The 55,583-nt window shown below is 71.0% G+C and carries 52 protein-coding genes and 3 tRNA genes (1 of these 55 cut by a window edge); 34 read left to right on the forward strand and 21 right to left on the reverse strand.

Going from position 1 to position 55,583, the window contains the following annotated elements:
• Positions 1-303: 303 nt before the first annotated feature.
• From ACFVFQ_RS15965 to ACFVFQ_RS15985, 5 genes are all read left to right on the forward strand, one after another.
• Positions 304-534: a DUF3311 domain-containing protein gene (locus tag ACFVFQ_RS15965; protein ID WP_383415262.1), complete on the forward strand. Its 231-nt coding sequence runs from the start codon at positions 304-306 to the stop codon at positions 532-534.
• Complete coding sequence (locus ACFVFQ_RS15970; protein ID WP_383415265.1) at positions 531-2,054, forward strand: sodium:solute symporter; 1,524 nt, start codon at positions 531-533, stop codon at positions 2,052-2,054. The genes ACFVFQ_RS15965 and ACFVFQ_RS15970 overlap by 4 nt, the downstream gene beginning before the upstream one ends.
• A 208-nt stretch (positions 2,055-2,262) precedes the next feature.
• Positions 2,263-2,568, forward strand: coding sequence for a DUF6412 domain-containing protein (locus ACFVFQ_RS15975; RefSeq protein ID WP_383415268.1), 306 nt, complete (start codon positions 2,263-2,265; stop codon positions 2,566-2,568).
• 269 nt (positions 2,569-2,837) lie between these two features.
• Positions 2,838-3,833: a YidC/Oxa1 family membrane protein insertase gene (locus ACFVFQ_RS15980; RefSeq protein WP_383415271.1), complete on the forward strand. Its 996-nt coding sequence runs from the start codon at positions 2,838-2,840 to the stop codon at positions 3,831-3,833.
• A 138-nt stretch (positions 3,834-3,971) separates the two neighbouring features.
• Entirely contained in the window at positions 3,972-4,829 is an 858-nt protein-coding gene (locus ACFVFQ_RS15985) for a fumarylacetoacetate hydrolase family protein (protein ID WP_383415273.1), read from the forward strand.
• A gap of 753 nt (positions 4,830-5,582) precedes the next feature.
• Here the strand turns inward: ACFVFQ_RS15985 and ACFVFQ_RS15990 are convergent.
• Positions 5,583-6,707: a Gfo/Idh/MocA family oxidoreductase gene (locus tag ACFVFQ_RS15990; protein WP_383415276.1), complete on the reverse strand. Its 1,125-nt coding sequence runs from the start codon at positions 6,705-6,707 to the stop codon at positions 5,583-5,585.
• 48 nt (positions 6,708-6,755) lie between these two features.
• Between ACFVFQ_RS15990 and ACFVFQ_RS15995 the strand changes: the two genes are divergently transcribed.
• The 8 genes from ACFVFQ_RS15995 to ACFVFQ_RS16030 all read left to right on the forward strand — a co-directional run bounded on the left by ACFVFQ_RS15995 (position 6,756) and on the right by ACFVFQ_RS16030 (position 15,100).
• Positions 6,756-7,970: an ROK family protein gene (locus ACFVFQ_RS15995; RefSeq protein ID WP_383415642.1), complete on the forward strand. Its 1,215-nt coding sequence runs from the start codon at positions 6,756-6,758 to the stop codon at positions 7,968-7,970.
• A gap of 112 nt (positions 7,971-8,082) precedes the next feature.
• A complete protein-coding gene (locus ACFVFQ_RS16000; protein WP_383415279.1) occupies positions 8,083-8,868 on the forward strand; it encodes a GntR family transcriptional regulator in 786 nt (261 codons plus the stop codon).
• A gap of 318 nt (positions 8,869-9,186) precedes the next feature.
• A complete protein-coding gene (locus ACFVFQ_RS16005) occupies positions 9,187-10,308 on the forward strand; it encodes a TIGR03364 family FAD-dependent oxidoreductase (RefSeq protein ID WP_383415282.1) in 1,122 nt (373 codons plus the stop codon).
• On the forward strand, positions 10,302-11,048 hold the full coding sequence (locus ACFVFQ_RS16010) for a phosphonatase-like hydrolase (protein WP_383415287.1): 747 nt from the start codon (positions 10,302-10,304) through the stop codon (positions 11,046-11,048). Before ACFVFQ_RS16005 ends, ACFVFQ_RS16010 begins: the two co-directional genes overlap by 7 nt.
• 1 nt (position 11,049) lies before the next feature.
• Positions 11,050-12,216 carry an ABC transporter ATP-binding protein gene (locus ACFVFQ_RS16015; RefSeq protein WP_383415290.1) on the forward strand — a complete coding sequence of 389 codons (1,167 nt, stop codon included), beginning with the start codon at positions 11,050-11,052 and terminating at the stop codon, positions 12,214-12,216.
• Positions 12,209-13,177, forward strand: coding sequence for a 2-aminoethylphosphonate ABC transporter permease subunit (locus ACFVFQ_RS16020; RefSeq protein WP_383415293.1), 969 nt, complete (start codon positions 12,209-12,211; stop codon positions 13,175-13,177). The genes ACFVFQ_RS16015 and ACFVFQ_RS16020 overlap by 8 nt, the downstream gene beginning before the upstream one ends.
• Entirely contained in the window at positions 13,164-13,961 is a 798-nt protein-coding gene (locus ACFVFQ_RS16025; RefSeq protein ID WP_383415295.1) for an ABC transporter permease, read from the forward strand. The genes ACFVFQ_RS16020 and ACFVFQ_RS16025 overlap by 14 nt, the downstream gene beginning before the upstream one ends.
• 62 nt (positions 13,962-14,023) lie before the next feature.
• A complete protein-coding gene (locus ACFVFQ_RS16030; RefSeq protein ID WP_383415298.1) occupies positions 14,024-15,100 on the forward strand; it encodes a 2-aminoethylphosphonate ABC transporter substrate-binding protein in 1,077 nt (358 codons plus the stop codon).
• Between the two features lie 95 nt (positions 15,101-15,195).
• On the opposite strand, the gene ACFVFQ_RS16035 is transcribed toward ACFVFQ_RS16030, so the two are convergent.
• Positions 15,196-15,975, reverse strand: a complete 780-nt coding sequence (locus ACFVFQ_RS16035) for an HAD-IIA family hydrolase (RefSeq protein WP_383415301.1) — start codon at positions 15,973-15,975, stop codon at positions 15,196-15,198.
• Positions 15,976-16,284: 309 nt separating this feature from the next.
• Here ACFVFQ_RS16035 and ACFVFQ_RS16040 point away from each other — a divergent pair, with 309 nt between their 5' ends.
• The gene (locus ACFVFQ_RS16040) at positions 16,285-16,650 is read left to right on the forward strand and encodes a hypothetical protein (RefSeq protein WP_383415303.1); all 366 of its coding nucleotides are present in this window, start codon (positions 16,285-16,287) and stop codon (positions 16,648-16,650) included.
• Positions 16,634-16,918 carry a hypothetical protein gene (locus tag ACFVFQ_RS16045; protein WP_383415306.1) on the forward strand — a complete coding sequence of 95 codons (285 nt, stop codon included), beginning with the start codon at positions 16,634-16,636 and terminating at the stop codon, positions 16,916-16,918. The genes ACFVFQ_RS16040 and ACFVFQ_RS16045 overlap by 17 nt, the downstream gene beginning before the upstream one ends.
• Positions 16,919-16,952: 34 nt before the next feature.
• Here ACFVFQ_RS16045 and ACFVFQ_RS16050 read toward each other — a convergent pair.
• Positions 16,953-17,026, reverse strand: a tRNA-Lys gene (locus tag ACFVFQ_RS16050).
• A 614-nt stretch (positions 17,027-17,640) separates the two neighbouring features.
• Here ACFVFQ_RS16050 and ACFVFQ_RS16055 point away from each other — a divergent pair.
• Positions 17,641-18,060 carry an SsgA family sporulation/cell division regulator gene (locus ACFVFQ_RS16055; protein WP_383415309.1) on the forward strand — a complete coding sequence of 140 codons (420 nt, stop codon included), beginning with the start codon at positions 17,641-17,643 and terminating at the stop codon, positions 18,058-18,060.
• Positions 18,060-19,337 carry a hypothetical protein gene (locus ACFVFQ_RS16060; RefSeq protein ID WP_383415312.1) on the forward strand — a complete coding sequence of 426 codons (1,278 nt, stop codon included), beginning with the start codon at positions 18,060-18,062 and terminating at the stop codon, positions 19,335-19,337. The genes ACFVFQ_RS16055 and ACFVFQ_RS16060 overlap by 1 nt, the downstream gene beginning before the upstream one ends.
• Before the next feature lie 282 nt (positions 19,338-19,619).
• On the opposite strand, the gene ACFVFQ_RS16065 is transcribed toward ACFVFQ_RS16060, so the two are convergent.
• Entirely contained in the window at positions 19,620-20,147 is a 528-nt protein-coding gene (locus tag ACFVFQ_RS16065) for a DinB family protein (RefSeq protein ID WP_383415315.1), read from the reverse strand.
• A 377-nt stretch (positions 20,148-20,524) separates the two neighbouring features.
• Here ACFVFQ_RS16065 and ACFVFQ_RS16070 point away from each other — a divergent pair, with 377 nt between their 5' ends.
• Both ACFVFQ_RS16070 and ACFVFQ_RS16075 read left to right on the forward strand, forming a co-directional pair.
• Positions 20,525-21,118 carry a lytic polysaccharide monooxygenase gene (locus ACFVFQ_RS16070; RefSeq protein ID WP_383415318.1) on the forward strand — a complete coding sequence of 198 codons (594 nt, stop codon included), beginning with the start codon at positions 20,525-20,527 and terminating at the stop codon, positions 21,116-21,118.
• Between the two features lie 473 nt (positions 21,119-21,591).
• Positions 21,592-23,484, forward strand: coding sequence for an AMP-binding protein (locus ACFVFQ_RS16075; RefSeq protein ID WP_383415321.1), 1,893 nt, complete (start codon positions 21,592-21,594; stop codon positions 23,482-23,484).
• 207 nt (positions 23,485-23,691) lie between these two features.
• On the opposite strand, the gene ACFVFQ_RS16080 is transcribed toward ACFVFQ_RS16075, so the two are convergent.
• The 6 genes from ACFVFQ_RS16080 to ehuB all read right to left on the reverse strand — a co-directional run bounded on the left by ACFVFQ_RS16080 (position 23,692) and on the right by ehuB (position 28,317).
• A tRNA-Lys gene (locus tag ACFVFQ_RS16080) sits at positions 23,692-23,765 on the reverse strand.
• Between the two features lie 189 nt (positions 23,766-23,954).
• Positions 23,955-24,713: an IclR family transcriptional regulator gene (locus tag ACFVFQ_RS16085; protein WP_383415324.1), complete on the reverse strand. Its 759-nt coding sequence runs from the start codon at positions 24,711-24,713 to the stop codon at positions 23,955-23,957.
• A 578-nt stretch (positions 24,714-25,291) separates the two neighbouring features.
• A complete protein-coding gene (gene ehuA, locus ACFVFQ_RS16090; protein ID WP_383415326.1) occupies positions 25,292-26,107 on the reverse strand; it encodes an ectoine/hydroxyectoine ABC transporter ATP-binding protein EhuA in 816 nt (271 codons plus the stop codon).
• Entirely contained in the window at positions 26,097-26,747 is a 651-nt protein-coding gene (gene ehuD / locus ACFVFQ_RS16095; RefSeq protein ID WP_383415330.1) for an ectoine/hydroxyectoine ABC transporter permease subunit EhuD, read from the reverse strand. The genes ehuA and ehuD overlap by 11 nt, the downstream gene beginning before the upstream one ends.
• Positions 26,744-27,496 carry an ectoine/hydroxyectoine ABC transporter permease subunit EhuC gene (gene ehuC, locus ACFVFQ_RS16100; protein WP_383415333.1) on the reverse strand — a complete coding sequence of 251 codons (753 nt, stop codon included), beginning with the start codon at positions 27,494-27,496 and terminating at the stop codon, positions 26,744-26,746. The genes ehuD and ehuC overlap by 4 nt, the downstream gene beginning before the upstream one ends.
• On the reverse strand, positions 27,493-28,317 hold the full coding sequence (gene ehuB, locus ACFVFQ_RS16105; RefSeq protein WP_383415336.1) for an ectoine/hydroxyectoine ABC transporter substrate-binding protein EhuB: 825 nt from the start codon (positions 28,315-28,317) through the stop codon (positions 27,493-27,495). The genes ehuC and ehuB overlap by 4 nt, the downstream gene beginning before the upstream one ends.
• A 260-nt stretch (positions 28,318-28,577) precedes the next feature.
• On the opposite strand from ehuB, the gene ACFVFQ_RS16110 reads away from it, so the two are divergent.
• Positions 28,578-29,078 carry a DUF3830 family protein gene (locus tag ACFVFQ_RS16110; protein WP_383415339.1) on the forward strand — a complete coding sequence of 167 codons (501 nt, stop codon included), beginning with the start codon at positions 28,578-28,580 and terminating at the stop codon, positions 29,076-29,078.
• Between the two features lie 146 nt (positions 29,079-29,224).
• On the opposite strand, the gene ACFVFQ_RS16115 is transcribed toward ACFVFQ_RS16110, so the two are convergent.
• Positions 29,225-30,643: an amidase gene (locus ACFVFQ_RS16115; protein ID WP_383415342.1), complete on the reverse strand. Its 1,419-nt coding sequence runs from the start codon at positions 30,641-30,643 to the stop codon at positions 29,225-29,227.
• 85 nt (positions 30,644-30,728) lie between these two features.
• The gene (locus ACFVFQ_RS16120) at positions 30,729-31,712 is read right to left on the reverse strand and encodes a D-2-hydroxyacid dehydrogenase (protein WP_383415345.1); all 984 of its coding nucleotides are present in this window, start codon (positions 31,710-31,712) and stop codon (positions 30,729-30,731) included.
• Positions 31,713-31,923: 211 nt separating this feature from the next.
• Between ACFVFQ_RS16120 and ACFVFQ_RS16125 the strand changes: the two genes are divergently transcribed.
• From ACFVFQ_RS16125 to ACFVFQ_RS16135, 3 genes are all read left to right on the forward strand, one after another.
• Positions 31,924-32,832, forward strand: coding sequence for a decarboxylase (locus ACFVFQ_RS16125; protein WP_383415347.1), 909 nt, complete (start codon positions 31,924-31,926; stop codon positions 32,830-32,832).
• Between the two features lie 57 nt (positions 32,833-32,889).
• Positions 32,890-33,615, forward strand: coding sequence for a decarboxylase (locus ACFVFQ_RS16130; RefSeq protein WP_383415350.1), 726 nt, complete (start codon positions 32,890-32,892; stop codon positions 33,613-33,615).
• 166 nt (positions 33,616-33,781) lie between these two features.
• Entirely contained in the window at positions 33,782-34,912 is a 1,131-nt protein-coding gene (locus ACFVFQ_RS16135; RefSeq protein ID WP_383415352.1) for an LLM class flavin-dependent oxidoreductase, read from the forward strand.
• Between the two features lie 25 nt (positions 34,913-34,937).
• On the opposite strand, the gene ACFVFQ_RS16140 is transcribed toward ACFVFQ_RS16135, so the two are convergent.
• Complete coding sequence (locus tag ACFVFQ_RS16140) at positions 34,938-36,767, reverse strand: putative bifunctional diguanylate cyclase/phosphodiesterase (protein ID WP_383415355.1); 1,830 nt, start codon at positions 36,765-36,767, stop codon at positions 34,938-34,940.
• 403 nt (positions 36,768-37,170) lie between these two features.
• Between ACFVFQ_RS16140 and ACFVFQ_RS16145 the strand changes: the two genes are divergently transcribed.
• Positions 37,171-38,376, forward strand: a complete 1,206-nt coding sequence (locus ACFVFQ_RS16145; protein WP_383415358.1) for a M6 family metalloprotease domain-containing protein — start codon at positions 37,171-37,173, stop codon at positions 38,374-38,376.
• Positions 38,377-38,464: 88 nt separating this feature from the next.
• On the opposite strand, the gene ACFVFQ_RS16150 is transcribed toward ACFVFQ_RS16145, so the two are convergent.
• The 3 genes from ACFVFQ_RS16150 to ACFVFQ_RS16160 form a co-directional block, all read right to left on the reverse strand.
• Positions 38,465-38,538, reverse strand: a tRNA-Lys gene (locus ACFVFQ_RS16150).
• A 56-nt stretch (positions 38,539-38,594) separates the two neighbouring features.
• A complete protein-coding gene (locus ACFVFQ_RS16155) occupies positions 38,595-39,236 on the reverse strand; it encodes a bifunctional DNA primase/polymerase (RefSeq protein WP_383415361.1) in 642 nt (213 codons plus the stop codon).
• A gap of 160 nt (positions 39,237-39,396) precedes the next feature.
• Positions 39,397-39,723, reverse strand: a complete 327-nt coding sequence (locus ACFVFQ_RS16160; RefSeq protein ID WP_383415364.1) for a hypothetical protein — start codon at positions 39,721-39,723, stop codon at positions 39,397-39,399.
• Between the two features lie 639 nt (positions 39,724-40,362).
• Between ACFVFQ_RS16160 and ACFVFQ_RS16165 the strand changes: the two genes are divergently transcribed.
• The 7 genes from ACFVFQ_RS16165 (at position 40,363) to ACFVFQ_RS16195 (ending at position 47,896) form a co-directional block, all read left to right on the forward strand.
• On the forward strand, positions 40,363-42,117 hold the full coding sequence (locus tag ACFVFQ_RS16165) for a recombinase family protein (protein WP_383415367.1): 1,755 nt from the start codon (positions 40,363-40,365) through the stop codon (positions 42,115-42,117).
• A gap of 83 nt (positions 42,118-42,200) precedes the next feature.
• On the forward strand, positions 42,201-42,794 hold the full coding sequence (locus ACFVFQ_RS16170) for a hypothetical protein (RefSeq protein WP_383415370.1): 594 nt from the start codon (positions 42,201-42,203) through the stop codon (positions 42,792-42,794).
• 526 nt (positions 42,795-43,320) lie between these two features.
• On the forward strand, positions 43,321-43,584 hold the full coding sequence (locus ACFVFQ_RS16175) for a helix-turn-helix domain-containing protein (RefSeq protein WP_383415373.1): 264 nt from the start codon (positions 43,321-43,323) through the stop codon (positions 43,582-43,584).
• 28 nt (positions 43,585-43,612) lie between these two features.
• On the forward strand, positions 43,613-43,963 hold the full coding sequence (locus ACFVFQ_RS16180) for a hypothetical protein (RefSeq protein WP_383415376.1): 351 nt from the start codon (positions 43,613-43,615) through the stop codon (positions 43,961-43,963).
• 14 nt (positions 43,964-43,977) lie between these two features.
• Positions 43,978-44,889, forward strand: coding sequence for a hypothetical protein (locus tag ACFVFQ_RS16185; protein WP_383415379.1), 912 nt, complete (start codon positions 43,978-43,980; stop codon positions 44,887-44,889).
• A gap of 477 nt (positions 44,890-45,366) precedes the next feature.
• Positions 45,367-46,140: a histone-like nucleoid-structuring protein Lsr2 gene (locus tag ACFVFQ_RS16190; RefSeq protein WP_383415382.1), complete on the forward strand. Its 774-nt coding sequence runs from the start codon at positions 45,367-45,369 to the stop codon at positions 46,138-46,140.
• Between the two features lie 409 nt (positions 46,141-46,549).
• The gene (locus ACFVFQ_RS16195; protein ID WP_383415384.1) at positions 46,550-47,896 is read left to right on the forward strand and encodes a DUF3987 domain-containing protein; all 1,347 of its coding nucleotides are present in this window, start codon (positions 46,550-46,552) and stop codon (positions 47,894-47,896) included.
• A 65-nt stretch (positions 47,897-47,961) separates the two neighbouring features.
• Here the strand turns inward: ACFVFQ_RS16195 and ACFVFQ_RS16200 are convergent, their stop codons facing one another.
• The gene (locus ACFVFQ_RS16200) at positions 47,962-48,624 is read right to left on the reverse strand and encodes a class I SAM-dependent methyltransferase (protein ID WP_383415386.1); all 663 of its coding nucleotides are present in this window, start codon (positions 48,622-48,624) and stop codon (positions 47,962-47,964) included.
• A 75-nt stretch (positions 48,625-48,699) separates the two neighbouring features.
• Positions 48,700-49,182 carry a hypothetical protein gene (locus tag ACFVFQ_RS16205; protein WP_383415388.1) on the reverse strand — a complete coding sequence of 161 codons (483 nt, stop codon included), beginning with the start codon at positions 49,180-49,182 and terminating at the stop codon, positions 48,700-48,702.
• Between the two features lie 883 nt (positions 49,183-50,065).
• Between ACFVFQ_RS16205 and ACFVFQ_RS16210 the strand changes: the two genes are divergently transcribed.
• From ACFVFQ_RS16210 to ACFVFQ_RS16220, 3 genes are read left to right on the forward strand one after another with little or no spacing between them, the layout of a single operon-like run.
• The gene (locus ACFVFQ_RS16210; RefSeq protein WP_018541536.1) at positions 50,066-50,320 is read left to right on the forward strand and encodes a hypothetical protein; all 255 of its coding nucleotides are present in this window, start codon (positions 50,066-50,068) and stop codon (positions 50,318-50,320) included.
• Positions 50,292-50,807 carry a DUF6879 family protein gene (locus ACFVFQ_RS16215; protein WP_383415392.1) on the forward strand — a complete coding sequence of 172 codons (516 nt, stop codon included), beginning with the start codon at positions 50,292-50,294 and terminating at the stop codon, positions 50,805-50,807. Before ACFVFQ_RS16210 ends, ACFVFQ_RS16215 begins: the two co-directional genes overlap by 29 nt.
• A gap of 14 nt (positions 50,808-50,821) precedes the next feature.
• Entirely contained in the window at positions 50,822-51,670 is an 849-nt protein-coding gene (locus ACFVFQ_RS16220; protein ID WP_383415394.1) for a helix-turn-helix domain-containing protein, read from the forward strand.
• Between the two features lie 53 nt (positions 51,671-51,723).
• Here the strand turns inward: ACFVFQ_RS16220 and ACFVFQ_RS16225 are convergent, their stop codons facing one another.
• The 3 genes in view from ACFVFQ_RS16225 to ACFVFQ_RS16235 are tightly spaced (at most 49 nt apart) and all read right to left on the reverse strand, a layout consistent with a single transcriptional unit that may run on beyond the window.
• A complete protein-coding gene (locus ACFVFQ_RS16225) occupies positions 51,724-53,082 on the reverse strand; it encodes an AAA domain-containing protein (protein WP_383415396.1) in 1,359 nt (452 codons plus the stop codon).
• A 49-nt stretch (positions 53,083-53,131) separates the two neighbouring features.
• A complete protein-coding gene (locus ACFVFQ_RS16230; protein WP_383415399.1) occupies positions 53,132-54,679 on the reverse strand; it encodes a hypothetical protein in 1,548 nt (515 codons plus the stop codon).
• Positions 54,670-55,583, reverse strand: the 3' portion of a protein-coding gene (locus ACFVFQ_RS16235) for a hypothetical protein (RefSeq protein WP_383415402.1). It continues 271 nt past the right edge of the window; only the last 914 of its 1,185 coding nucleotides appear in the window; its start codon lies off the right edge, out of view — the gene reads right to left on this strand; its stop codon occupies positions 54,670-54,672. Before ACFVFQ_RS16235 ends, ACFVFQ_RS16230 begins: the two co-directional genes overlap by 10 nt.

Genomic DNA, 55,583 nt, shown 5'->3' on the forward strand with positions numbered 1-55,583 from the left:
GTGGGGTGGGGGTGCCAGACGTAAAGCGAAGCAGTCTGGCACCCCCACCCCGCAGGACCGTCACCGCACCCCAAAAGCCCCGCGCAGCGGACAAGACAAGTCGGCCTGGCCCCCGCGCAGCGGAAAGGCAGCGGAAGGGCAGCGGAAAGGCAGCGGAAACGCCGACGACACCACCCGCGCCGCAAGGCGCAAACAACAGCCACCCGCGCGGCGGGACAGCCAAGTACGTGGGAAGCAGCCCAAGCGCAGCGACTATCGTGGGCCGACGTGCAAAATTCGACCCACGGCGGGAAAGCCGAAAACGTGGGGCGCCGGCGAAGCGCAGCGCTGTGGCTGCTGTTGCCCTATGTGCTGTTCCTGGTGGTGCTGCCGCTCGTCAACCGGGTCACCCCGACCGTCCTCGGCCTGCCGTTCCTGTTCTTCTGGATGCTGCTCGCCACCCTGCTGACGCCGCTTGCGGTCTGGTTGGCGCGCCGCGGTGACCTGCGGCGCGGCCACGGCCGGGGCGAGGCGTCGAGCGGGGGCCGCGGGTGAACGCCACCGTCGCCACCGCGATCTTCGCCGGGTTCATGGTGCTGACCGTCGCCCTCGGGCTGCTCGCGGTCCGCGGCCGGGGTGCCGGCGGCGGGCTCACCGAGTGGTCGGTGGGCGGCCGGAGCCTGGGCACCGTCTTCATCTGGGTGCTGATGGCCGGCGAGAGCTACACGAGCTTCAGCTACCTCGGCGCCGCCGGCTGGGGCTACAACTTCGGTGCCCCCGTCCTCTACGTCCTGGCCTACATGTCCTGCGGCTACGCGATCGGCTATGTCGTCGGCCCGATGCTGTGGGCCTACGCCCGCCGCCACGGCCTGGTCGGCATCACCGACATCGTCGCCCACCGCTACCGCCGGCCCTGGCTCGGCGCCGCCGTCGCCGTCCTCGCCACCGTCTGCCTGCTGCCCTACATCCAGCTCCAGATCACCGGCATGGGCGTGGTCGTCTCGACCATCTCCTACGGCGCGATCAGCCTCAACTGGGCCTATTTCATCGGCTTCGCGGTCACCACCGCGTTCGTCGTCGTCAGCGGGCTGCGCGGCAGCGCCTGGGTGTCGGTCCTCAAGGACATTCTGGTCATCGTCACCCTCGGCTTCCTCGCGGTCTACGTCCCGCTGCACTACTTCGGCGGCTACGGCCCCTTCCTGGACCGGATCGTGGCCGAGAAGCCGCAGTGGCTGACCTTCCCCGGCCACGCCTCCGGCGGCCTGGGCCAGTCCTGGTTCATCACCACCACCGTGATCAACTCCCTTACGGTGGTGATCTTCCCGACCACCGTGGCCGGCTACCTGGGCGCCCGGAACGCCGACGCGCTCCGCCGCAACGCCATGTATCTGCCCTTCTACAACGTCCTGTTGTTCGTGCCGATGCTGCTGGGGCTGGCGGCGCTGTTCGTCGTCCCCGGCCTGAGCGGCGCCGGCTCCAACCTGGCGCTGTTCAAACTGGTCGTGGACTCCCTGCCGGCCTGGGCGGTCGGCGTGATCGGGGTCGCCGCCGCACTCTCCTCGATCGTGCCGATGGCGGTCTTCATGCTGGTCATCGGCACCATGTGGGGGCGCAGCGTGCTGGGCGCGGTACCGAAACTGGCGTCCCGTCAGAAACTCTGGTCGCAGATCGTCGTGGTCGCCGCCGGCGGCCTGGCGCTGCTCCTCACCTACACCGCCCCCAACACCCTGGTCCGCCTCTCCCTGATCTCGTACGAGGGCATGGCGCAACTGGTGCCGATGCTGCTGCTGGGACTGGTGTGGCGACGCCTGACGATGTACGCGGCGGTGAGCGGCCTGGCGGCCGGCTTCGCCCTGGTCTGCGTCCTGGTCTTCGGCGGCCACGACCCGATCTGGGGCATGAACGCCGGCATCGTCGGCCTCGCGCTGAACGTGGCGGTCGCCCTCGCGGTGACCTGGCTCGGCCCCCGGGAGCGCGCCGACGACCGCCCGGACGCCGAAGTCCTGGCGCTGGACGACGAGTTCCCCAGGGTCGAGAACGAGGCCGGGGCCGGGGCCGGGGTGCCCTCGGGCTGACCGGCCCGCGCCCGCTCGTTCCTCGGCCGCCGTGGTGCCAGGCTCTCGCCCGGCGCCCCGGCGGCCGCCCCCTCACCGTCAAGAGTGAAATCCCGAACGGACGGTCGTGATCGCTCGTGCGTACGGTTACCCTGGAACGGACGGTCAGACCGACGACCGCTGAGGCGTCGGTCGCGAAGCGCGGGGGAGCGCGGAGGGGGGAAGCCGGATGTTCCGCATGGCCGATGCCTGGCGGCTCTACACCAGCGCGCTGTTCTTCCTGCTCGCCGGACTCCTGCTCGCGCAGACCGGATTGACCACCACGCTGGCCGTCGCCGCGACCACCGCCGCGGTGCTGCTGCTGTGCAGCGCCCTCGCCCTGGCCGCCACCGCCCGCCCCGTACCACCGGGCCGCATACGCACGGCCATCCGCGACCGAGAGCGCCGCACGGCCTTCCTGTCCCAACGCGACCCCGACGCCGCGGGTCGCCCGCGCCCCCGAGCTCCCGGCCGCGCCCTCCCGACGACCGCGTAGCGCCCCGACGCGTTTCCGTACGCCACCCACGCACCAGCACGCGTACGCGTGCAGGGAGCCGTAGGCGTACGGATGCGAAGTACCGGACTCCACCGGACACTTCAGGGATTGCTCGGACTCCTCAGGTTGCACGGATTACGCGGATCAGCCATCCGCCCATCCGCCCAACCGTCCGTCCCGTAATGCTCCTGCGTCGGCGCGGGTCTGCGCGGTTCGTCCTGCCGTCTTTCCTTCCCTTCGGCACGACGAGACCCGTGGAGGGCTCAGCCATGTCCGTTTTCACCATCCTCGGCGCGGTGTTGGAACGCGCCGCCGAGGTCATCGAACCGCTCTTCGGCGGTGCGGCCACCGCCGCCGCCATCGTCCTGTTCACCCTCGGCGTCCGCGCCGCCCTGCACCCGCTCGCCCGGGCGGCCGCCCGCGGCGAGAAGGCCCGCGCCGCCCTCGCCCCCCAAGTCGCCGCCCTCCAACGCAAGTACCGCGGCGACCGCGAACGGCTCCAGCAGGCGACGGCCGACCTGTACGCCAAGAACGGCTCCTCGCCGCTGGCCGGCTGCCTGCCGACGCTGCTCCAACTCCCGGTCTTCTTCGTGATGTACTACCTCTTCTCCACCGGGAACGGCACCCTGCTCAGCCATACGCTGCTGGGCGCCCCGCTCGGCGGCACCTGGCGCCAGGCGCTCGCCGACGGTGGGGTGGCCGGCCCCCAAGGGCTGGTCTACCTCGCGCTGTTCGCCGTGATCACGGCGGTGGCCACCTGGAACTACCGGCGCGCCAAGGCAGCGGCGGCCGCGGCCCCGACCACCGCGGCGAACACCGCGACCCCCGGTATGGGCACCCTGAACAAGCTGATGCCGCTGCTGTCGTTCGGCACCCTGATCACCCTCGCGGTGGTGCCGCTGGCCGCCGGGCTCTACGTGGTGACCACCACGACGTGGACGGCCTGCGAGCGGGCCCTGCTGCACCGGGACCGCACGCCGGCCACCCGGCGGAAGTCGGTGCGGGGCGCCGCCGTTGAGCCCGACCGCGGTGTCGCCCAGGACGCCCCCGGGACGCCGCAGGGGCCGCAGGCGACCGGCGACGCCCAGGGGAAGCCGGCGCGCCGTGCCTCGTCGCGGTCGGGCGGGCCGAAGAGCCGGGCCGCGCGACAGCGGGCGGCGCGGGCCCGGGCCAACACCGCGGCGCGGGAGTCCCGGTCGGCTAAGCCGGCCGACGCGGACCGGGGCGGAAAGGGCTCCGGGCCGATCGTTACTACCTCTCAGTAACGGTCCAGTCCGTGAACGGGGTCTTGCGGAGTGGACCCCGTTCTTGGACGATCGGCCGAATCGCTCGATGGCCGTCCCCCATCGGCCGGTCTGGGGGACCCTCCCCCGACCGACCCTTCGACCACGGGAGTTGTGACGATGAAGCTGCTGCGTGTCGGAACGGTGGGGGCGGAACGCCCGGCGCTGCTCGATGCGGACGGCGCGTTGCGGGACCTGTCGGACCTGGTCACGGACATCGACGGCGCACTGCTCGCGGACCATACCGCGCTGACCCGGATCCGGGCCGCCGCGGCCGCCGGCGACCTGCCCGCGCTCGACGCGGACGGGCTGCGGATCGGCCCGCCGGTCGCCGGGATCGGCAAGATCGTGTGCATCGGGCTGAACTACCACGATCACGCGCGGGAGACCGGGGCCGCCACCCCCGAGGAGCCGATCCTCTTCATGAAGGCCCCGGACACCGTCGTCGGCCCCAACGACCCGGTGTTGATCCCGCGCGGCAGCGTGAAGACCGACTGGGAGGTGGAGTTGGCGGTGGTCATCGGCCGCACCACCCGCTACCTGGACACCCACGAGCAGGCGCTGGCGGCGGTGGCCGGTTACGCGGTCGCACACGACGTCTCCGAGCGCGCCTTCCAGATCGAGCGTGGCGGCCAGTGGGACAAGGGCAAGAACTGCGAGACGTTCAACCCGCTGGGCCCCTGGCTGGTGACCGCCGACGAGGTCCCCGACCCGCAGGCGCTCGGCATCCGCCTCTGGGTCAACGGCGAACTGAAGCAGAACGGCACCACCGCCGAGCAGATCTTCCCGGTGGCCGAAGTGGTCCGCTACGTCAGCCAGTTCATGACCCTGTACCCGGGCGACGTAATCAACACCGGAACCCCGGCGGGCGTCGCCATGGGCCACCCCGAACCCAAGCCGTATCTGCGGGCGGGGGATGTGGTGGAACTGGAGGTTGATGGGCTGGGGCGCCAATGCCAGGCGCTGCGCTTGGCTTAGCTTCCCACGTTGTTGGCTTTCCCGCCGTGCGGGGTGCTGTTGTTTGCGCCTTGCGGCGCTGGCCGATCCGCTGCGCGGGGCGGGGCGACTTGTGTCCGCTGCGCGGGGCTGTTGGGTGCGGTGACGGGCCTCCGGGGGCGGTAGGCCAGACTGCTTCGCTTTACGTCTGGCCTACCGCCCCCTCCGACCCGTCCCCTCCCGTTGAGGGGTGGATTTCCCTGGGTGGGGGCTGGTCCTTGTGGTCCCCTGACGGTCGCCGCTCGGTGGCTGGGGGCGCCCGTCCTCTGACGGTCAACACGCAGGCTCACGCGTACTCGTCCGCTGACGGTCACCGTTCAACCCAGCGGCCCGAGTTAACCCAGCTGCCCAAGTTGACCCGCTGGTACCCGAGTTGATCCACCAGCCCGGATTGCCCCACCGGCCTGAGTGGGCCCACCGGCAGGACGTGGCACCCACCGTTTTTTCCCACCCGCCCACGGGAGGGGGCGGGCCGGAGGGGTGGGGGTGCCAGACGTAAAGCGAAGCAGTCTGGCACCCCCACCCCGGAGGACCGTCACCGCACCCCGACAGCCCCGCGCAGCGGACAACCAGCCAGCGCCGCAGGCGCCACGGCGGGGAAGCCGACGACGTGGGCTGAGGCCCGCCCCGCGGCACCGCCCCGCGCAGCGGACAACAAGTCGCCCCGCCCCGCGCAGCGGATCGGCCAGCGCCGCCAGGCGCAAACAACAGCAACCCGCACGGCGGGAAAGCCAACTACGTGGGCGTCACGCTAGCCCCCGTCTCCGCGGAGCGCCTCGCCGCCTCCAGGACGCGCAGCGACCGCGCCACCTCCCTCGCGGAAACCGGCGGTTCACCGCCGCTCCGCAACGCGTGCGCGACGCCGGCGTAGTACGCGGGATAGTCGCCCGGAAGCGTAGGCACGGGTGAGCCACCCCCCGTCAGGGGGGATTCGCCGGCGCCCAGGCGACCCCAGCAGGACTCCGGTTCGACGCCCCACGCGTCCGCCTCGCCCTCGGTGCCGGGGCGGAGGCCGGCGCGCAGGGCGGCCTCCTGGGGGTCCAGGCCGTACTTCACGTAGCCGGCCCGGCTGCCCAGGACCCGGAAGCGCGGGCCGAGTTGGGCGGCGGTGGCGCTCACCCACAGGTGGGAGCGGACGCCGCCGGCGTGGGTGAGCGCGAGGAAGGTGTCGTCGTCGGCCTCCGCGCCGGGGCGGCGGATGTCGGTCTCGGCGTAGACGGAGAGTGCCGGGCCGAAGAGGGCCAGGGCCTGGTCGACGAGGTGGCTGCCGAGGTCGTAGAGGAGGCCGCCGAGTTCCGTCGGGTCGCCGGACTCGCGCCAGCCGCCCTTGGGTTGGGGCCGCCAGCGTTCGAAGCGGGACTCGAAGCGCTGCACGTCGCCGAGTGCGCCGTCCGCGAGGAGTTGGCGCACGGTGCGGAAGTCGTTGTCCCAGCGGCGGTTCTGGAAGACCGAGAGCAGCAGTCCGCGGTGGTCGGCGAGCGCGGCGAGGCGTTCGGCCTCGGCGGCGGTGGCGGCCAGCGGCTTGTCGACGACGACCGCGGTGCCCGCCTCCAACGCGGCGGTGGCGAGCGGGACATGCGTCTTGTTCGGCGAGGCCAGCACGATCAGGTCGAGCGCGCCGTCGGCGGCCCGGGCCAGTACCTCCTCGGCGGTGGCGACGGTGCGGACCTGCGGGTGTTCGGCGCGGGCCTGCGCCTGCCGTTCGGGGCTGCGGGTCGAGACGGTGTCGAGCCGCAGGCCGTCGGTGGCGGCGATCAGCGGAGCGTGGAAGACGGAGCCGGCCAGGCCGTAGCCGATCAGGCCGACGCGGAGGGGGGCGGTGCGGGACGCGGTGGCGGTGCGGGCTTCGGGGGCGCTCATGCGCACCACTTTCGCAACGGCGTTGCGAAAGTGCAAGCAGTGCGGAGAATGGAGGGCGTGAGCAGCAGCAACGTTCCTGAGGGCGGGTCCGAGCGCCCGCAGACCGGTATCCGGCCGGCCGGCGTCGCGGCGCCCGAGGCCGCCCGGGCCTCGCCCGTGCCCGGCGCCAATCTCCTCGCCCTGCGCGGGCACAACGCCGCCCTGGTGCTGGGGCTGCTGCGGGCCGCGGGGGAGGAGGGGGTGAGCCGGCTGGAGCTGGCGGAGCGGACCGGGCTCACCCCGCAGGCGGTCAGCAAGATCACCGCGCGGCTGCGGGCCGACGGCCTGGTCGCCGAGGCGGGCCGCCGGGCCTCCACCGGCGGCAAGCCGCGTACCGTCCTGCGGCTGGTCCCCGGCGCCCGGCACGCCGTCGGCGTCCACCTGGACCGCGACGAGCTGACCTGCGTGCTGGCCGACCTCGCCGGCCGGCCGGTCGCCGTCCGCCGCGCGCCGCTGGATTTCGGCGCCGGCGCCGACGTGGTGCTGGACGCCGTCGCGCACGAGGTCGCGGCGCTGCGGGCGGCCGCCGACGGCCCGCCGGTGCTCGGCGCGGGGGTGGCCTGCCCGGGGCCGCTGGACCATGTGACCGGCGTGCTGCGGCAGGTCACCGGCGCCCCGCGGTGGGACGGCTTCCCGCTGCGGGACGCGCTGGCGCACCGCCTCGGCCTGCCGGTCGTCGTCGACAAGGACACCAACGCGGCGGCCCTCGGCCTCGGCCGCGCGCCGGGGCAGGGCGGCGCCTCGTTCGCCTACCTGCACCTGGGGACCGGGCTCGGCGCCGGACTGGTCCTGGGCGGCGGCCTCTACCGCGGGCCGCACACCGGCGCCGGCGAGTTCGGCCACCAGGTCGTGGAGCTGGACGGGCCGCCGTGCGGCTGCGGGCGGCGCGGTTGCGTCGAGGCGCTGTGCCTGGCGGCGGTGGACCGCGGTGAACTGGCGCGGGCGGCAAGGGTGTTGGGGGTGGCCGCGGCCAACCTCGTCGAGCTGCTGGACGTCGACCGGGTGCTGCTCGGCGGCCGCACCGTCCTCGCGCACCCGGAGTGCTTCCGGGACGGCGTGGCCGCGGTCCTCGCCGAGCACGCGGCGCTGCGTGGCCGGCCGGGGGCGGCGTCCGGCGACGGCCGCGGGGGCGCGCCCGCGGTGCCGGTGGCGCTGGCCCGGGGTGGGTCCCGGGTCGTCGCGGACGGCGCGGCGGAGCTGGTGTTGGGCGGACTGTTCCGTTAGCGGGTCCGTTGGCGGGCGGCCGCGCGCCCCGGGGCGCGTAGCGGGCGGTCGCACGCATCGGGGCGCGTCGGGGCGGCGCTCCCCGGGGCGCCGCTGGTGCGAAGATCGCCGGGTGGAGTTCCCGTACGGCCAGGATCCTGGCGCACCCATCCGGTCCGGCGTCCCCGAGCACGGACGCATCCCCAAGTACTACGCGGCAAAGGTCGAAATCGCCGCCTTGTTGGCCGAGTTGGGCGAGGGCGAACCGCTGCCCGCCGAGCGCGAGCTGGCGCTGCGGTTCGAGGTGTCCCGGGAGACGCTGCGCCAGGCGCTGCGGGAGTTGGTGCTGGAGGGGCGGTTGCGCCGGTTGGGGCGTGGCACGGTCGTCGCCGGGCCCAAGATGGAGCAGCCGCTCTCGCTCGCCAGCTACACCGAGGGCGTCCGCCGCCAGGGCCGCACGCCCGGCCGGCACCTGGTCTCGCTCGACCGCTTCCCCAGCCCGCCGGCGCTCGCCCGCGACCTCGGGCTCGCCGCCGGCGACGCGGTCTGGCACCTGGAGCGGGTGCTGCTCGCCGACGACGAACGGGTCGGCCTGGAGAGCACCTACGTCGCGGTCGACCGGGCCCCGGACCTGGCGGTCGACTTCGAGCCGGACTCGTCCTTCTACGCCTACCTCCACGAGCGGCTCGGCATCGGCTTCGGCGACGCGGACGAGCGCCTGGAGACCGTCCTGGCCACCCCGCGCGAGGCGCTGCTGATCGGCACGCCCGGTGCGCTGCCGATGCTGCTGATCCACCGCTGGTCCCGGGACACCCAGGGGCGCCCGCTGGAGCGGGTGCGCTCGCTCTACCGGGGCGACCGGTTCTCCTTCACCACCCACCTCGGGAACGGGGGCGGGGGGCGGGGCGAAGGCCCTTAGGGGAATGGGGGGTTGGGCCCGTAGGGGGCGGGTGGGCCCCTTGCAGACCACTACCCAGCAGCGCCGGCCGCTACCCGAACATGCCGGCCACCAACCGGACTTGCCGACCACCACCCGCAACCGGAGGTGCCGACCGCCATCCGCAAGCGGCCCCGACCACTCCCCGGAAGTGCCGACCGCCACCCACAAGCAGCCCCGGCCACCACCACCCACAGATCACAAAACAATAACGGGTCTAGGCCAACCTTGAAGGGCTGTTAACCGACGCGACGCCGAACCTTCCCCCGTGAGTCACCCGCCGCCGCGACCGTCTGGGGCATGCGAGTCATAGTCGTCGGAGCCGGCGTGCTGGGAACCATGCACGCCTGGCAGGCAGTCGAACGGGGCCACGAGGTCCTCCACATCGAGCGGGAGGCCGAGGCCCGCGGCGCCTCGGTCCGCAACTTCGGGCAGATCTGGGTCAGCGGCCGCGCCGGCGGCGAGGAGTTGGACACCGCGCTGCGCGCCCGCGCACTCTGGGAGGCCATCGGCGCCCGCGTCCCGGGCATCGGCTTCCGCGCCATCGGCTCGCTCACCGTCGTCCGCAACGACGCCGAACGGGCCGTCGCCGAGGCCGCCACCCGCCGCCCGGACGCCGCCGCCCGCGGCTACCGCTACCTCGACGCCGACCAGGCCCGCGCCCGCAACCCCGCGCTGCGCGGCGAGTTCACCGGCGCCCTGTGGTGCGAACGGGATGCCGCCGTCGAACCCCGGGTCGCCCAACGCGCCCTCAAAGAGGCCCTGTTGGCGTCCGGCCGGTACACCTACCTCGGCGGCCGCGAGGTCCGCGAGGTGGTCGGCGACCGCGCCGTCCGTGACGACCACGGCGTCACGCACCACGGCGACGCGGTGGTGCTGTGCACCGGCGCCTGGCTCGGCGGGCTGGTCCGCGAGCTCGCCCCCGACCTGCCGGTGCGCCGGGTGCGGCTGCAGATGATGCAGACCGACCCGCTCGGCGAGGCGCTGACCACCTCCCTCGCCGACGCCGACAGCTTCCGCTACTACCCGGCCTACCGCGGCGACGCCCTCGACGCCCTCAACGCCGGCCAGCCGCAGGCCCCCACCGCCGCCGCCCACAAGATGCAGCTGCTGATGGTCCAGCGCGCCGACGGCGGCCTGACCATCGGCGACACCCACGAGTACGAGACGCCGTTCGCCTTCGACACCGTCGAGGAGCCCTACGAACACCTCACCGGCGTCGTCGAGACGCTCCTGGGCCGCCCGCTGCCCCGCATCCGCCACCGCTGGGCCGGCGTCTACGCCCAGTGCACCGACACCGGCCGCGTCGTCCACCGCCAACAGGTCGCCGACGGCGCCTGGTTGGTCACCGGACCCGGCGGTCGCGGCATGACCTGTTCCCCGGCCATCGCCGAAACCACCGCCAACACCCTGGGATGGTGAGCCCGTTGACGCACCCCACGCGCCCCGCGCGCCCCGAAGACACCCGGCTGGTCGTCCTCGACATGGCCGGTACCACCGTCGCCGACGGCGGCCTGGTGGAGCGGGCCTTCGACGCCGCCGCCCGCCACATGGGCGTCGAGCCCGGCAGCCCCGCGCACGCCGCACACCTCGCCCACGTCCGCGCCACCATGGGCGAGTCCAAGATCTCCGTCTTCCGGCACCTGTTCGCCGACCCGGGCGGCGATCCGGCCGCCACCGAGAAGGCCGCCCAACGCGCCAACCGCGCCTTCGAGTCCGCCTACGGCGCCCTGATCGACGACGGACACGTCGCCCCCGTCCCCGGCGCCCGCGACGCCATCGAAGCCCTGCAGAAAGCCGGCCGCACCGTCGTCCTCACCACCGGCTTCGCCCGGGTCACCCAGGACGCCCTCCTCGACGCCCTCGGCTGGCGCGACCTGGTCGCCCTCACCCTCTGCCCGGCCGACGCCGGCGGCCGCGGCCGCCCCTACCCCGACATGGTGCTGGCCGCCCTGCTGCGCACCGGCGCCGCCGACGACGTCGCGCAGATCGCGGTGGCCGGCGACACCTCCCACGACATGATTTCCGGCCGCCGCAGCGGCGCCACCGTCGTCGCCGGGATGCTCACCGGGGCCCACGACGCCGACCGGCTCCGCACCGCCGGCGCCACCCACGTCCTGGACTCCCTCGCCGAACTACCCGCCCTGCTGGGGGTGGTGTGAGATGCCCGCACCTGCCATGGCCCCCGCCCCGCCCGCCCCACACGCACCAGCCGCGCCCCCGCCGGCCTCCGGCATCCGCTTCGACCACGTCACCGTCGCCTACGGCCGCCACCACGAACACACCGTCCTGGACTCCCTCGACCTCACCGTCGAACCAGGCGAGGTGATGGCCCTCCTCGGCCCGTCCGGCTCCGGCAAGACCACCGCCCTACGGGCCGTCGCCGGCTTCGTCCGCCCGGTCTCCGGTCGCGTCCTGATCGGTGGCCGGGACGTCACCGACCTGCCGCCCCACCGGCGCGGCATCGGCATGGTCGTCCAGCAGTACGCGCTCTTCCCGCACATGAAGGTCGCCGAGAACGTCGCCTTCGGCCTCAAGGCACAGAAGGCGCCGCGCGCCGAGATCCCCGGCCGGGTCGCCGAGGCCCTGGAGATGGTCGGCATGGCCGGCCACGCCGAGAGGCACCCCCGGGAACTCTCCGGCGGCCAGCAACAGCGCGTCGCCATCGCCCGCGCGCTGGCCATCCGCCCCGGCGTGCTGCTGCTCGACGAGCCGCTCTCCGCGCTCGACGCCCAGCTCCGCTCCGGCATGCTCGCCGAACTCGCCCGCCTGCACCGCGAGTTGCCCGACCTCTCGCTCCTCTACGTCACCCACGACCAGGTGGAGGCGCTCACCCTCGCCGACCGGATCGCCGTCCTGGAATCCGCCCGGCTGCGCGAGTGCGACACCCCGCAGGCCCTCTACCGCAGCCCCCGCACCACGTTCACCGCCTCCTTCGTCGGCACCGCCAACCTGCTGCCGGTGACCGTGCGCGCCGGCGGCGTGGAGTTCGCCGGCCGCCACCTGACCGTCCCCACCGGCGACGCGGCCCCAGGAGCCACCGCCACCCTCTGCGTCCGCCCGCACCTGCTCGGCCTCCGCGCCGCCCCCGACGGCCGCGGCAACACCCTGCGCGGCACCGTCACCGAGGTCCAGTGGCGCGGCGCCACCCACCGGCTGTACGTCGCGGTCGACGGCCACCGCGTCCTGGCCGACCTGCGAGAACTGCGCGACCCCCCGCCGCTGGGCACCGAACTCGCCCTGCACTTCGCCCCCGAGGACGCCGTCCTCCTCCCCGCCGACCTCCCCGCCCCGACCGGCCCCGCGGACGCCGGAGCCCCTGATGCCTGACCGCGCCACCCTCCAGGCCGGCCCCCGACCCGGCCGCACCGCCGCCCTCTGGGCCCTGCCGCCGATCGCCGCCCTGGCCGTGGTGTTCCTCTACCCGCTGGCCCTGGTGGTCCGCCAGTCCCTCACCCCCGAGGACGGCGGCGGCCCCTCCGCCGCCCCGTACACCACGGTGCTGACCGCCACCTCCTTCCAGGACGCGCTCACCACCACCGTGCTGATCGCCGTCGGCGCCACCCTCGGCGCGCTCCTCCTGGGCCTCGCGCTCTCCCTGGTCATCGCCTTCGTCCCGTTCCCCGGCGGCAAGGCACTGGCCCGCTTCATCGACATCTTCCTGGCCTTCCCCTCCTTCCTGATCACCCTCGCCCTGCTCTTCCTCTACGGCACCGTCGGCATCGCCAACGGCCTCTGGACCGACGTCACCGGCGCCGCCCACGGGCCACTGGACTTCCTGCACACCCCCTGGGGCGTGCTGCTCGCCGAGGTCACCTACTTCACACCGTTCGTGATGCGCCCCCTCCTGGCCGCGTTCTCCCAGGTGGAGACCGCCCAGGTGGAGGCCGCCGGCTCGCTGGGCGCCCGCCCCTGGCGGATCGTGCGGACGGTGATCCTGCCCGAGGCGCTGCCCTCGCTGGCCGCCGGCGGCGCCCTCGTCCTGGTGCTGTGCCTCAACGAGTTCGGCATCGTGCTGTTCACCGGCGCCAAGAACGTCGTCACCCTGCCGATGCTCGTCTACACCAAGGCGATCCTCGACGGCGACTACACCGGCGCCTGCGTCGTCGCGGTCCTCAACATCGCGCTCTCCGTGGCCCTTTACGCCCTCTACCGGACGGTGATGTCCCGCACCACCGGCACCACCCGTCGCACTTCCCCCCGGACCCCCGCCAAGAACACCCCCACCCCGGCCCGCACCGCCCCCGTCCCCGCCCTCGCCGCAGGAGGCGCCGACCGTGCTCGTGCATAGCGCAGCCGCCCGCCGGCTCATCTGGGCGGCGTTCGCCCTCCTCTTCGTCCCGGTCTTCGCCCTCCCCCTGCTGGTCCTCGCCACCGCCTCGGTCGCCGGCGGCTGGAGCGGCGCCCTCCCCTCCGGCCTGACCCTGACGCACTATCAGGACATCGCCCAGGGCGACGCCCTCACCGCCCTGCTGACCAGCGTGCTCACCGCCCTCGCCGCCAGCGCGCTGGCCCTGACCGTCGGCACCTGGGCCGCCCTCGCCGCCGAACGGCTCGGTCGCCGCGCCCGCCGGATCCTCGACGCCCTCTTCCTGCTCCCGGTCGCCGTCCCCTCCGTCGTCGTCGGCCTCGCCCTCCTCGTCGCCTTCTCCCGCCCCCCGTTCCTCCTCAACGGCACCCCACAGATCGTGGTCCTCGCCCACACCGTGCTGGTCACCGCGTTCGCCTACCAGTCCGTCACCGCCGCCCTGGCCCGCCTCGACCCGGCCTACGAGCAGAGCGCCGCCGGCCTCGGCGCCCGCCCCGCCTACGTCCTGTGGCGGGTGAAACTCCCCCTGCTGCTGCCGTCCCTGACCGCCGCCGCGGGCCTGTGCTTCGCCCTGTCCATGGGCGAGTTGAGCGCCACGATGATGCTCTACCCGCCGGACTGGATGCCGCTGCCCGTCCAGATCTTCGCCGCCACCGACCGCGGCGCCCTCTTCGCCGGCGCCGCCCTCGCCGTGGTCCTCATGGCCACCACCCTGCTCGTCCTCCTCGGCGTCTCCCGCCTCCGCACCAGGGCCACCTACCGCTAGCCGAGCACCACCCCCGCCCCCCAACTCCCCTCCTCCCGCGACCCGTTCCAGGAGCCCCCGCCATGCCCAGTCGCCCGCCCCGCCGCCTGTCCCGCCCGCTCCTCGCCGGCGCCGCCGCCCTCACCCTGGCCGGCCCCCTCACCGCCTGCGGCGCCTCCGCCGCCGACCCCAACGCCAAGGAGATCACCGTCTACAGCGCCGACGGCCTCAAGAGCGAGAAGGGCGACGGCTTCTACGACAAGGTCTTCAAGGACTTCGAGAAGCAGACCGGCATCAGGGTCAACTACGTCGAGTCCGGCTCCGGCGCCGCCGTCCAGCGCCTGGCCCGCGAACGCACCAACACCAAGGCCGACGTCCTGGTCACCCTGCCGCCCTTCGTCCAACAGGCCGACGGCAAGGGCCTGTTGGACACCTACCGCCCCCAGGGTTCCGACCAAGTCGCCGCCGCCGACAAGGACCCGGGCGGCAAGTGGGTCTCCGTCGTCAACAACTACTTCTGCTTCATCTACAACAAGAAGGAACTGGCCAAGCCCCCGGCCACCTGGCAGGACCTCACCGACCACCGCTTCGCCGGCAAGCTCCAGTACTCCACCCCCGGCGTCGCCGGCGACGGCACCGCCGTCCTCATCAAGGCCCTGCACGACTTCGGCGGCCAGGGCCCCGCGATGGACTTCCTCAAGAAGCTCCAGGCCAACAACGTCGGCCCGTCCTCCTCCACCGGCCAACTCGCCCCCAAGACCGACAAGGGCGAACTCCTCGTCGCCAACGGCGACGTCCAGATGAACTACGCCAACACCAAGACCATGCCCCACCAGGGCATCTTCTTCCCCGCCGGCAAGACCGGCGCCCGCCCCACCACCTTCGCCCTCCCCTACGCCGCCGGCCTGGTCAAGGGCGCCCCGCACGCCGCCAGCGCCCGCAAGTTCCTCGACTACCTGCTCAGCAAGCCCGTCCAGGAGGAGGTCTCCGCCGTCGGCGGCGGCTTCGCCGCCCGCAAGGACGTCCACCCCACCGACGCCAACGCCACCGCCCTCGCCAAGATCATGAACGGCGTCGACGTCTTCCAGCCCGACTGGAACGACATCAGCAAGAACCTCGACACCTACGTCAACGCCTGGCGGACGGCCACCGGAAGCTGACCCCAGCTGCCCTCTCCGGGGCCGGAGCTGAGCCCCCCGGCTCCGGCCCCGCCCCGACCCGACCGTCCCGCCCCGCCGGGCCGCCCGCTCTCGGCTCAGACCAGATCCACCAGATCGGCGATCGAGTCCACCACCTTCGTCGGCCGGAACGGATAGGTGTCGACCTCGTGAGCCGACGTCAGCCCCGTCAGCACCAGGAACGTCGCCATCCCGGCCTCCAACCCCGCCAACACATCGGTGTCCATCCGGTCACCGATCATCGCCGAGGTCTCCGAGTGCGCCCCGATGACATTGAGCGCATGGCGCATCATCAACGGATTCGGCTTCCCGACGAAGTACGGCTCCTTCCCCGTCGCCTTGGTGATCAACGCCGCCACCGAACCGGTCGCCGGCAACGCCCCCTCCGGCGACGGACCGGTGTTGTCCGGGTTCGTCGCGATGAACCGCGCACCCCCGTTGATGAGCCGGATCGCCTTCGTCAACGCCTCGAACGAGTACGTCCGCGTCTCACCCAGAACCACAAAATCCGGATCGACATCGGTCAGTACGTACCCCGCGTCGTGCAGGGCGGTCGTCAAGCCCGCTTCCCCGATCACATAGGCGGTACCGCCCGGCCGCTGGGTGTCCAGGAACGTCGCCGTGGCCATGGCCGACGTCCAGATGTTCGCCACCGGCACGTCCAGCCCGATCCGGTTGAGCCGGGCGTGCAGGTCCCGCGGCGTGTAGATCGAGTTGTTGGTGAGCACCAGAAAAGGACGGCCGGAATCCCGGAGCTTCTTGATGAAGGCATCCGCGCCCGGCACGGGAACGCCTTCGTGCATCAGCACACCGTCCATATCGGTGAGCCACGATTCGATGGGCTTGCGCTCAGTCATGGCCCTACCGTAAGAGGCGCCCCAGCTCACATGCCATGGGAGCGACGCCCCGAAGATCCGCCCGCACACCGTGCGATCCGCCCGCACACCGTGCGAAAACGCGGCCCCCGCCCGACCCGCCCGCGTTGGGGGAGAACCGACGGCGCACGAGCGGGCAAGCACGGAGTCCGACCGCCCCCTCCGCGCAAGCGGTCAGCGGCGAGACCTCCGCCGTCGGGGCCCCCGCCCACCCGATCGGCGCAGCCCCGCACCGCCCCGGATGCGCCCACCGGCGGACCGGCGGACCTTCGGAGTAACCGGAGGTACACCATGCGCTCACCGCAACTCGCACTCTGTGCCGCGGTCGCGGCGTGCGCGGTGACGACGGCTCCCGCGTACGCCGACGACGGACCCGGCACCCACACCACCCAGACCGCCGTCACCGCCACCCCGGCCGCCCCCGCCCACGGCACCCGGGCCACTTTCCCCACCGGGACACACCTGGCCCTCACCCCGCCCGCCCGGACCCACCTCGTACCGGATCGGGCCGTCGCCCGCCGCGAACTGAGCAGCACCTCCGCCGTCGCCCTCGTCCTGGCGGGCGGCGCCATCCTGGTCATCGCGGGCCAACTGCTCCGCCTCAGACTCCGCCTCCGCCGCGAACGCCACGGGAGCGACGGTGCCGACGAACACTGAACGACGGGCCACCCCCACGCCCACCGAGCAGGCGGGCACCTCGACGGACGCCGCGACACAACGCCAACGGAGACCCTCCCCCCGGCCCCTCTGGGGCGTCGCCTGGGCCGCCCTCCTGCTCGCGTGCTGGCTCTGCGGCGGCGCCCCCGCACCACTGACCAGCAGCCCCGCGCTCCTGCCCCCGACCGGCGACGCCACCGTGGACCACGCCCCGGCCACCGGACCCCCACCGCCCCGCGACACCGCACCGCAACCACAACACGACTGAGGCCCCCCGCGATGCGAGGGGCCTCAGTCCTACGTGCGCCGCCAGGGACTCGAACCCCGGACCCGCTGATTAAGAGTCAGCTGCTCTAACCAACTGAGCTAGCGGCGCGCGCTGACGAAGAAAACTCTACACGAACTCCGAGGGTGGTCCGTACCCAAGAACGCCCCACCCACGCCCCCACCTCATGTGATCCCCGCCACCTCGCACTCGCCCCTCCCGCCCCACCACTCGCCACCACCCCAACTGCACCCCGCCTTCCTCTCCCCGCCCCCTATCTCATCAACACCCCCTCCGGCCCGGGGCGAAGGTCCTGCCACCTCGGGACCTTTGCCTGCCGTCGCGCCCGAATTGGTCTGTGAAGATCGAGTTCGTAGCCGTAGCGCAACAGTTGCCCCGTCAACATGCGGTATCTCCTGCCAGTTGAGAGGCTGACGCCAGCGCCGGGGCGCGGCGGGCCGACGCCGGGGCGCACGGCCCCACGAGCAGTCGGCCCGGAGGAGATGTGGCATGACGGTCCCCGGACACCCCGCACCCGGCACCGCGCACGCCACCCCCCGCCCGACCGGGAGCCCGGACCCCCGCCCGCCCTTCCCCCGCGGATCATGGCGTCCATCACTACTCCGCCGTCACCTGCAACCCCATCCCGCAAGCCGACGTCTGCTAGGACGCGAGCCCCGACCCGGGGCCCCGGGACTCGCCCCTCTTCGGAAAGGTTGATCGTCGTGGTGTCGACAGCCAAGCGCACCCTTGAGATGCAGCTCCTCCTCGGGCCGGACGAAACGGTTCCGGTGGCCGGCCGGTTCGGCTACCGCAGCGATCGCCCCTACGAGGTCGAGGTCGCCTTCCTCAGTCGCGGCGAGGCGGTCGCCACCTGGCTGTTCGCCCGCGACCTGCTGCTCGGCGGGCTGTACGAAGAGGTCGGCGAGGGCGACGTACGGGTGTGGCCCGCCCGCCGCGCCGCGGCACCCCGCCGCGTACACATCGAGCTCGCCACCGACGACAGCGTCTGCGAGCTGACGGTGCGCGCGACGGAGCTCACCGCCTGGCTGGAGCAGACCGCGGCCATCGTCCCGCCCGGCCACGAAGACCGCTATCTCGATATGGACGCCCACCTGGCCCGCCTGCTTGCGGGGAAGTGCTGATGACTCCCACTCCCATGACGACGACGCCCGACGCCCGCCCCGCGATACGCGCGACGCCCACCACCGCAACGGGCACCCCAGGTGCCCCGACGGCCGCACGCGCCCTGGCCGCCCGGGCCGACGCCGACCCCGCCGTCCGCATCCCCGTCCAGGGCGGCCCGAACGGCACGAGCCCCGGCTCCACGGACGCGGCCGACACCGCGGCCGCCGACTGCGACGCGTCCGGCGCCCCGGCACCGCACGACCCGTGCGCCCACGGCTTCCTCCCCGAGCGGCCGCCCGTCCGCTCCATGATCGGCACCTGGACCCGGCTGGACGCGATGGCCCGCGCAGCGGCCGTCGCGCCCGACCGTGCCACCGCCGTCGCCGTCATCGAACGCGCCGACCGCGCCGATGAATTGGCCGCCCTGCGGCAGCGCGTCTCCCGCCTCTCGCCCCGCAACGCCGAGGCCGCCGCGATGCGCGTCGCGGTCATCGCGGTCTCCTGCGGCTGGGGCGCCCTCGACCCGCAGGCGCCGGCCGCCCGCGAGGTCGCCAACGACGCGTTCCTCGAACTCTGGTCCGCCATCGCGCACCGCATCGACCACGACCAGTTCGTCGCCCTGCCCACCCTCGCGCTCCACAACTGGGCCCCGGAACGCAAACCGCGCCGCCACATCCCCATCGACCAACTGGCCCGCACCGAACAGCTGGTGCCGATCGTCCGCTGGGCCCCGGAAGGCCAGCCGCTCAGCCGCCTGGACCGGCTGATGCTCGCCGCGACCCGCCTGGAGGCGCACGGCATCTGGCTCTTCCGCCTCGCCGACACCCTGGCCGGCCGCGCCCCCGACGACTCCTCGACCCCGACGGCGCTGCGCCGCCTGGTCCGCATCCAGCACGCCCTGCGCGCCCAACTCCACTCCGAGGCAACGGAACTGGCCGCCGCCCCGGCCACCGACCAGCAGCGCGCGGTCCTCGGCGCGCTGGCCGAACAGGGCGCCCTGGAACCGCCGGTACTCCAGGCCGCGGACGCCGTACTGGGCATCGGCGGCCGCCGCCTCGGCGAGGGCCGTCGCCAACACCTGCGCCGCCACCTCCCGGCCCAACACCGCGCCTGGCTCAGCGCCATGGACCGCCACTGCGCCCCCGTCCGCACCCTCGCCCACCGCGGCGGCCCCGACGCCGCCGTCTACCGCGAGGCCCAGGAATCCCTCATCGCCCTCCGCCGCACCTACACCGCCCTAGTCCAAACCGCCGCCGCCCCGTCCCCAGACCCCGTCAGGGAAGCAGCCGCCTGACTCTAGGGCCCGGGCATCCCCGGGGCCCGGGGGCGCCCGGGGGCGCCGAGCACCTCGGCGGCCTGGAGGCGACAGCTCGCGCCCGCGCACGGCCGCCGGACTGCACGCGTCGATCCCGTCGAGTGACGCCTCAGGCACCGACCTACGCCTCAGGCACCGGCCCGTGTCTTAGACATCGACCTGCGTCTTAGACATCGATCTGCGTATCGGACATTGACCTGCGTCTCAGGCGCCGGCCCGCGTCTGAGGCATCAGCCTGCGCCTCGGACATCGGCCTGTGTCTCAGGCGCCCGTGGTGCCGTCGATGCGTTCCCGGATCAGGTCTGCGTGGCCGTTGTGGCGTGCGTACTCCTCGACCATGTGGACCAAGATCCAGCGCAGTGAGACGCCCTGGTCACCCACGTGTGCGGCCTCCTGTTCCGAGAGCTTGCCGGTGTCCTCCAACGACGATCCGGCGATCAGCTCCCTGCTCCGCGCGACCTCCGTGCGCCAGTGGTCCAGGACCTCGTCGCCCCCGCGGCCGGGGGCGACCGCGAAACCGTCGCCCGCGTCCCCCGCGTGCAGCGGTGGCGCATCCAGACCCGCGAACACCCGCTGGAACCAGTTGCGTTCGACCTCTGCCATGTGCTGGACCAGGCCCAGCAGCGTCATCGACGACGGCGGCACCGAGGCCGTCCTCAACTGATGGTCATCGAGGTCGGCGCACTTCAGTTCCAGCGTGGCGCGATGGAAGTCCAGCCAGCTCTCCAGCATCTGACGCTCCCCGGCCTGCGGGGGCGGAATGGGGCGGCCATCCGGTGTTGTACCCATGCGAGCACTCTCACACGGACCGCCGCTCCAGACCGTCACCACCACAGGGCGAGCCCCGACACAGGCGAGCCCCGAAGCGAGCGCTGCGCAGGGCAGGCCGCGGGGCGCGCACCACGGTGAACGGTGTGGTGAGGTGTGGTGAGCGAGCGGCATCGTGGGCGAGCGACGCGGCCGATGTTGCAGATGCCGTGTCGATGCCGCTCAGACATGAACGCTTCATGGTCTAGACATGGTCAAGTCCCCTCACTAATCTGCCGGTTGGTCTGGACCACACTTCGGTGCCATGCAGTTGCAGTTGCAGTGCAGGGCGCTGCGCTGCATTTCACTTGGCTCGCAGAACTCCCTCCCTCCCCCCCCACGTTCTTCAGGAGCGAAGCATGCGGAAAAAGCTCACTGCCGCCGTGATCGGCCTAGGTGTCGTCGGAGTCTCCTTTCTCGCAACGGGGAGCGCATCCAGCCACGGCTACAGCGATGCGCCCCCGAGTCGTCAGGCGCTCTGCGCCAACGGAACCGTCAAGGACTGTGGTGCGATTCAGTACGAACCTCAGAGCGTCGAGGCGCCCAAGGGATTCCCGGCCGCCGGGCCGGCCGACGGCAAGATCTGCTCGGGCGGGCACGACAGCTTCGCTCAGCTCGACGATCCGCGCGGTGGCGCATGGCCCGCGACCAAGCTGTCCCCGGGGCAGGGCTACACCTTCACCTGGCGGATCACCGCGCGTCATGCGACCGCGGACTTCGAGTACTTCATCACCAAGGACAGTTATGACCCGACCAAGCCGCTCACCCGCGCCGACCTCGAACCCGAACCGTTCATGAAGGTCCCGATGAGTGGTGCGCGGCCGGGGGAGACGGTGCAGCATCAGGGCACCGTCCCCACCCTCAAGTCCGGGCACCACATCATCCTGGGCGTATGGAACATCGCGGATACGGGCAACGCGTTCTACGCCTGCTCGGACGTCGATCTGGCCTGACCTCGCTCGGGTCGCTACCTCCGCCCCTGCTTCTGGCCCGTCCCCTTCTCCTGGTCCTCCTGGTCCTGTCTGTTGCCAGTCCGGACGTGGGGTGTGCGGCGTCCGGTCGCTGATCCGGCGGTAGTTGTTGCGTCTTCATCGGGCCTCCCCGCCCCTTCTCCGGGGAGGCCCTCGCCGCCCCGGGGCTCTGCGTGTCCGTTGTGCGGATCCGCTGTCGCCTGTCGTCTCGTTGTGTAAGAACGGTACGGCCGGCGGGAGTTGGTGGGCGTCACACCACGGGTTGGTGTTCCGGAGAGGTGGGGGTCGACCCAGGGGTTGATGGGGGTGGGGAAGTAGTTCTCCGGTCCGGTGGCCCGCCCCTCTCCTGCGCCCTTTCCCTGCCCTCCGTCCCCGTCCTCCGTTCTCCGTCCTCCGTGGGCCACTATCCGTTCCACTCTCCAAAATTGACGATGCGTCAGTTAAGCTCCGCCGCCATGGTGGCCGACAGCTCTCGCAGCGACAGCCCGCTCACCCCCGACGCGCACGCCCACCCTCCCGCCGCCCACGAGACGCCCGGGCATCCCGCCGCCAGCCGTGCACCGGGCCGCCACCCCGCCGCCAGCCACGCATCCAGCCCCCGCACCGTCGCCGAGCTCGTCCAAGCGCAGTGGGGGGACCACCGCATCGCGCTCAAGCACCGGGAGACGACGCTCACCCACCACCAAGTGGCCGCCGCGGCCGCCGCGCGGGCCGCGCTGCTGGGCGAGGCGCTGCCGCCGGGCGCGGAGCCGCACATCGGGGTGCTGCTCGACAACGTCCCGGAGTTCCCGCTCTGGCTCAGCGCCGCTGCGCTCGCCGGGGCCGCCGTCGCCGGCATCAACCCCACCCGCCGCGGCCCCGAACTCGCCCGCGACATCGCCCACACCGACTGCGCCCTGCTGATCACCGAACGCGCCCACCTCCCGCTGCTCGCCGGGCTCGACCTGCCCATCCCGCCCGAGCGCGTACTGATCACCGACGATCCCGCCTACCGGGAACTGCTCGCTCCCTACGAGGGCGCGCGGCCCGAGGACGCCCTCGGCGCCGCCCTTCGTGGCAGCGGACAGCGCCGCGCGACCGCCCCGGGCCCCGGCACCCGCATGCTCCTCTACTTCACCTCCGGATCCACCGGCGCCCCGAAGGCCGCCCTCTGCACCCAGGGCCGGCTGACCGCCGCCGGCCAGTCCCTGGTCCGCTACTTCGGCGTGCGGAAGGAGGACGTCCACTACCTCTGCATGCCGATGTTTCACGGCAACGCGGTGATCGCCGGCTGGGCCCCCGCGCTCGCCGGCGGCGCGGCCGTCGCCCTGCGCCGCCGCTTCTCGGCCTCGGCTTTCCTCCCCGACGTTCGCCGCTACGGCGCCACCTACTTCACCTACGTCGGCCGGGCCGTCCAGTACCTCCTCGCCACCCCGCCCGCTCCCGACGACCGCGACCACCCCCTGCGTACCGGATTCGGCACGGAGGCCGGCGCCGTCGACATTGCCCGCTTCGCCGACCGCTTCGGCGTCCGGTTGGTCGAGGGCTACGGCTCGTCCGAAGGTGGCGCGGCGCTCCAGCGCACCCCGGACACCCCGCCCGGTGCCGTGGGCCGCCCCGCCCCGGGGGACGACCTCGCCGTCGTCGACCCGGATACCGGCGACGAACTGCCGCGCGCCCGATGGGACCGGGCCGGCCGCCTCCTCAACGGGGACGAGGCGATAGGGGAGTTGGTCAACCGGGGCCGCAGCTCCTTCGAGGGCTACTGGCGCAACCCGGAGGCCACCGCCGCACGCACCCGGGGCCGGGCCCAAGGGCGCATCGGCGCGGGCTGGTACTGGACCGGTGACCTGTTCTTCCGGGACGCGGCCGGCTTCTTCCACTTCGCCGGGCGGACGGACGACCGGCTACGGGTCGACAGCGAGAACCTGGCCGCCGCGATGATCGAGAACATCCTCGCCCGGTACACCCCGGCCACCGGCGCCGCCGTCTACGCCGTGCCGGACCCGGTCGCCGGCGACCAGGTCATGGCGGCCCTCGCGCTGCCCGACGCCGCGGCCTTCGACCCGGAGGACTTCGCGGCCTTCCTCGCCGCCCAGCCGGACCTCGGGACGAAGATGGCCCCCCGCTTCCTCCGGATCGTCGCCGCCCTGCCGGTCACCGCGACCAACAAGGTGCACCGGGCTGCCCTTCGGACCACCGGTTTCCGCGGCCCGGACCCGGTCTGGTGGCGCCCGATCGAACCCCGCCCGACCACGCGCCCCTCCGACACCACCCCCTGGCGCTACCGCCTCCTCACGGACGACGACCGGGCCGCCCTCGCGGCGCGGTACCGCGCGCACGACCGAGAGCATCTCCTGGACCGGTGACCCCACACCGGACGCGCTCGCACCCCTCACAACGGAACCCGGCAAGCGAGATCCAGCAGACGAGACGAGACCCAGCAGACGGGATTCGCCAAGCGGAGAAGGAGGCGAAGAAGGAGGCGGAGAAGGAAGGCGAAGAAGAGAGAGGAAGCCGAAGAGCCGAAAACGAAGTGGGCGCCCCCGGTAAACCGAGGGCGCCCACTTCCTACGTGCGCCGCCAGGGACTCGAACCCCGGACCCGCTGATTAAGAGTCAGCTGCTCTAACCAACTGAGCTAGCGGCGCGCGCTGACGAAAGAAATACTACCTGGTCGAGAGGGGTGCTCATGACCACCCCGGGCGGGGCCCCACACGACGCCCCACGGGACCCACGGCCTCGTCCTCGGCCCCGGGACGCCCAGCAGCCGAAGTCGCCCCGTCAGGGCGACACCCCACCGGACACCCCGGCAACGGTGCCACCAAGATCCCCCCGCCTCAGATCGCCAACGACAGCAAAACCGGCGCGGCCTTGCGATTGAGGGCGTCGGCGGCCTGCCGGAGGCGGTGCGCGTTCTCCAGCGGCATGGACAGGGTCAGGCACCCCACCGTCTTGCCGGCGGTGATCGGAACCGCGGCGCAGACCGTGCCGACCGCGTACTCCTGGAGGTCCAGGACGGGGACGGTCGGTGGTTGGCTGTCCAGCTTGTGGAACAGCACCTTCTCGTTGGTGATCGTCCGGGAGGTGAGCCGGGCGGTCTTGTGGCGCGAGAGGTGGTCCATCCGACCGTCGTGGTCGAGCTGGGCCAGCAGGCACTTGCCGACCGCGCTGGCGTGCGCGGTGCGGCGGAACTCGGCCCACTCGTTGACCTTCGGTGCCAGTGGACCGTCGGCGTAGTGGAGGATCTTCACCTCGCCGTCGATGTACCGGCTGATGTAGACCGCCGCTCCGACCGAGTCGCGCAGCTGATCCAGTGTGCGTTGCAGCTTGTCGCGCAGGGCGCGGCTGCGGTCGGAGCCCGAGCCCAGCAGGAGCAGCGACTCGCCGACGACGTATGCACCGTCGGCGAGTTGATGCGCGTAGCCTTCGCGGCGCAGCATGGACAGCATCTGGGTGAGGTGGGCTGCCGACAGACCGGTCTCGCGAGCGATCTGCGCATCGGTCACGCCATCGGCGTGCCGCGAGATCGTTTCGAGTACGCGAAGGGCGTGCTGCACCGAATGGAACGGCGCGGTCGGCTCGGGCTTCAGCGCCACGGTGTCCCCCTAGGAGGTTGGTACCGCTTGCGTCGTGACCGTCGATCGGGCGCGACCTACGCGGAACGCGGGGCGCTTCCGGTCAACGGGCTCGTATCACGATAGCGGTCAACGGGCCCGGATGGAGGGGGTCTTGACTGAAAAGCGGGGTGGTTCACGCGTCTGTGCAGGCGCCCTGCACGCTGGCATATGCCCAGGTCATGACCAGGTCGGCCAATATCGCGCGGACCGGCGGCAACGGGGGGTCGGGAGCGGTCCGGGTGGGGTGCCGAGGACGGCGGTTGACGGCCCCTGGTGACGTGCGGAGTTGACGGAGTGTCGGGTTTTCGCCTGAGGCTCTGGTGCCCCAATTCTGCTACGGGTGCTCGCCCTTCCGTCTGGTGTGCGTACGCCTCATGTGTACCGTGCGCCTCAGAGGGCTCAGGGGTCTCGGATGTCTCAAAGGCGGTGGCGCGCCCGGCCCGGCGCCCGAACGTCCGAGACCGGGACGCGGATGGGGCGTACGGGAACGCGCACCACATGCCGCGCTCCCGCACGCCCCAGGGCGGCGCCCCTTCAACGAGCCGCTCGCCGCGCCCCTACAGGACCGCGCTCAGGAACTCCCGGGTCCGCTCGTGCTGCGGGGCCGTGAAGATCCGTTCCGGCGGGCCGAATTCGATGACCCGCCCGGCGTCGAACATCATCACGCAGTCCGAGATGTCCCGGGCGAAGTTCATCTCGTGGGTGACGCAGAGCATGGTGATGTCCATGGAGTGGGCGATGTCGCGCAGCAGGTCCAGGACGCCGGCCACCAGTTCCGGGTCGAGGGCCGAGGTCACCTCGTCCAGCAGCAGGACCTGCGGGCGCATCGCCAGGGCCCGGGCGATGGCGACGCGTTGCTGCTGACCGCCGGAGAGCTGCGAGGGGTACTTGTCCAGATGGGCGGTGAGGCCGACGAGTTCGAGGAGGTCGCGGGCGCGCTCCTCGGCCGCCTCCGCGTCCAAACCGAGGACGTGCACCGGGGCTTCGGTGAGGTTCCGCAGCACCTTCATGTTGGGGAAGAGGTTGAACTGCTGGAAGACCATCCCGATGTTCTTGCGGATCTCGCGGCTGTAACGGTCGCTCGCCGGGACCAGTTTGCCGCCCTTCTCCTCGTGGGTGAGGTACCGGCCACCGAGCTTGATGGTGCCCTCGTCCGGTTTGAGCAGCGTCATCAACAGCCGCAGGATCGTGGTCTTTCCGGAGCCTGACGGGCCGATCAGCGTGACGTGTTTGCCGGTGTAGACGCTTATGTCGAGGGAGTCGAGGACGGTGTGCGCACCGAAGCGCTTGCTGACCTGGTCGAAGCGGATCAGCTCGGTGGCCCCGGAGGCGGCCGCGGGCGGGGTGTTCGGGGTGTGCGGGTCAGCGGACAAGACGGCGCTCCAGGGCTCGCAGGAGAAGGGAGGCGGGGTAGGCGAGGGCGATGAAGGCGACGCCGACGACCGTGTACGGCTCGACGGTCTGGAAGGTCTGGGACGAGAACTGCCGGGCCTGGCCCAGCATTTCCAGCACGCCGATGGCGAAGAGCATCGGCGAGTCCTTCAGCATCGCGATGACGTAGTTGCCCAGGGCCGGCGCGACGCGGCGGACCGCCTGCGGCAGGATCACCGCCGTCCAGGTGCGGCGGCGCGGCAGGCTCAGCGCGACGGCCGCCTCCCACTGGCCGGCCGGGACGCCGTCGATGCCGGAGCGGTAGACCTCGGCGGTGTACGTCGAGTAGTGCAGGCCCAGCCCGATCACGCCGGTGGCCAGCGCGCTGAGCGTCACGCCCCACTCGGGCATCACGTAGAATAGGAAGAACAGCTGCACCAACAGGGGGGTGTTGCGCACGAATTCGGTGAACGCGGTCACCGGCCAGCGCACCGCCCTCAGGGACGAGCGCTGCGCCAGCGCCCAGACCAGGCCGAGCGCGAAGGCGATCAACGAGCCCAGGACCAGGGCCTCCAGGGTGACCAGGACGCCCTGCCAGAACATCGGCAGGAAACGGCCGACCGCGGACCAGTCGAAGGTCATCGGGCCTCACCTTCCGCGGGAGTGGCGGTGCCGGTGATCGCCGGGCCGGTGGCCGGGCGCAGCCGTGGCCGCGGCCTCGGTCGCCCGGTCGGGGCCTGCCCGACGCCCGCCTTGGCGCGCCGCTCCACCGCCCGCATCCCGCGGGTCAGGGCGAACGCGAGGACGAAGTACATCACCAGGATGATCGTGTAGACGGGGGCGCTCTGGGTGGTGGCGTTGCGCACCAGGGCGGCGCCGAAGGCGATGTCGCCGACGCCCAGGATCGACACCAGCGCGGTGCCCTTGAGCAGTTCGATCAGCAGGTTGTTGAACGGCGGGACCATCCCCGGCCACGCCTGCGGCAGGACGACCTTCCGCAGCTCCTGCGCGGGCGAGAAGCTGAGCGCGACGGCCGCCTCCCGTTGGGCCGCCGGCACCGCGGCGATCGCGCCCCGGACGACCTCGGAACCGTACGCGCCGTACGTCAGGCCCAACGTCAGCACCGCGGCCCACATCGGGGCCAACTGCCAGCCGAACCCCAACGGCAGCACGAAGAACACCCAGAACATCAGGATCAGCGCCGACGTGCCGCGGAAGATCTCGAAGTAGGCCCCGGACAGGAACCGCACCAACCACCGGCGGTGGGTGCGCGCGAGGCCGATGCCGAACGCCACCACGGCGGCCAGCGCCGCGCTGTAGACGGTGAGCTGGACGGTGACCCAGACGCCCCTGAAGAGGAGTTGCCACAGACCCCAGGTGATGTCGCTCATGGCCGACACTTCTCCTTGGCGGTGATCTTCGTCATCTGCCGGGCGGTGAAGCCGAACGGCCGCATGAGGTCCAGGAGTTCGCCGGACCGCTTCATCTGGTGCAGCTCCCGGTTGAAGGCGTCCCGGAGGTGGGTCTCCGGGGTGCGGAACGCGAAGGCGCCCACGTCGATCACCGGCTTCCCGTTCAGGTACGGGGTGACCTCGGGCGTGGCCTGCGCCTGGGTGGTCCGCGACTGCCGCACGACGTTGCGGACCGTCACCGCGGTGCCGACGAAGACGTCCACCCGCCCCTGCTCCACCGCCAGCAGACCCGCCAACTGGTCCGGCAGCGTGGTGATGTTGGTGACCCCGGCGGCCTTGGCGTAGTCGATCTCGGCGTAGCCGACGCCGGTGGCCATCCGGGCCCGGGTGCGTGCGATGTCCTTGTAGGTGCGCAGCTTCAGCGGATTGCCCTTGCGGACGAGGAAGGCGTCCAACATCTGGTACTCGGGATCGGCGAAGATCACCTGGGCGCAGCGCTGGGGATTGATGTACATCCCGGCCGCGACGACGTCGAACTGCCGGGAGTTCAGCCCGACGATCAGCGAGCCGAAGTCGGTGGGGAACGGCTCGACGCGCGGGACGCCGAGCCGCTTGAAGATCACCCGGGCGATGGTGGGTGCCGAACCGGTCATCTTGCCGTCGGTGCCGATGTAGCCGTAGGGCTGCTCGCCGGCCAGGCCGAGGGTGACCGAGCCCTTCTTCCGTAGCTGCTCCAGGAGTTGCCCGCCGCCCGTGGTCTTCGCGGTCGGGACCCGGCTGCACCCGCTCGCCGCGCCCATGGCCCCCGCTGCGCCGAGCGCCGCCACCCCCGCGAGCAGCGACCGGCGGCGGATGCCGCTCGTCCGATGTCTGGATATCTCGGGTCTCCGGGGGCCGGGTTGTCGGTGGTGTGACCCCTGATTGTCTGAGGTGTTGCCCTGTGACCGAGCCATGGGCGCGCGGTTACCCGGACCGTTCACGCCTATGCCGATCGTTTCCAGCCCTTCACATCGCCGCGGGAGATGTTCCGTACGCCGGTAATGCCCCCTACGCTCGGGATATGACCGATCGCTTCATCGAAGTCTCCCTGGACAAGCGCGGCGTGAGCTGCACGGCCAAGTTGCTCGACGATCGCGCCCCGCTCACCTGTGCCGCCGTCTGGGACGCCCTGCCGCTCGGCGGCGACGTCTACCACGCCAAGTACGCCCGCAACGAGATCTACGCCCTGGTCCCGCCGTTCGCGCCCGAGGAACCGCCGCTGGAGAACCCCACCATCACCCCGATCCCCGGCGACCTCTGCTACTTCACCTTCAGCGACACCCAGTTGGGCACCGCCTCCTACGGCTACGAGAGCGCGGCCAAGCACCGCGGCCGCGCCACCGTCGTCGACCTCGCGCTCTTCTACGAGCGCAACAACCTGCTGATCAACGGGGACGCGGGCTGGGTGCCGGGCATCGTCTGGGGCGCGGTCGTCGAGGGCCTGGACCGGATGGCCGACGCCTGCCAGGACCTCTGGCGGGCCGGCGCCCTGGGGGAGACCCTCAGCTTCCGCCGCGCCTAGCCGGCCCGCCCAGCGGGGGCGGCGGCCACCGGAAATACCCACCGCCCCCGCCGCGTTGAGGCCCCGCAGGGGGCCCAGCCACCCCTTACGGCATCCGTTCGACCGCCCCCTACGGAACGCCCCGCGGACCGCCCCCAAGGACCCCCCTACGGAACCGGCGGCCCCGGGATCCCCGCGGCCCCCGCCTCGTACAGCGCGTGCGCGGCGCGCAGCACCAGGGCGTCCGCGTGCCGCGCCGCCACCAACTGCACCCCGATCGGCAGCCCGTCGCCGTCCACCCCGCAGGGCACGGTCGCGGCGGGCTGCTGGGTGAGGTTGAACGGGTAGGTGAACGGCGTCCACCCCGTCCACCGCGCGTGGCCGGAACCAGGCGGTACTTCCAGGCCGCCGGCGAACGCGGTGATCGGCTCGGTCGGCGTCACCAACAGGTCGTAGACGCTGTGGAACCGCCCCATCGCCCGTCCCAGCGCCATCCGCACGTCCACCGCCGCCAGGTAGTCCAGCGCGCCGTACCGGGCGCCCTGTGCGCAGACCTCCCGCAACCCCGGGTCCAGCAACTCCCGCTCGGCCTCCGGGAGCGGCTGCACCAGCCGGGCCGCGCCGCTGAACCACAGCGTGTGGAACGCCTCCACCGGGTCCGCCACCCCCGGGTCGATCTCCTCGACGGCCGCGCCGAGCCCGGCCAGCGCGTCCACCGTTCGCCGCACCGCCGCCGCCACCTCCGGCGCCACCGGCACATCCCAGCCCAACGACGGGCTGTACGCCACCCGCAGCCCGACCACGCCCCCCGTCAACGCCTCCCTGAACGACCCCTCCAGAGGGGCCAGCTGCGACCAATCCCGCCAATCGGGGCCGCAGATCACGTCCATCAACAGCGCCGCGTCCGCCGCGTCCCGCGTCATCGGCCCCACGTGCGCCAGCGTCCCGAACGGGCTCGCCGGATACGCCGGCACCCGCCCGTAGGTCGCCTTCAGCCCGAAGATGCCGCAGAACGACGCCGGGATCCGCACCGACCCCCCGCCGTCCGTGCCCAGGCTCAACGGCCCCGCCCCCGACGCCACCGCCGCCGCGCTGCCCCCACTGGAACCGCCCGAGGTGCGCGCCGGATCGTACGGATTGCCCGTCACCCCGTGCCGCGGGGAGTCGGTGACGCCCTTCCAGCCGAACTCCGGCGTGGTGGTCTTGCCGACGAACACCGCCCCGGACTCCCGCAGCCGGGCCACCGCCGGCGCGTCCTCGTCCCACGTCGCGCCGTCGGCCCGCACCGTCCGCGACCCGCGCAGCGTCGGCGTGCCCCGGGTCAGCAGCAGGTCCTTGACGGTGACCGGAACCCCGTCCACCGGCCCGTCCGGCGCCCCGCGCCGCCAGCGCTCCGCCGAGGCCGCCGCCTGCGCCAGCGCCTGCTCCGCGTCGATCCGGGTGAAGGCGTTGAGGCTGGCCTGCGTGGCCTCGGCCCGCTCCAGCACCGCCTCGACCACCTCGACCGGGGAGAACTCGCCGGCGGCGTAGCCGGCCGTCAGCCGGGTCGCGGTGAGGTCGGTGAGGCGGGTCGGTCCGTTGGTCATGCGTCCTCCGAGCGTCGGCCGCCCCGGGCGGGACGGCGGGCGGGGCACGGACCGCCGCGGGCCGGGCCCGCCACGGCCCGCGCGGTCACTGCACCGGTACGTACCCGAGGCGTTTGTCGACCACGTTCAGCAGCGGAGCCCCGGCCGCCCACCGGTCGAAGTTGTCCTGGAACTGCTCGGCGAGCACGTCCCGCCAGCCCAGGGTGTCGCCGCTCATGTGCGGGGAGACGATCAGGTGCGGCACGTCCCACAGCGGGCTGTCCGCGCCCAGCGGTTCGGCCTCGAAGACGTCCAGCGCCGCCGCCGCGATCCGCCACTGGCGCAACGCCGCGACCAGCGCCTCCTCGACGACCAGCGGCCCGCGCGCGACGTTGACGAACCGGGCCCGGCCGGGCATCAGCGCGAACGCCTCGGCCCCGAACATCCCCCGGGTCTCCTCGGTCAGCGGCGCCGCGCAGACCACCCAATCCGCCTGCGGCAGCAGCCCGTTCAGCGCCCCGGCCCCGTGCACCCGGCCGAACGCGGGGTCGTCGGTCCGCTCCCGGCGGCCGACCAGATCCACCGCGACACCCAGTGCCAACAAGGTGGTGCCGATGGCCCGGCCGATCGGCCCGGAACCCACCACCACCGCGCGGGTCCCGGCCAGCCGCAGCGTCTCCCGGTGCTGCCACCGCCGCTGCCGCTGGAGCTCCCAACTCCCGTAGAAATCCTTGGCCATGGCGATCACCAGCCCCGCGACGTACTCGGCGATCGGCTGCTCGAAGACCCCGCGGGCGTTGGTGACGACGGTGTCGTCGGCGACCAGTGCCGGGCACAGCAGCCGGTCCACGCCGGCGCTCGCGGTGTGCACCCACCCCGGCCGGGGGCCGCGTTCCGGCCAGCTTTCCCGGATCGCGTCGGAGGTGAAGTCCCAGGCCAACAGCACATCGGCGGTGGGAAGTAGGCCGGCCAGGGTCTTCTCGTCGGCGAAGACGACCTTGGCCCGGCCGGCGATCCGATCCAGCTGGGGGAGGGGATCGGAGCCCAGAACGAGGACGGTGCGCTCGGTGCTGCCGGTGCTTTCGGACATAGGCCAGAAACCGTTCTGAAACGAGTGCCCCGTATCAAGGAACAGGGCGCCGACAGATGCCTGAGATGCGAGGATTGACCACGCTAAGAAGTCGTATCTACCGTGTCAACAACGGCTCTGTCCCGACGTCCCCGGCTTGTCCGGTGTTGTTGCACAACCTCTCCGGCCACTGGCCGTGCCACATAGCCCTTCGTGCCTTCTAGGGGCCCTTATGGACGTCTCCTTTCTGGGTGGCCCGCAGCCGCAGCTCGGCGTGGGCGTCGTCGCCCCCTTCGACTTCGCCCTCGACCGCGAACTGTGGCGCTGGGTACCCGACGATGTGTCCCTGCACCTCACCCGAACTCCCTTCGTGCCGGTCGAGGTCAGCCTCGACCTGGCCCGCCTGGTGAGCGAGCACGAGACCCTGGACGCCGCTGTCCAGGCCCTGTGCGCCGTATCGCCGCAGGTCGTCGCGTACGCCTGTACCTCCGGCAGCTTCGTCGGCGGCATGGTGGGCGAACGCGCGATGTGCGCGGCCATAACGCAGGCCGGGGAGGTCCCCGCGCTGACCACCTCGGGCGCCGCGATCGAGGCGCTCCACGAGATCGGTGCCCGACGCATCGCCGTCGTCACCCCGTACACCAAGTCGGTCACCGATTCCCTGGAGGAGTTCCTCGGCGAAGCGGGCGTCATCGTCACCGGCCGCGCCTATCTGGGGCTCACCCGGCACATCTGGAAGGTCCCCTACCGCGACGTCGTCGACATGGCCCGGGCCGCCGTCATCGGTGCCGCCGACGCCCTGTTCATCAGCTGCACCAACCTGCCCACCTACGACGTCATCCCCCAACTGGAAGCCGAGTTGCGGATGCCGGTGCTGTCCGCCAATCAGGTGACGATGTGGGCGGCGCTGCGCATGATCGGCGCCGAGGCCGTCGGCCCGTACCAGGCGCTGCTCGACCCGGTGGCGCGCAGCGGCCCGGCCGCCATGACCGGCACGCAGCCCCCGCCGCGGAGCGGCCCCGGACCGACCCCCGAGGCCGCCTTCGCGGGACCGCCGGCCCCGCCGCCCGACGCGGAGCCCGGCGACGGCCCCGAAACGCCCCCGTACCTCCCCGACGACCCGGGCCAGCCCCCGGTCTGACGCCCGGTCCGCCGCACCCCGTACCACCGCTCGCCCCCACCCGTAAGGGAGAACTGCATGGCATCGGTCGGCTTCCTCTACCCCGGCCACTCCGCCGAGGACGACTACCCCCGGCTCGAAGCGCTCCTGGACGGCGCGGTCCGCCTGCCGCTCGTCCACACCGACATCGGCGAGGACGCCCACCGCGTCGACGCCCTACTGGAGATGGGCTCCGCGGCCCGCCTCGCGGCCGGTGTCGACGCGCTGCGGGAGCGCGGCGCCGAGGCCGTCGTCTGGGCCTGCACCAGCGCCAGTTTCATCTACGGCCGGGAGGGCGCCCAGCAGCAGGTGCGGGAGCTGTCGGCGCGGGCCGGGCTGCCGGCCTCCAGCACCTCCTTCGCCTTCGCGCACGCCGTGGCGGCCCTCGACGTCCGCCGGGTCGCGATCGCCGCCACGTACCCGGCCGATGTCGCCGAGTACTTCCACGCGTTCTTGAAGGCCGCCGACATCGAGGTCGTCGCCACCCGTGGCAGCGGCATCATCACCGCCGCCGAGGTCGGCACCTGGGGGCGCGAGGAGGTGCTCGCGCTGGCCCGCGCCGGCGACCACCCCGACGCGGAGGCCGTCCTGCTGCCCGACACCGCCCTGCACACCGCCGCCCATCTGCCCGCCCTCGAAAACGCGCTCGGCAAACCGGTGCTCACCGCCAATCAGGTGACGGTCTGGGAGGGCCTGCGGCTGCTCGACCGCCCGCTGGCCTGCCCGGAGCTGGGCGCGCTGTTCTCCCGCCCGGCCGGCGCCTGACGGCCCGGCCCCGCCCGCCCGCACCCCTCGGCTCCCGGTCTCCACCGGGAGCCGCTTCATGGCCGGAATCCGTACCCCCGCCCCGGGAATAACCGGAGAACTTCTCCGGTTAACCTCCTCGCAAGCCACCGATGGCGAAACGCGCGACGCGAGGAGGACCCGCACCGTGAGCGGCGAAGACCAGCAGACCCGGGGCAGCAACGGCCGTCCCGGGGACGACGGAATCCGGGCCACCGCCCCGGGCACCGCACCCGTCCCCCTCTCCGTGCTCGACCTGGTGACGGTCGGCGCCGGCACCACCGCGACCGACGCCGTCCGCACCTCCGTCGAGCTGGCCCGCACCGCCGAGCGCCGCGGCTTCCACCGCTACTGGGTCGCCGAGCACCACTCCATGCCCGGCGTCGCCTCCTCCTCGCCCGCGGTGCTGCTGGCCCATCTCGCCGCCCACACCGACCGCATCCGGCTCGGCTCCGGCGGCGTGATGCTGCCCAACCACGCCCCCCTGGTCATCGCCGAGCAGTTCGGCACTTTGGAGGCGATGGCCCCCGGCCGCATCGACCTCGGCCTGGGCCGCGCCCCCGGCACCGACGGCGCCACCGCGGCCGCCCTCCGCCGCACCGAGCGGCTGCACGAGGGTGCCGAGGAATTCCCGCAGCTGCTTGCGGAGTTGACCCGCTTCCTCGACGACGACTTCCCCGCCGGCCACCCCTACGCCCGGATCCACGCCGTCCCCGGCCCCGTCCAGGCCACCGCGCCCGGCGGCGTCCAGTCCCCGCACCGCCCGCCCCTGTGGCTGCTCGGCTCCTCCGGCTTCAGCGCCCAACTGGCCGGCACGCTCGGCCTGCCGTTCGCCTTTGCCCACCACTTCTCCGCGGCCAACACCCTCCCGGCCCTCGACCTCTACCGCTCCTCGTTCCGCCCCTCCGCGGTGCTCGCCGAGCCCTACGCCCTGATCGGCGTCTCCGCGCTGGCCGCCGAGGACGAGCGGGAGGCCGACCGCCAGGTCCGCACCGGCGCGCTCGCCATGCTCCGGCTGCGCACCGGCCGCCCCGGCCTCGTCCCCACCCCCGAGGAGGCCGCCGCCCACCAATTCAGCGACGTGGAACGGGACTTCGTCGACAGCTGGCTCGGCAACGTCATCCACGGCACCCCCGACGCCGTCCGCCAGGGCCTCGACGACCTCGCCAAGCGCACCGGCGCCGACGAGCTGATGATCACCGCCAACGCCCACACCGGCGCGGCCCGCCGCCGCTCCTACGAGCTCATAGCCGACGCCTACGGGCTCCCGCAGGGCTGACACACGACGCGGGGCGCGCGCCGGTTCAACCGCACGCGCGCCCCGCATCCAACAGCGCCTCCACCCGATCCGGCGCCACCGGCCGGGAGTACAGCCAGCCCTGCCCGGTGTCGCAGCCGATCCGGCGCAGCCGCTCGGCCTGCTCGGCGCTCTCCACGCACTCCGCGGTCACCGTCAGCCCCAGCCGGTGCGCCAGCGCGACCAGCGCCTCCACGATCATCTCGTCGGCCGGATTGGGATGTTCCTGCGAGCGGAAACCGTGCACGAACGAGCCGTCCAACTTCAGCGTGGACACCGGGAGTCGGCTGAGGTAGGCGAGGTTGGAGTAGCCGGTGCCGAAGTCGTCGATGGCGATCCGCACGCCCATGTCGCTCAGCGCCTGCAACGCCTGCAACGGCCGGCCCGCCGACCCCATCACCGCCGACTCGGTCAGCTCCAGCTGCAACAGCCGTGGCGGCAGCCCGGTCTCCGCCAGGATTCCAGCCACGTCCGCGACCAGGTCCGAATCCCACACCTGACGCACCGCCACATTCACGCTGACGAACAGCGGTTGGTCCCCGGGGTGCGCCAACTGCCAGGCCCGCGCCTGATAGCAGGCCCGCGAGAGCACCCAGCGCCCCAGCTCGACGATCGAGCCGTTCTCCTCGGCCAGCGCGATGAACCGATTCGGCGACAACACCCCGAACTGCGGGTGCCGCCACCGCACCAGCGCCTCCACGCCCTCCGCCCGGCCGTCCCCCAGCCCCACCAGCGGCTGGTACTCCAGCGTGAACTCCCCGCGGTCCACCGCCGGCCGCAGCGTGCTGGACAGCGCCTGCCGGGTCATCCGGTGGGCATTGCGCTCCGGGTCGAAGAGCGTCCAACGGGCCTTGCCGTCCTCCTTGGCCCAGTACAGCGTGGTGTCCGCGGCCTGCATCAGCCCCGTCGCCGTCGTGCCGCTGGCCGCCCGCTCCACGACGCCGATGCTCGCCGACACCGACAGTCGCTGCCCCGCCAGGTCGAACGGCCGCTGGAGCGCGTCCAACACCGACTGCGCCAGCTCCGCCACCTGGTCGGTGCCGGTGGAGTCCTCCACCAGCAACGCGAACTCGTCGCCGCCCAACCGGGCCACCAGATGCCCACCGCGGCCCGACCCGCGCTCCGCGGCCTGCTCCGCACAGTGCGTCAGCCGCTTCGCCACCGCGCCCAGCAGCCGGTCGCCGACCCGGTGCCCCAGGGTGTCGTTGACCGCCTTGAAGCCGTCCAGGTCCAGATAACACAGCCCGATCCGGCCGGTGCCCGCCCGGTCGAAGGCCGCCGTCTCCAGCGCCGCCGAGAGCCGCTCGAAGAACAGCGCGCGATTGGGCAGCCGGGTCACCGGGTCGTGCATCTGCAAGTGCCGCAACCTGGCCAGCAGATCGTGCCGGTCGCTGATGTCCGCGGCCGACAGCAGCACCCGCTCCTCACCGCCCAACGGCCCCTCGGTGACCGGCTCGACGGTCACCTCCACCCACACCGACGTCCCGTCGGACCGTTTCAGCCGCCGGGTGCAGCGCAGCCGGTCACTGCGGCCGCACAGCACCTCGCGGTAGGCCGTCCACACCCGCGGATCGGCCCCCAGGTCGGTGAGGTCCGCGGCGTTGGCCGCCACCAGGTCGTCCGGATCGGTGCCGATCAGCTCGCCCAGCGCGGGGTTGGCCGCGAGCACCAGCCCGTCGCGGTTGAGGACCGCCATCGGGAGGTTCGCGGCGTGGAAGGCGGCGCGGTAGTCGCCGAGCGAGGCGGCGGTGCCGTCGCAGCGCGCCGAGGCGTCGACGGCGCCCGGGGGAGCGGGCCGGACTCCCGATTCTTTGGTCGCACCCTCACGGTCCGTCACCGAGGGCAGTGTCGCTCCGGGCGTGCGGCCCGTGCTGTCGGGGTGTCCGCTCACTGCTCGCTCCCGCATGGCGCTTGTCTCGTGACGGAGGGGGGACCTCGCCCTGGAAAGTGTGGCGATCATAGAGGCTGGCCCGAGGGCCGATCCAGCGACGAAGCCGTGACCATCCGCACGCATGACGGAAGTTCAGCCAATTCTGCCCGGCTCTGTTCATCCCGATTGCCCCTTTAGTCGCTTGTGACTTTCCGTTACGGAGCAAGGGTGGCGCACTCGTCACCCATATGGGCTGCCATATCAGGACGAAGAGCATGAAATCACCTCAGGGTAGATGGGTGTCCCGAATCCGTCCCTGGAGGTCCACGTGCCGCGCGCCCAGACACCCCACGGGGTGGACAGCCGACGCATGCGGCGCGTCGCAGCCGTGGCCACCTCCCTGAGCGCGCTGATCGCCACCTCCATCGTGGCCGGCCCCGCCACCGCCTCCGAAGCGGCCCTCTCCTGCGCCCTGGGACGCACCGACGCCCACCACTCCGAGGGCGTCGACAGCTGGAACGGCGCCTATCCCCGCCCGGACCACACCCTCCACGCGGTGATGATCTTCCTGTCCTTCCCGGACGCCAAGCCCACCACCAGCCCCGGGCAGCTCTCCGGTGACTACTTCCCGGCCACCTCCCGCTTCTTCGAACGCGCCTCCTACGGCAGGTTCCACCTCCGCACCCACGTCCAGGACCGCTGGGTCCGGATGCCCCGCCCCTCCACCTGGTACGGCATACAGCGCGACTGGGACTCCGGGCGCCGCTCCGCCTACCTCCGCGAAGCGGTCGCCGCCGCCGACCCCACCGTCGACTTCAGCCGCTACGACCTCATCTACCTCGTCGCCGACCCCAACGCCCCCGGCGTCGACTCGGACGCGACCAAGGTCGTCAACCTCGACCAGCCGATGCACGCCGACGGCGTCGAACTCCGCCGCTTCGTCACCGTCTTCGAGCACAGTCCGCCCGACCGCAACGTCCTCGCCCACGAGACCGGCCACGTCTTCGACCTCCCCGACCTCTACCACCGGCCGGAGAGCGGCCGCGGCGACTGGGACACGCACGTGGGCGACTGGGACCTCATGGGTAGCCAATTCGGCCTGGCCCCCGAGCCGTTCGCCTGGCACAAGTGGCGCCTGGGCTGGATCACCGACGGCCAGGTCGACTGCGTCAACCCCGACCGCCCCCGGATGCACACCCTGCGGACCCTCTCCGCCCCCGAGGCCCCCGGCGAACACCGCCGCCCCCGCCTCCTCGTCGTCCGCACCGGCCCGGACAGTGCGCTCGCCATGGAGGCCCGCGGCGCCGAGGGCAACGACCGCACCATCTGTACCGAGGGCGTCCTTGTCTACCGGGTCCGCAGCTCCACAGCCTCGGGGTCGGGACCGGTGAAGGTGCTCGACGGCCATCCCGGTACCTCGGCTTGCGTGGGCACCTCCGTCAACCCGCCGCTCGCCGATGCCCCGCTCGGCGTCGGGGAGAGCATGAACGACCGCGAGGACGGCGTGCGCATCCAGGTCGAGGGCCGGAGCGGCACCGGCGAATGGTCGGTCAAGGTCACCCGCAGTACCGGCTGAGGCCCCGCTCACATCTGCGCGCACCCGGCTGCGTCCGTATCCGGATACGCCGAAGGCCCCCACCGGAGTGGGGGCCTTCGACCGTCTGTGCGCCGCCAGGGACTCGAACCCCGGACCCGCTGATTAAGAGTCAGCTGCTCTAACCAACTGAGCTAGCGGCGCCTGCTGACGGGGAAAACATTAGCATCCTGGCCGGGGAGGGCAAAAATCGCTTCCGCTCAGCCTCCCGCGAGCGCGGCATCCGCGCCCTGAGCAGCGGGTTCGCGGTGTGGGCGGGCGGTCTCCCGGTCTGCGCCGAGCACGCTGCGGGCGGCCCGTACGCAGGCCCACAGCAGGACGTCCGGCCCCGGCAGCCAGGGTTCGCGGACGTCCGGCGCCACCAGCCAGCGCGACCCGGCGGCCGTGGGCTCCCCCACATCCCCGCCGTCCCCGCGGGTGGCCTTACGGGGGCGGGGGTGCAGCGGCGGCACCGTGACCGCGTCCCCGCTGCCGTGGCACAGCAGCGGCGGCACGGCGCTGCCCCACTCCTCCCACGCCAGCAGCGCGGGCAGCCGGTGGGCGGTGCCGGGGGTCGCGAACAGCAGGATCCGGCCCCGGTGCGCGGCCACCGGGCCCGACCCGGGGCCGGCCGACCACAGGCGGTCCACCATGCGCCGCCCGAAGAGCGCGGGGGCGTCGATCACGTCGAAGGCCGTGCCGCACGGCAGCACGCTCGGCGCGGTCGGCCGCTGCGCCCACAGCATGTGCATGCCCTCGGGGTGCGGGCTGGCGGAGGCGAGCCAGTCGGCCCCGGCGAGCGTCACGTACGCGGTGGTGGGGAAGGCGAGGTTCCGGGGGGTCTCAGGCAGCCAGTCGCTCATGGGACAGGTCTACCGATTCCCGCGACGCCGCATACCTGATTGCCGGAAACCGGGACAGCGTGGCGGGCCGGGGAGTATCTTCCGCTCCCCGCATATGCCAACGGCTCATGATCTTGGGGTGCGGGTGCGGGCGTGGGCTTGCGGTGGGGGCGGGCGTGGTTCAGTCGAGGTCGGGCGGGAGGGTGCCGCCACTGCGCAGCAGGCTGTGGCCGAACTCGACCATCTTCTGCGCGTAGTCCTCGGTCCAGTCGGCCCGTTCGGCGACCACCGCCAGCGGCAGCCGGTCGAAGCGCCTGGGGTCGGTGAGCTGGGCGGCGGCGATCGCCTGGAACTCCGTGGCGCGGTCGGCCGCGGCGCGGAAGGCGAGCGTGAGCTCGGTCGCCCGGCCGAGCAGGGCGCCGGGGTCTTCCATCGACTCCAGCCCGAAGAAGTGCTCGGGGTCGGTGGTGGCCTCGGGCGGCTCGAACAGGAGCTGCGCGGGCCTCATGCGGCGGGGGGCGGGCGTCGTACCCCGTGGATCGGGTGCCGTACCGCGTGGATCGGGAGCCGGCTGCGGCTCGGACATGTACCTACCTCCGTGGTTGTGTGCCGCAATCCATTGTCGCGCCTTGCGCAAGGGGGCCGGCTTCCCACGTTGGGGTGGGGGTGGGTGGGTTTTCCGCCGGGGCTTGGCGGTTGGTGGTTGCGCGCCGTGGCGGCGGGGGGTGGTTGAGGGACGTTGTTGGTTGTTGGGTTTCCCGTTGTGGGGGCTGGCGCTTTGCGGCTTCTCGCCGTGGGTGGGGCCGGAGGGGCTGTCCCGGGGTACGTCCTCGGTGCGGGCGCCTCTGGTCAGTCAAGTGAGGAATACCCGGGGCTTTGCTCCAGATCCTGCGGGCGCACCCCGGGACATCCCCTCCGGCCCGCGCCGTCGCCGGCTTTCCGCCGGTGGGCCCGGCCGGGCTGTTGGTCCTCTGCGTGCGCGGTTGTCGGCTCGTGCCGTTGCCGGCTCTCTGGCCGTGGGGCTATGGGTGCAGCGGGACTCGGTGTTCGGTGAGGTGGGCCAGGACGGCGTGGTTGGCTTCCCAGCCCTGGGAAAACAAGATCACCAAAGTTGGTGCTCAGGGCGGACGCAGCGGAAGGTGTGCCTATGTCCAGTGCACGACTCTTGCCCGGTATGCGAGTCCTCAAGGTGCGGCGTATCAGCCGCGACACCGAGGACAGCTCTGCCCTTGCCCGCCAAGGCGAGGAGCTGGACGCCGCGACCGAGGAGGGCCGGTACGCCGTAGCCGGCGAGGTTGAGGACTCGACGGTCTCAGGTGCCGTGAACCTCGACGAGCGCCCGAAGCTGGGCCGCTGGATGAAGGACCCGCTCTGGCGCGAGTGGGACGCCCTCATGGTCACCTCTTTGGACCGCATCACCAGGGATCAGCACCACTGGGACCGCTTCGCGGAGCGGTGCCACAAGGGCGGCAAGGAGATCGTCTGCCTCGACGACCCGGCCCTGGACATTCACACTCCCACGGGCCGCATGATCGCCTACATCAAGGCGACACAGGCTCAGGAGTACCGGGAAGCGATCGTCAAGAAGCGCAAGAACCAGACCCAGTACTACAGGGACGAGAACCTGTGGGGTGGCGGCACTTGGCCCTTCGGTTACCGCCCGGTCCTGGCGGACCACAAGGGCAAGCAGCGTTACAAGCTCATCATCGACCCCGTGACGGGACCTCTGATCCGGGAGGCGTACCAGCGAATAGCAGAGCAGGGCTGGACTATGGGACGGCTCTGCAACGACTGGAACGCCCGCCCCCGGCATCTGCCAGAGTGCCACGCCATCGGCAACGACGAAGCGGCCGTATGCGTTTGTGCCCGTGGCGTCCTGACTTCCCAGGATCATCAGCGGAGCGTCAACGCCAGGGACGGCAAGCCTGGCGTGAAGACTCACATCAAGGGCACCAAGTGGACCACTTCCACGCTCGGCAAGATGCTCAAGAAGCCGGTCCTTAAGGGTGTTGCCATGCACAAGGGTGAGCCTTTGCTCACGGACGGGATGCCCGTCAGGTGGGCGGATCCGATCCTGACGGACGAGGAGTTCGACAAGCTCCAGGCAACGGTGACGAGCCTGGGAAGGCACCGCGCTGGAATCAAGTCCAACGCTTCGCCTATGACCGGGGTCTTGTACTGCCCGTGCGGACTGAAGATGTACGAGAACAGTTCCCCGGCAAAGCTGAGCACTGGCGAGGTCAGGAAACACAAGTACTTTCGCTGTTCCTCCTGGTCCAATGGCACGGCGTGCGCATTCTCAGTGTCTTGGCCGCAGAAGGAACTGTACGAGGCTGCGGAGCAAGCCTTTCTGTCCAAGCTCGGCGAGCAGGATGTCATGGAAAGGTCCTATATCCCCGGCAAGGACAACAGGCAGCAGATAAAGGAACTTGAGGCTGCCATGGAGAACCTGTCTCAGGCGGTTGCCCAAGCCTCATCCGCAGCGGCCGTGACCGCGCTCACCGAAACCATGGAACGTCATGCCTCTAACTTGGATGAGCTCAGGAAGGAGCCGTACGTCCCTGGCCGGTGGGTTGAGAAGAGCGTCGGCCAGAAGTACCGGCAGAAGTGGGTCGAAATGGCCGGTTGGAAAGAGCGAGGGCCGTTCCTTCGTAAGTCGGGACTGCGTATGTTCCCAGTAGGTACCCCCAAGGGTGTGTGCGTGATTGGACTCATAACGCCCAAGGACTTGCCCCGGCGCGCTGACGGGGCGCTGCAAGGAACGTGGGACTTCGGCGATGGAGAAGAGTACGAGACCGGTGCTTATGCGGTATTCCAGGGGATGTTGGAGGACCTGATCCGGGAAGCGGAGGAACTGCAAGAGGTGAAGGAAGAGAAGTACCGGTACGACTACGACTTCTAGTCACCCCGTACGGCAATACCCACCAGACCAAGGCCCCTGGATCTCCAGGGGCCTTGGCACTCTCAATTGAAAGGAAGTCGCCCATGCCTCATGCTGTGCACCCGCGTCGACTGCTCAAGGCCACCTATGACGTGAAGGAGGAATGGAGCCGCGCCCTGTTCGACGCGTTCGGCCCCGGTGGTCTCCTGGCGCGGGAGACGCCGGAGTTCGGGCGTGAGCACCTGTTGTGGGCCTTGGCGCAACTGCGGGCCGTGAACGGCCGAACCGGTGCGATGTTCACCGGGGACACGGAGATAGCCCAACGGCTCGGCTACAACACCAAGGACCATCCGGGTAAGGCGTGTCGGGACACGCTGACAAGGATCGGGTTCTTCACCCAGCACGGGAAGGTGAGCCGGGCGGCGAACCTGCGCCTGTCCGCACCCGTGGTGATCCTGGACGACTACGGCACGTTGGCCGGGGCTGCTGAGGGGGACGTCATCATCGTGGCCGACACCAAGCCTTCCAGGCCGCGCAGGAAAGCCGGGGCAGTCGATGCTGCGTCACGGCCGGCTGATGCCTCCGTAATCGGAACATGCCCAGTGCACCCGGAAGGGAACTGTCCGGACCCGAACGACCCGTTCTCGTACTCCGTTCCGTGGGATATGGAGGTCTGCGTCCGCCGCCAGGCTGCGTAGCCGCGTTATGTCCCCGCTACACCAGGGACTTAGTTAGTAGAGGGTAGTTGGTAGTACGTAGCTCATAGAACGTAGTTGTTGGTGAGAAGGAGGCCCTTGCCGGGGCCTCATCTTCACTCATGACTTCAGGGTCCAGGACCTTGAGGGGTCCTGAACCAGCCCAGGCCATCGAGTGAGGGCCTGACGAGCGAAGCGACAGAAGGACCCACGAGATACACAAAGAGGCCGCCCTCCCAGTGAGGGAGGCCATACCCGAGCCTGAGTGTTCCGCCCTGCTGCGGCGGGCGATCTCGACAACGTTTCTCGGATTCCCTGTTACTAGCTGTCCGTAGTGACAGCTACGTACTAGGTAGAGGGAACTCCTCTCCCGTTTCGCGTCCCTTCGGTGCGTGGGGGACACCGACATTAATAGTGAGGGGGGGAAGTTCTCCATAGCACCTTTCGACCCCGGCTGCCTTCGTGGTGGCTGGGGTCTCATTTTTGCTCACATATTCGCGTTTCAGCAACCAATTGCAAGGAGTTCCTTATGTTTGACCGTCACACGTTCGCTGCCCGTCGAATCACTCTCGGCCTGTCTGTCGAGGAACTGGCTGACGAAATGCTTGTGGCTCCCTCAACCGTCTACCGGTGGGAGTCCGGAGAGACCACTCCGAGTCTTCGGATGCTCGTGCAGGCGTCCCGGCATCTGTGCACGCCGCTGCTGTCGCTCATGAGTGACCAGGACAGCGAACAGCACCGCAAGGCCGTTGCCGTTGACGCCCTGATCCGCGAGGGCGCCCCGGCTGCCTAAATCGAACAATTAGTTAGGAGACATTAAGATGAGCACCCCTCAGACCGATTCCCATTCTCCGGCCGCGGTGCCGGCCGACGGTTCCGATGCCGTTCGGGCCGAGGTGCAGCGCGAGTACGCGGCCAAGCTTGCACAGGCCGAACTCAAGGTTCACGCCGCCCAGGCCGGCATCAAGTTGAGCAGTGAGTTTGCTGACTACCTGGACACTTCAAAGCTTCTTGGCGAGGACGGCAACCCGTCACCTGAGGCCATCGCAAAGGCCCTTGAGCCGCTGAAGCCTTCCCAGCCTGAGTTCCCTCAGATTAAGGGCATGGGCTATTTCCCCGGGTCCCCGTTCCAACCCGCCCCCCGCGTATCCCTCGATGTCCGTAAGCGCTAACTAGGAGTACTCCTATGGCCTTTGCCTACCAGAACCCCGCCACCCATACGTTCGTCCCAGAGTTGTGGGACGCCGAGCTCCTCACGCAGTTTGATCCGCTGCTGGTGTGGGCAGCCCCGTTCGTTGCGAACAACGACTACGAGGGCACCATTCAGAAGATGGGCGATGTCGTCCACATCAACTCGCTCATGCGCCCCACGGTCGGCGACTACACCATTGCCGAAGGCATGACTGCCCAGCGTCCCGAGACCGTGGATCAAAAGCTGCCCGTCACTGAAGCCAAGTACCTCCAGGTGCTCGTTGAGACCGTCGAGCAATACCAGGCGGCCGGGGGCATGAACTCCCCGATAAATCAGCAAATGATTCGTGCCCTGGCCCGTGAGGCCGACACGTTCATGGGAAATATTATCGCCAAGGGTGCTACCGAATTTCCGAAGATCAAGGCGGCCTCCGGAAGTATCCCTGCGGCCATGTATGGCGCCATCCTGGACATGATGCTTGCCCTGGACGAGAACGACGTTCCCTCGGGCCGATATGTGGTCGTCTCGCCTCGCGTGAAGCGGTACCTCGTAGAGCATCCAGCCGTAGCCAACGCCGCTGCCTATGGTGAGAACGGCGTAACCGCAAACGGTGTCGTAGCCCGATTGGGAGGGTTCACCGTCGCCTCCACCACCGCGATGCCCAAGGGTGTAGACATCGTGGCCGGACACAAGGCATTCGCCACCTACGCGAGCCAGTTCACGGGCTTCCGTGAGGGACAGTCGGAGAAGTACCGCGCCGACTACATCGACACTCTCCACCTGTACGGCGGAAAGATCGTGCGGTACCCGGAGCTGGACACCAAGAAGACGGACAATACCTTTGATGAGTCCAAGCCGACCAAGGGAATCGTGAAGGCCGCGGTGGATTGGGGTACCGCGGCCTGACTTTTCATGAGTCTTAGCCCCCGACCGACAGGCCGGGGGCCTCTCTTTTGCACCCGTTCAAGGCACACTAGGTGTCCTTTTATCAATTCCGTGACACTCAACGCCAAAAAAGTGGCGAGAGTCGCCGAATCCGTTCCCTGGCAGGCACCTGGAGCCTCTTTGGAGGCTTCGCGAACATTCTATTGGACATTTCGGGGTACCTCGGTGTTGACGAAAGCTCGAATTGCTGAAAATTTGATACCCGTACACGGTTCAAGGAAGGCACCCCCGGTGGGTCCTTTTATTGTCTAACTACTCTTTACCCCCGTTATTGAATTCATTGAAGTTATGGTTTCGTAATCTAATCTGGGTGTTTCTCGGGCTGGATTCGTGCAAGATGGAGTCAGTTCCGCACCACCGAATGCGGTTGGCCGTTAGAGCGGTGCTCCGGCTACCTCAAGACTTCACTCTTCCGCCCTATCTAAGGAACGCACGCCCATGCGTAAGACTGTCCTGGTTCCCGTTGAGAAGACGCTTTGTGACGCTCACATTGCCCGTGACGGGAGCGAGGAAGAAGCCACGGACACTCTGGCCCTGGGAGCTCACACCTGGGACCTGTGCACGGAGCACACGGCCGTCTTCGGGCAGTACCTGGTGGATGCGCTGGGGGCCGGTGTTCAGGATGGGGACGGGGCGGATGCCGATCCCGATGCTGAGCCTGTGGCTACTGAGTCTGAGCCTGCGACTGTGGCTGAGCCGGTGTCTGCCGATGTCGAGTCGGAGGGCGACGCTGCGGGGCGCGCAAGCGAGGATGCGACGGAGCCTGAACCGATGAAGTCCGTGATGATCAGTGGCGAGATTGACGGGTATGACTGGGCGGACGCACGACAGGCGGTCCGCAATCTGGGCTATGAGGTGGTCGGGCGTGCCGACGACTCCACTGTCCTCCTGCTCCTGGGGGAGCATGGCGAGCGTAACGGGACCAAGCTGCGTGACGCTCGGGAGCGCGCTATCCCGTGCATGGACGTGCGGGTACCGGGCCGCTTCAAGTCCGCAATATGCGCTGGTGAGTTGGTCGGTGGGGATCCTCTCCCCGAACCGGCCAAGGTCGGTCCCAAGGCCATGACCGAGCGGGATCGCAACCGCGCGGTTCGTGCCTGGGCACGGGAGAACGGCTACGTCGTCCCGTCCAAGGGCCGCATCCCGATGCACGTGAAGCACGCGTACGAGCTGACCCACAAGGATGCGGCGGGAAAAGCGGTAGCGGCCTGAATGCCGCTCCCCGGCCCGTGCCGACCGTCCCGAGCGGCGGTCGGCACCCCCGGCCCCGTGACCTGAGCGTGTGGAAGAAAGCCCAGGGCTACGGTGCCGGAAGCAAACCGAGCAAGCGTGGCTACGCGCCCGGTAGTTGGGTTACCTGGACAACTAACCAAGGCAAGCGACGTACCGGGATCGTCACCACCGATCCGTTCACTGTGGCAGCAACCAAACGCGCGGCGGAAGTCGGCGGAGCCAAGGATGCGCGTACGCGGGCCGTCGTGATCCCGTCCGACGGCGGGGAGATGGTGCCGCTGTGCCTGCCGAACTCGAATAGCCCTGACGTCCTGGTCAAGGACTCTGGCCGTTGGCGTCACGCCACTCCGTCCCACCATCACCCCACACGCGAGGAAGCGATAGCAGCATGAGCACCCCCGACTTCCGCACCATGACGACCGGCCGACTTCGGGCGGTGGTGAACTCCCTGGCTCCGCATGTGGAGTGGTCCCCGATTGGACTGTTGGGTGGTCTGCTGTGTGCCTTCTCCGCGATGCTTCCCGAGACCCGCGTCCAGCGTGGTTCCGGCTCCATGCCGCTCATGCTTCATGTCCTCCTGTGTGGGGGGACGGGCGAGGGCAAGGGGCAGTCCTGGGGGGTTGCTTCGGCCGTTGCCAAGGACGCGAACAGCACGTTCATGGCCGGGCACGTGATCAACGGGGTGGTCGGTGGGGCCGGGTTGATTCAGGCCGTGGACGACCGCGACGGACACGCGCTCATTGTCGATACCGAGTACGCCCGCGTGCTGCGGGCCGGGCGTCGTCAAGCCAACCTGTCCCAGGTGCTCCGAGACTTGTGGGACGGGGCCACGATCGCCACGTCCAGGGCCAAGGAACCGGTTCAGGTGGACGCTCCCCGCGTCTCGATCATGGGACACATCACGCCCGAAGAGTTCCGGGCCAGCATGAGCACCACCGAACGCGACGGCGGCTCCTACAACCGTCTGCTGATCCTCCCCGTCACCCAGGTTCGTTGGCTGAGCGAACGTGACCGGATGCCCGCGCACCTGATACCGGAGGCTGGGGAAGCAATGGCACGTGCCGTGCGCCACGGCCAGCGGGCCGAACTGGTCACCCTCTCCGAGGGCGCCTACGACACCGCCGACATCATCCGGCGCGACATGCTCACCAAGGCTCGGGAGTCCGAGGAGTTGAAGCCGTTCGCCGCCCGCTGCAATGAGCAGGTGCGCCGCATCGCGGCCTTGTATGCCCTGTTCGACTTGCGCGCCCAGGTCACCCCTGAGGACCTTGAAGCCGCTGCTGCTCTGGTCACGTACGCCATGGAATCGGTTCAGGAGATCACGGCCGGTACCGGCACCAAGGGCAAGCGTCAGCCGCTCAGCCTGGCGGAGAAGGTCCGCGCACGGATCGAGATGCACGGCGGCCGGGCCACGTCCTCTCAGGTGCTCCCGTATGTCGGGGCGACCGCAGCGGAGGTCAAGGAACTGCCCGATGTGGTGGTGACCGTGGATCGCTCGGGGAAGACCGGCCGTCCGGCCACCGTTTTCACGCTCCGCGGTGGCGATTACCCTCACGCCGAGCAGCCGAACCCGGCCCCGCAACCGATGCCGGTCGCTGTGGAGCGTGAAGAGAACCGCGCCACGGTTGTGCAGATGGATGCTTACCGCTTGGTCCCCAAGCAGACCCCGGAACCACAGCCGGTGAAGCGGCCGGAATCGCCAGCCGACTCCAACCCCTTCCTTGCTCTGCTCTAACGAACCAACGAAACGCCCCGGCCTGAATGGGTCGGGGCGTTCATTCTTTACTTCGGTCCTGTTTCTCAGGAAACCACCGCGCGGGCGATCAGAGTCCCAATGTGATCTTGTTCTGGAGCGTCCAGGACCTGTACGTCCGCTTCCTTGAATCCGGCCTTGAGCAGGAGACCTTCCCACTTCCGGGGCGTGTAGCTGTACCGGTACGTGTACATGGCCCTGCCAGCGAACCCTCCCTTGTACATGCCCTGTGGCCCGTACGCGCCAGGGATAGCCGGAGGCTGGGAGAAGGCGAGCACGCCGCCCGGATTCAGCCGCTTAGCAATCAACGGAAGTAGCTTGGCTGGGTCGGTGAACCACACCGCCCCGAAGATCGAATAGATGGCGTCGTACGTCTCCGTGCTAGCCGCCAGGTGCTCAAGCACTTCCGCGCACACGAACTCCGCGCCCGTCGATCCCCAGCGCTCGGTCAAGTGCTTGATGGCGACCGGTGACAGATCCAAGCCCGTGGCCTTGACTCCCCGGTTCATGAGGAACGCCAGCGCCCGCCCGGTACCACAGCCGATCTCCAACGCCGTTTGCGGCGACTCCAACAGTTCCGGGCCTGGGCCATGCCCGGCGTACTGCGTCCAGCAGAAGACCGGATTAGCCTGCAGAGCCTTGTCCATGGTGCTCTCCGCGTAAGCGTCCCAAAGTTCGCGTTCGGAATCGATGTTGTGCTGTGCCGGCAACTGTCGTCCTCGGTCTCACGGTTGGTTCGGTGTCCCCGCCCCGGGAGAGGGCAGGGACACCCGTACAGGGCGCTGCTAGTGGCTGTCGGGCACCTTGTTGTCACACGGCGAGCACTCCGCCGCGTCCATGGCCCACAGTTCGTCGTCCACAGCGAATCCGTTGTCCTGCAGGATCTCCGCCGTACGCATCACGGTGCCGTCGCAGCGCCGTTCGATGAGCGGCGCGTGGTGCTTGTACTGGCCGTCGTTGTACTCGTCGCACAGAGCGAAGTACAGAGGGGTGTCCAGGATCAGGGCGTGCACGGCCACATCCACCGTGTAGCCGACGCCCATGTCCACGCCCTTCCGCTCCATGGCGGTGATCGTGTACGCGATGGCCTGGCCCAGCAGCCGTTCGGCAGTGTCACGGGTCATGACGCTGTTGTCGCGCAGCAGCAGCGCGACTTCCCGGTCCCACAAGGTCGGTTCAGTGTCGGTGACCAGGTGGGGCACGCGGTTTGCCAGTGCGTTCAGGATGATCTGCGGGTCGCGGGTACGGGTTTGTAATGTTGTTGCCACGTGCGTCTCCTCTTCGTTGGAGTAGTGCACTTGCAGACCCGCCCCCCACCGCGCAGCACCGCCGCCGTCACAGGGGAGAGCGGGAGTCTCATAGGCCGGGGATCACCACAGGTAGGCCAGGGAAGTCACCACGCCAGCCCACAGGCCAACCGCAGCGAGACAGACAATGGCCGCCACCAGGACCACGCCCGCTGGCATGGCGCGCTCTTCTCGCTGCTCCGACTCGCGTTGCTCTACTGCCTGTTGATGCGCCTCGGCATCACATTTGAGGCATCCAGTTATCTCGTGCTCTAACCCGTCGTGACTCATGTGGTCTGCCGCCCCCTAGCCTGGCAAAGGGAGCACGAGAAAGGGCACGGCGGTACCTTCTGGCCTCTCGGGATGAACACCACACCAGAGGCCACGTCCAGCCGCCCGCCGCGCTCCGTCCACCAACCCTCGGGCTCATGATCCTCGGTGTGCGGCTTCCCCGCTGCTGCGGCCGGAGCGGTCATCGGTCGCTGCCTTCATGGGGGTGGTTCCGGATCTCCCGTGCCGCAGCGCAAGCGGCGGCCCAGTCATTCCGCTTCCGCGCCTCTTCGCGCTGGAGAACCAAGGCAGAGCAGACGCCGCAGCCAACTGCGGCCTCACCCTCCAACAACCAGCCGTCCACTGACAGCTCCACAGGCGGTTGGCTGTACCGAATCGGGCTGGTCATTGTTCCGCTACCTCCCGGCTGGATCGGACTATGCCAAGACCGTAGGAAGTGGCGAGCACAGGGCACCAGGAACTTGCATGAGCTTGCACGTCAATCGCCCATGTCTAGTAACACTATTGACGCTGTCTCTGCTGCTCAGCAAAGCTCATGCAAGCCCGAGCAAGTACCTAGACCAGGGAGCCTGCCATGGCCGTAGAGTTCGTTGGGATCGACCCCAACACCGACCGGGACCACTGCCCCACCGTGTGGGCGGACGCGGAAGCTCAGGAGATCTTGTTGCAGGGGTGGAAGCCGAACCCCGAGACTCAGGCAGAGTGCGAGGGGACCAGTCCCGCGAACGGCTCGGTGCCCGACAGTGAGGCCATCGTCAGGATTCCGGCCCGGATGATTCCGATGATCAGGGAGGCGTGTGATGCCGTCGAGCGTGCCCAGCTTCGCTGAGCTGCTTGGCCAGTGCCAGCGATCCGCCGTCCACCTGGAACTGCGCGACTCGTACGCCACCACGGACCGGTTCGAGGCGTGGAAGCGCGGGGAGCGGATCAATTGGGAGGATCGCGAGTCCTGGTGGCACCCCTATGACCAGTTGATCGCGGACACGGTGGCCAGGGGCGTGGTGATCCGCAGGGCGAGGGTGATCTCCGAGCCGGTATCGGACTACATCCGGTGGGAGCACTACGTCACTCATGCCAACGTCACGGCCGGCGAGGAAGTCCGGTGGCTGCCACGGCGGCGGGCCACGGCCATCGCCCTACCGGGGAATGACTTCTGGCTGTTCGATGACGACCTGCTCCGGGTGCACCACTTCTCAGGTGACGGCGCGGTAGTGGAGGACGAGATCACGGCGGACCCGGAAGCCGTGAAGCTGTGCTCTGCCGCCTTCGAAGCGGTTTGGGAGCGAGCGATCCCGCACCACCAGTACGAGGTCTGACGAAAGCCAGCTCCATGCCCCCACACCCCTCTTCACTCGTCCAGAAGGCCCGCGAGGATCTTGCGGGGCGTCTGCGTGAGATCCGGAAGGACGCGGGTATCAGCGGGCGGGAGCTGGCCGTCAGGTGCGGTTGGTCGGAGTCGAAGTCATCTCGGATCGAGAACGCCAAGACGCCTCCCTCCGATGCCGATATCCGAGCGTGGTGCCGAGCCTGCATTGCTGAGGATCAGGCCCCCGACCTGATCGCGGCCAACAGGCAGTCCGCCGAAGCGCATGTGGAGTGGAGACGGCTTCAGCGCACCGGCCTCCGGCGTCTGCAAGAGAGCACCGGCGACCTGTACCAACAAACTAAGACTTTCCGCGTCTACGTATCCGATGTGATCCCTGGCTTCCTTCAAACGGCGGGGTACGCCTCCGCGCTGCTCTCCTCCATCGCGGGTTTCCGAGGGACACCGGACGACGTGAGCGAGGCAGTGGCAGCCCGGATGCGGCGGAACAAGGTGCTGAGCAAGGGCGGGCTCCGGTTCTCCTTCGTGCTGGAAGAGTCGGTGTTGCGATACCGGCTGTGCAGCGCCGAAACCATGGCTGCGCAGCTCGGCCACCTGCTTGGAGCCATGGACCTTCAGAACGTCGCCGTGGGCATAGTCCCGTTCGCGGAACAACGGACCGTGTGGCCCATGCCTACCTTCACGATCTTCGATGACCGAAGGGTCCACGCCGACACCCTGGACGCCGCGTCTACGCTCATGCAACCCAGCCAAGTTGAGCTGTACGCCCGCGCCTTTGAACGTCTCTCGCAGCAGGCCGTACGGGGAGCGGCAGCCCGCGCGCTCATCGCGGACGTGCTGGCATCTCTGGGCTAACCAGCAGTGTCTGAGCGTCAGGATGCGTGCGCGGTACTGGCCGCCGTCGTGGTTCAGGGACGCCAGGTCACACGGTGTGCGGACCAGTGATCCCACGTGGTAAACATTGCTTCCCAGCCGTCGGGGAACTTGACGGTGACGCCTAGTTGGACGGGTTCGGTGGCGGGGTGTTCGTCGAGGAGGTCGGCTACGCCGGCGCGGCAGACGACGATGCAGGCGTGGCGGTGGCGGGAGGCGAGTACGCAGAGGCGGCCGGTTTCCAGGTGGAAGGCGGTCGCGTCGGGGCGGCCGGAGAGCGGGTGGAGGACGACGGTGACGTCGAACTCGCGGCCCTGGAGGCGGTTGGCGGTGTCGACGGTGACGCCCGTTACGCCGAGGTCGGTGAGGGCGGCGCGGACCGCGGCGGCCTGGTCGCGGTGGGCGGTGCCGACCGCGATCCGGGCGGCGGTGAGCGGCGCGGGCGCGTCGGACTGCTCGCTGGTGGCGGCGCCGCCGCGGTCCAGGAGGCGGCGGACGACCAGGGCGAGGGCGCGGACCGCCTCCGGGTCGGTGCGTGGGGTGTGGCGGGCCGGGAGCTCCAGTAGGCCCCAGCCGGACTCGGCGGCCTCGTCCAGGACGCGGTCGACGGGCGAGCCGTCGCCGGGGACGCCGAAGGCCAGGTGTCGGTCGTCGGGTCCGGTGCCGCTGCGGAACGGGGTGTAGGGGTAGAAGGCGCTGGAGACGAGGGGAGCGGCGGAGGCCGGCAGGCGCCAGGAGACGGGGAGGCGGTGCTGCGGGAGGTCCGGGTTGTGGGCCAGGAGCGTGGCGACCGCGCTGGCGGAGGGGTCGTAGGCGAGGCCGGCCCACTGGTCGGCGCCGACGACGCTGAACGGGTCGAGCTGGCCCGGGTCGCCGACGAACAGGGCCCGCTCGAAGAGGCCGGCGACGCTCAGCAGTGCGTCGGACCGCATCTGGTACGCCTCGTCGACGATGGCGTGCCGCCAGGGCTCCTCGACCTTGGTGTAGGCCCACTTGGCGGCGGTGGAGACGACCACGTCCTGGTCGGCCAGGTCGGCGATCTTGGCGGAGGTGCGGACGGCGGGGAGTTCGGCGAGGGCGGGGTCGTAGGCGCCGGGCTCGCTGGAGTGGAGCCGGCCCACGGGGAGTTCGGGGTCCTTCGCGGCGAGGCGCAGGACGAGGTCGTCGACCTGGGCGTTGGTCTGCGCGACGATCATCAACCGGCGGCCGGCAGCGGCCAGTTCACGGGCGGCGCGGACGACGAGGGTGGACTTCCCGGCGCCCGGCGGGGAGTCGACGACGACGCCGCGGCGGGCGCTGTGCAGGGTGTCGTGGAGGATCGCGTCGGTCGCCGCGGTCGCCGCCGCGGCGGGGTCGGTCGGCGGAGGGGCGGGCAGGGGCGGAGGGGGCGTCATGCCGGGGCGCTCCCGGGGAGTTGGTGGGTGGGCGGGTGGTCCCGGTGGGTCAGAGGAAGTCCTCGGGGGTGACCGGGTCGGCGGTGGGGGGTGTGGCCTCTGGGGTGGGTGGGGGGCCGCCGTGGGTCCAGGGGGTGTCTTCTGGTTCCGGGAGGTCGGGGCCGCCGCGCGGGGCGTGCTCGAAGAGCGTCCAGCACAGGGTGTCGCCGGGGTCGGGGACGGTGCCCGGTTCGGGGGTGCGGCCGCGGCCCATGCCGCCGGTGAGCCGGATGACCGGCGCGTCCTGCGCGTCCGCGGCGTAGGCGACGAACTCGGCGGTCTGGGTGCGGCCGTCGGGGAGCGAGCGGTACAGCTTGGTGCCGTCCGCCAGTTGGGGACGGTCGGCGGTGTGCAGCGTCAGCAGGGGGCGGGGCATCGGCCGCTTGCCCTCGGAGAGGGCCATCTCGACGGCGGTGACGGTGCCCTGGAGGGCCTCGCCGGCCAGCCGGCGGGCGGCCATCACCAAGGGGTCGTCCAAGGCTTCCTGGGCGTCCAGTTGGGCCTGGGCGGCTTCCCGGGAGGCCAGCTTCCGGGCGGCGGTGACCGCGTCGTCCTGGGTGGGTTGCGGCGGCTCGCCGGCGCGGATGCGGTCGCGGTGGGCGGTGTAGGACCAGCGGTCGCGCTTCCAACGGTCGGGGGCCCGGGCGCCCTCGGGGAGGGCGCGGAGCAGGTCCAGGCCCTGCCAGACGGCGTCCCAGGTGGGGCGGAGCTGGCTCTCGACGAGGGCGCGGATGTCCTCTTCGGCGCCGGGGGTTCGGGCGTCGTAGCGGGCCATGGCGGGCGCCAGCAGTCGGTTGTCGAACGCCGGGTCGGTGGCGGGGCCGGCCGGCGGGCAGCGCAGTTGGCCGTCCGCGTCGCGGGCCGCCTCGGCGAACTCGGCCGCCCGCTGGGCCGGTACGCCGGGCGGCGGCGCGATCCAGGAGAGCAGCGCGCCCAGGTGCTGGTCCTCCAGGACGCTCTGGCCGGTCGCCCAGTGGCGGGTCAACAGGTCGGTCATGGCCAGGAGGAGGCAGGAGCCGGGCACCCGGGCCCGCTCGCCGAGGTGGGTGAACCAGCGGCCGAGCAACGGGACGTGGGGCGGCGCGGGGTAGGGGGTCTCCGGGTCCTGTTCGGTCGTCCGGCGAAACCGCATCGAGCGGCCCAGGAGGCGGACGTAGTCGACGCCGGCCCCGCTGGGCACGATCAACTGGGGTGCGTCCGTGCACAGTTCGACCTGCACGGGGACCTTCTTGCCGGTCTCGGCGTCGGTCTCCTTGCGCTCCTCGAACTCGACGTCGTCGGCGAAGCCGTCCACGTAGGGCAGCACCGCCTCGGCCAGGTCGGCGAGGAAGGCGAACCGCAGGTCGCGGTCGCGGGGTTGGGGGACGGTCAGCAGCAGGGGCTTCTCCCGGTCGGTGCCGACCAGGGCGCCCAGGGGGGCGCCGGCCTCACCGGCGGTGGTCAACGGGACGAGGACCAACGGGCGGGCGGAGAGGTGGCGGTGGCGGACCGTGGCGAGCGGCTGGGCGCGGCCGGCGGCCACCGCCTCCATCCGGGCCAGCGTCTCGATCAGCGACATGGGTCCGCCTCCTGGTGGGGCGCGGCGGCCAGGGCCTCGGCGCGCAGGGCTGCGGCGGTGCGCAGGGCCGCAACGGCTGGGTCGTCGGGGTCGGGGCCCGGGGCGCCGGCGGCGGCCGCCAGCGCCTCCTCGATGGTGTGCAGCCCGCCCAACTCGCCCCGGACGCCGCGCCCCAGGGACTCGACGGAGCCCTCCTGGCGGGAGCGCTTGCGGCAGTGGAAGGCGAGCTCGCAGGCGGCCAGGCACTCGGGGGCGTAGGCGGCGGGGACCGCCTCCACCGCCTCGGTCAGCTCGGGCGCCGGGCGGGTCGCGGTGCCGTCGTCGGAGAGCCCGAGGTCGTAGGTGGTGCCCTCCGGGAGCGCGGCGGCGATCTCCTCGACGCGGGTGAGGCGGGCCAACTGGCGGCGAGTGGTGGCCAGTTGCTTGCGGACGTCGACGGGGGCGGCGCTGGGGAGGTTGGAGAAGTCCTTGGGGCAGACCAGCAGCACCCGGTCGCGGACGCGGGCGGGGCGGCCGGTGTGCGCCGCGGCGCGTTCCGCGACCGCCTCCAGGGCGAGGACGTAGACGGCCGCCTGCCGGGCGGCGGCGCCGACCTTGGCGGCGTCCGCGGCCCCGTCGATCATCGGGAATGACTTGATCTCGACGACGGTCCAGGTGCCGTCCGGATGCACCACCACCGCGTCCGGCTCCAGGTAGGCGGGGGAGCCGGCGACCTCCATGGCCAGCAGCGGGTGGTCCAGCAGCGCCCAGCCGCCGGCCGCGGTGGCCTCGCGCAGCGCCAGCGCGGTGCGCGCCGCCCGGCCCTCGGGCCCGGACGCGGACAGGTCGGGGCGGGCCACCGCGTCGTCCTGGGGGAGGGCGGTGCCCGGGGCCAGCCGTTCGCAGACCAGCCGCAGCAGCTCCG

Source organism: Streptomyces sp. NPDC057743 (assembly GCF_042798755.1).
Classification (GTDB): Bacteria; Actinomycetota; Actinomycetes; order Streptomycetales; family Streptomycetaceae; genus Streptomyces.

Coding starts and splice junctions, on each gene's coding strand:
- ACFVFQ_RS16215 (WP_383415392.1), top strand. CDS start 50,292: ATGCCGTCGAGCGTGCCCAGCTTCGCTGAGCTGCTTGGCCAGTGCCAG.
- ACFVFQ_RS16130 (WP_383415350.1), top strand. CDS start 32,890: ATGGCATCGGTCGGCTTCCTCTACCCCGGCCACTCCGCCGAGGACGAC.
- ACFVFQ_RS16005 (WP_383415282.1), top strand. CDS start 9,187: ATGCGAGTCATAGTCGTCGGAGCCGGCGTGCTGGGAACCATGCACGCC.
- ACFVFQ_RS16190 (WP_383415382.1), top strand. CDS start 45,367: ATGCGTAAGACTGTCCTGGTTCCCGTTGAGAAGACGCTTTGTGACGCT.
- ACFVFQ_RS16160 (WP_383415364.1), bottom strand. CDS start 39,723: ATGAGGCCCGCGCAGCTCCTGTTCGAGCCGCCCGAGGCCACCACCGAC.
- ACFVFQ_RS15975 (WP_383415268.1), top strand. CDS start 2,263: ATGTTCCGCATGGCCGATGCCTGGCGGCTCTACACCAGCGCGCTGTTC.
- ACFVFQ_RS15985 (WP_383415273.1), top strand. CDS start 3,972: ATGAAGCTGCTGCGTGTCGGAACGGTGGGGGCGGAACGCCCGGCGCTG.
- ACFVFQ_RS16170 (WP_383415370.1), top strand. CDS start 42,201: ATGCCTCATGCTGTGCACCCGCGTCGACTGCTCAAGGCCACCTATGAC.
- ACFVFQ_RS16075 (WP_383415321.1), top strand. CDS start 21,592: ATGGTGGCCGACAGCTCTCGCAGCGACAGCCCGCTCACCCCCGACGCG.
- ACFVFQ_RS16065 (WP_383415315.1), bottom strand. CDS start 20,147: ATGGGTACAACACCGGATGGCCGCCCCATTCCGCCCCCGCAGGCCGGG.
- ACFVFQ_RS15990 (WP_383415276.1), bottom strand. CDS start 6,707: ATGAGCGCCCCCGAAGCCCGCACCGCCACCGCGTCCCGCACCGCCCCC.
- ACFVFQ_RS16225 (WP_383415396.1), bottom strand. CDS start 53,082: ATGACGCCCCCTCCGCCCCTGCCCGCCCCTCCGCCGACCGACCCCGCC.
- ACFVFQ_RS16110 (WP_383415339.1), top strand. CDS start 28,578: ATGACCGATCGCTTCATCGAAGTCTCCCTGGACAAGCGCGGCGTGAGC.
- ACFVFQ_RS16020 (WP_383415293.1), top strand. CDS start 12,209: ATGCCTGACCGCGCCACCCTCCAGGCCGGCCCCCGACCCGGCCGCACC.
- ACFVFQ_RS16070 (WP_383415318.1), top strand. CDS start 20,525: ATGCGGAAAAAGCTCACTGCCGCCGTGATCGGCCTAGGTGTCGTCGGA.
- ACFVFQ_RS16040 (WP_383415303.1), top strand. CDS start 16,285: ATGCGCTCACCGCAACTCGCACTCTGTGCCGCGGTCGCGGCGTGCGCG.
- ACFVFQ_RS16165 (WP_383415367.1), top strand. CDS start 40,363: ATGTCCAGTGCACGACTCTTGCCCGGTATGCGAGTCCTCAAGGTGCGG.
- ACFVFQ_RS16030 (WP_383415298.1), top strand. CDS start 14,024: ATGCCCAGTCGCCCGCCCCGCCGCCTGTCCCGCCCGCTCCTCGCCGGC.
- ACFVFQ_RS16035 (WP_383415301.1), bottom strand. CDS start 15,975: ATGACTGAGCGCAAGCCCATCGAATCGTGGCTCACCGATATGGACGGT.
- ehuD (WP_383415330.1), bottom strand. CDS start 26,747: ATGACCTTCGACTGGTCCGCGGTCGGCCGTTTCCTGCCGATGTTCTGG.
- ACFVFQ_RS16175 (WP_383415373.1), top strand. CDS start 43,321: ATGTTTGACCGTCACACGTTCGCTGCCCGTCGAATCACTCTCGGCCTG.
- ACFVFQ_RS16210 (WP_018541536.1), top strand. CDS start 50,066: ATGGCCGTAGAGTTCGTTGGGATCGACCCCAACACCGACCGGGACCAC.
- ehuB (WP_383415336.1), bottom strand. CDS start 28,317: ATGGGCGCGGCGAGCGGGTGCAGCCGGGTCCCGACCGCGAAGACCACG.
- ACFVFQ_RS16185 (WP_383415379.1), top strand. CDS start 43,978: ATGGCCTTTGCCTACCAGAACCCCGCCACCCATACGTTCGTCCCAGAG.
- ACFVFQ_RS16015 (WP_383415290.1), top strand. CDS start 11,050: ATGCCCGCACCTGCCATGGCCCCCGCCCCGCCCGCCCCACACGCACCA.
- ACFVFQ_RS16220 (WP_383415394.1), top strand. CDS start 50,822: ATGCCCCCACACCCCTCTTCACTCGTCCAGAAGGCCCGCGAGGATCTT.
- ACFVFQ_RS16010 (WP_383415287.1), top strand. CDS start 10,302: ATGGTGAGCCCGTTGACGCACCCCACGCGCCCCGCGCGCCCCGAAGAC.
- ACFVFQ_RS16125 (WP_383415347.1), top strand. CDS start 31,924: ATGGACGTCTCCTTTCTGGGTGGCCCGCAGCCGCAGCTCGGCGTGGGC.
- ACFVFQ_RS16195 (WP_383415384.1), top strand. CDS start 46,550: ATGAGCACCCCCGACTTCCGCACCATGACGACCGGCCGACTTCGGGCG.
- ACFVFQ_RS16230 (WP_383415399.1), bottom strand. CDS start 54,679: ATGTCGCTGATCGAGACGCTGGCCCGGATGGAGGCGGTGGCCGCCGGC.
- ACFVFQ_RS16180 (WP_383415376.1), top strand. CDS start 43,613: ATGAGCACCCCTCAGACCGATTCCCATTCTCCGGCCGCGGTGCCGGCC.
- ACFVFQ_RS16060 (WP_383415312.1), top strand. CDS start 18,060: ATGACTCCCACTCCCATGACGACGACGCCCGACGCCCGCCCCGCGATA.
- ACFVFQ_RS16120 (WP_383415345.1), bottom strand. CDS start 31,712: ATGTCCGAAAGCACCGGCAGCACCGAGCGCACCGTCCTCGTTCTGGGC.
- ehuC (WP_383415333.1), bottom strand. CDS start 27,496: ATGAGCGACATCACCTGGGGTCTGTGGCAACTCCTCTTCAGGGGCGTC.
- ACFVFQ_RS16155 (WP_383415361.1), bottom strand. CDS start 39,236: ATGAGCGACTGGCTGCCTGAGACCCCCCGGAACCTCGCCTTCCCCACC.
- ACFVFQ_RS15995 (WP_383415642.1), top strand. CDS start 6,756: ATGGAGGGCGTGAGCAGCAGCAACGTTCCTGAGGGCGGGTCCGAGCGC.
- ACFVFQ_RS15980 (WP_383415271.1), top strand. CDS start 2,838: ATGTCCGTTTTCACCATCCTCGGCGCGGTGTTGGAACGCGCCGCCGAG.
- ACFVFQ_RS16145 (WP_383415358.1), top strand. CDS start 37,171: ATGCGGCGCGTCGCAGCCGTGGCCACCTCCCTGAGCGCGCTGATCGCC.
- ACFVFQ_RS16115 (WP_383415342.1), bottom strand. CDS start 30,643: ATGACCAACGGACCGACCCGCCTCACCGACCTCACCGCGACCCGGCTG.